This window comes from Legionella pneumophila subsp. pneumophila str. Philadelphia 1 (genome assembly GCF_000008485.1).
GTDB lineage: Bacteria > Pseudomonadota > Gammaproteobacteria > Legionellales > Legionellaceae > Legionella > Legionella pneumophila.
The window spans coordinates 1-57,671 of record NC_002942.5; the positions used below are offsets into that span (position 1 = coordinate 1).

Below are 57,671 nucleotides of genomic sequence, written 5' to 3' on the forward strand. Positions count from 1 at the left end.
TAATAATATTAACTTTATATATTTTTAAAATTTATTTTTATTATATACAAACTGCTTATTGTGGATAATTTAAAAAAATACTTTGTTTTTAATAGCTTACATTGATTCAAACACTGTTTGTAACTCCTTTGTTTTATTGTGATTTATTTGTTGTCTGTTTATCTCTCTAATATTGCACATACGTTATTTTATCCTTTTTCACGTATTTGAACTGTACTTATCCATAGAAAAATAAATTCAAAATAATTTTATTTTGTTCATATTGTATTTAAAGTTATCTTTTTATACTGGTGTTTTATTAGTAAATAATTATAGCTAATCGATTTTTGAGTATATTTCTATTTATTTAAAAGGTTTGATCTTATTTAATTTATCTAAATTATTTGTATGTATATTAAAATGTAGACCCTATTATGGCTTTGTGGATAACTTTGCCTTTTCTTTAAACCCGGGTATAATTTATTGATTACTCAGATAACATATAGATTGAAATCTTTTTAGATTTTAAAAAAAATTACCAATTGATAAATTCTTGTTATTAATCTTTATTAATTGTCTTGCTGATCGGGTACTTTCAATGGCAATATTTAATACTGTGGATAGATAGTTTTAAGTATTCTTTTACCACACTTGTTTAAATTAGGAGTTATTTTGTGTCAACTACTGCTTGGCAAAAATGTTTAGGTTTGTTGCAAGATGAATTTTCTGCTCAGCAATTTAATACTTGGTTGCGCCCTTTACAAGCTTACATGGACGAGCAGCGTTTAATCTTATTAGCGCCTAATCGTTTCGTTGTTGATTGGGTTAGAAAACATTTTTTTTCTCGTATTGAAGAGTTGATCAAACAGTTCTCCGGCGATGACATCAAAGCTATTTCTATTGAAGTAGGTAGTAAGCCTGTTGAAGCTGTTGATACGCCTGCTGAAACAATTGTTACTTCATCTAGTACAGCACCTCTAAAATCCGCTCCTAAAAAAGCAGTTGACTATAAAAGCAGTCACTTAAATAAAAAATTTGTTTTTGACAGCTTTGTCGAAGGAAATTCAAATCAACTGGCGAGAGCTGCGTCCATGCAGGTAGCTGAGCGCCCTGGGGATGCTTATAATCCCTTATTTATTTATGGGGGGGTAGGCTTAGGTAAAACACATCTCATGCATGCCATTGGTAATAGTATTTTAAAGAATAATCCTGAGGCTAAGGTATTGTATTTGCATTCAGAACGTTTTGTTGCAGATATGGTTAAAGCATTGCAAACAAATTCTATTAATGAATTTAAACGTTTTTATCGTTCTTTAAATGCTTTACTTATTGATGATATTCAGTTTTTTGCGGGGAAAGACAGGTCACAAGAGGAATTTTTTCATACTTTTAACGCTTTACTGGAAGGGCAACAGCAAATCATTTTGACCAGTGATCGATATCCTAAGGAAATAGAAGGGATGGAAGAGCGTTTAAAATCTCGATTTGGTTGGGGATTGACTGTAGCAGTGGAGCCTCCAGAGTTAGAAACGCGCGTGGCAATATTAATTAGTAAAGCTGAGCAATCTAATATTGAATTGCCTTATGAAGTAGCCTTTTTTATAGCCAAACGTATACGTTCGAATGTCAGAGAACTCGAAGGGGCCTTGCGTCGAGTTATAGCCAATGCTCACTTTACTGGTAAGCCGATAACTATTGAATTTGTACATGAAGCATTGCGTGATCTTCTTGCTTTACAAGATAAGTTAGTTACTATAGAAAATATCCAAAAAACGGTAGCTGAATATTATAAAGTAAAGGTCGCTGATTTACTTTCAAAACGCAGAAGCCGGTCTATTGCAAGACCACGGCAAATGGCAATGGCTTTGAGTAAAGAGTTGACCAATCATAGTTTACCTGAAATCGGTGATCATTTCGGTGGTAAGGATCATACGACAGTCATACATGCTTGTCGGAAGGTTAAAGAATTAATCCAGGATGATAGCGATTTTGCTGAAGATTATAAAAATTTAATGCGAATATTATCTTCTTGATACGGAGTCTATCTTGTTTGAGCTAACCATTAAAAAAGAAGATCTGCTTACTCCATTGCTTACTGTTTCCGGAGCCGTAGATAAGAAGCAGTCTTTGGCTATTTTGTCCCATTTTTTATTAAAACTGTCGGATGGACTTTTGTATATTACGGCTACAGATTTGGAAATTGAAATGTCCGCACAGGTGGCATGTGATTCCAAGAATACTAGTGGTTCTATTACAGTACCAGCCAAGAAATTCATTGATATTATCAGGTCATTAGATGAAAACGCTTCGCCATCTATCGTTTTTGATAAAGCTTTAGTGACGATAAAACAAAACCGAAGTACATTTAAACTGGCAACTTTGCCTGCTGAGAATTATCCTAGTAGTGAAGATGAATGTAATGATGTCGAGTTAACTATCCCGCGTTTGGTTTTGTTGCAGTTATTGCAATCTACTCATTTTGCTATGTCTCAGCAGGATGTTCGTATATTTTTGAATGGATTATTGCTGGAGTTTGACAGTAATATTATTTCAGCGGTTGCTACTGATGGGCACAGAATGGCTATATCGCGATATTCCTGTAATAATATTGCTCAAACAAAATTGCTTATACCCAAAAAAGGGGTGCAAGAATTATTAAGATTATTGAATTGTATTAATGACGAACAAGTTTTGTTGGCAGCGGGAAAATCTCATATTAAGTTGATTACCAATCAATTTGTATTTTTGTCTAAATTAATTGAAGCACGCTTTCCACCTTACACTAAAGCTATACCAAGAGAGCAGGATAAATGTATTGTTATTGATTGCGCTTCGCTCAAGCGTGCATTATCTCGTATTGTCATTTTAGCTCATGAAAAGTCAAAGGCTGTCTTGTTGCATTTACAACAAGGTCAGTTAACTTTAATTGCCAATAATAATGAGCAAGAAGAGGCAATTGAAACATTGAGTGCCGAAACACAAGGTGATGAACTCAAAATCGGACTTAATGCAACCTATTTGCTGGATGTTTTAACTCATTTTTCTGAAGGTCAAATCAGGTTATCAATGTCTAATACTGAAAGCAGTATTTTAATTGAGTCATTAGTCAACGATAATTATCAATACATTATTATGCCTATGAAAATATGATTTTATCTGAAGTTAGAATTCATAATTTTCGGAATATCGCTTCGACTAGTTTAATCCTAAATCCCAATTTTAATTGTATTACAGGACCTAATGGCGGTGGAAAAACCTCGTTACTAGAGGCTCTTTATATGTTGAGCTGCGCCCATTCTTTTCGGTCTCGTGAGATAACTCCAATTATTTCGTATGGTCAAAACCAACTTAATGTTTTTGCCCATGCTTACGACGAAAGCACTATTAGTGTTCAGAAATCTATAACAGATGGCACACAAATTAAATTGAATAACCAGTTTTGCTGTACTACAAGTCAACTAGCCTATGCGCTTCCTTGCCAGGTTATTTACTCAGATATTTTTCAAATTATTGATGCCGGCCCCTCGGTAAGGAGAAGCTTGCTTGATTGGGGGTTGTTTCACGTGAAACATGATTATTTGAAAATTTGGAAGGATTACAAGCGCATACTTAGCCAACGAAATGCCTTATTAAAATCCAGAGCTACTTATGATCATTTTATTCCTTGGGACCAACAGCTAAGTCAATTGGCAAATCAACTGGATAAAGCTAGAAATGACTATTTTTTGCAATGGCAACCTAAATTCTACCAAGTTTTAAGCGATCTAACCAATATATCTTGCACAGTTGAGTATTACAAAGGGTGGGATAGAAAAAATGCAGGACAGAACATGGAGGAACTGCTTCAGAAATCATTTGATAGTGATAGAAAAAAACTATATACGCAATATGGACCCCATCAAGCTGATTTGATAATTAGCACTGAACAATACAGAGTAAAGCATACACTCTCTCGTGGACAACAAAAAATAATTCTAATCGCGCTTAAACTGGCTCAAGGTCAGCTATTAGATAAAGATTGCTTATATCTTATTGATGATTTGGCTGCTGAGTTAGATGACTATCACCAGCGAAATTTAATTAAGTATCTGACACAGCAAAAAGGGCAGTTTGTTATAACGAATTTAATTAACAACAATAATTACGATATCCTGCCAATTGACTCAGGTTTGTTTGAAGTAAACTGTGGCGCAATTAAAAATTTATAATATAGAATGTTTCACGTGGAACACAAATTAATGGAATTAAAAGTTCTCATTATTAAACAATATCACCTTAATGCAAATGCAATATAAAATTCTAAAGGTAAACATATGATATTCTACAAATGGCTCATCAAATGTCATGGTATGAAAATCAAATAAACAAAATGATATTCAAAAAAAATCAACGTCAATAATTCAAAATGCACAAGCGTAAAGTTCTCTACTTAAGATATAAACTAGATACAAAAGATGATATAATAGACTCATTGTTAATAGCATAATACGGCAAGAGGGCAGCTGATGAGCGTAGACGCCAGTTATGATTCAAATAATATTAAAGTCCTAAAAGGTTTAGACGCAGTAAGAAAAAGACCGGGCATGTACATTGGGGATACAGATGATGGAACCGGTTTGCATCATATGGTTTTTGAGGTTGTAGATAATTCAATAGATGAATCCCTGGCAGGTTATTGCAAGGAAATTTTTGTTACCATTCATAGCGATGAATCAATTACCGTTAAGGATGATGGTCGTGGTATTCCTGTCGATATTCACAAGGAAGAAGGAAAATCAGCTGCTGAAGTCATTATGACAGTCCTGCATGCCGGAGGTAAATTTGATGATAACTCTTACAAGGTATCAGGCGGTCTACATGGAGTAGGGGTATCTGTGGTGAATGCCCTTTCAGAAGAGTTGCATTTACTAGTGCGTAGACATGGAAAAGTGTATGAGCAACACTACAGGCATGGTGTTCCTGAATCTCCTATTGCTGAAACTGGAGAAGCCAACTCTACTGGCACACAAATATGGTTTAAACCAAGCGCTGAAACCTTTTCTAATATTGAGTTCCATTACGACATTCTAGCTAAAAGATTACGTGAATTGTCATACCTGAATTCAGGCGTTTGTATTCACTTATTTGATGAAAGAACACAGAAAAAAGACACGTTTCACTACGAAGGCGGCATCAAAGCCTTTGTTGAGCACTTAAATAAAAATAAAACACCAGTCCACCCCGTTGTTTTCTCAATGACATCGGAAAAAGACGGTATCGTCATTGAACTGGCCATGCAATGGAATGATGGCTATCAAGAAACCATATTTTGCTTTACTAACAACATCCCGCAAAGGGATGGTGGAACACATATGGCCGGCTTTAGAGCAGCATTAACTCGCACTTTAAATAATTACATAGAAAACGAAGGGTATGCCAAAAAGGCAAAAGTATCTCCAACAGGTGATGATGCTCGCGAAGGTTTAACAGCTGTTCTTTCAGTAAAAGTCCCTGATCCCAAGTTTTCATCGCAAACGAAAGATAAACTGGTTTCATCTGAAGTAAAACCAGCAGTAGAATCCTGTGTTGCTGAAAAATTTAACGATTTTCTTTTAGAAAATCCCACTGCAGCAAAATCCATCGTAGCAAAAATTATTGATGCAGCAAGAGCTAGAGAGGCAGCGCGGCGTGCTCGTGAAATGACTCGACGTAAAGGGGCTTTGGATATTGCCGGTTTACCAGGTAAATTAGCTGATTGCCAAGAAAAAGACCCATCGCTTTCCGAGTTGTATTTAGTTGAGGGTGACTCTGCTGGAGGCTCAGCAAAACAAGCGCGAGATAGAAAATTCCAGGCTATTTTACCTCTTAAAGGCAAAATTCTTAATGTTGAAAAAGCACGGTTTGACAAGATGCTTTCTTCTCAAGAAGTAGCCACTTTGATTACTGCATTAGGCTGTGGAATTGGTCCCGAGGAATATGATCCAGATAAAGTACGTTATCATAGAATCATCATTATGACAGATGCTGATGTGGATGGGTCCCACATAAGAACTTTACTTCTTACCTTTTTCTATAGACAAACCAGAGAGCTATTAGAGCGAGGATATATTTATATTGCACAACCACCTTTGTATAAAGTAAAGCGTGGAAAGCAGGAGCAATATGTTAAAGATGATGAAGCGTTATTTGATTATCTAACTCAGTGCGCGTTGGATGGGGCGACATTTTATCCCGCCAAAGAGGTTCCGCCCATATCTGCCAAATCGCTGGAAGAATTGGTTCAACATTTCAGACGTGTTGAGAAGATTATAAAGCGGTACAAGAGAAGATACCCCAGCGATATACTAAAAAGAGTAGCTTATATGCCAATGCTGCACCAAGAAGATTTTAACAATCTGCCAAAAATTGAAAACTGGTGCAGACAATTACACCTAAGCTTACAACAAGTAGACAGTAAAACAGAACAATACAAAGTAGATACCCAAAAACTTACAGAAGGTAATCAATACACCCCAAAAATTACTGTGTACCAGCATGGCTTGGAAAATGATATTCCGATGCAAGTTGAATTTTTCCTGTCTAAAGATTACAAAGAAATGGTTGATTTAGGACATAAATTGTCGAATTTAATAGAGGAAGGCGCCTATATTCAACGTGGAGATAAATCCTTGCCTGTGGAAAATTTTGAGCAAGTACTTAATTGGCTAATGGATGAAGCAAAAAAAGGACAAACAATTCAGCGCTATAAAGGTCTTGGAGAAATGAACCCTGAGCAGTTATGGGAAACAACCATGGATCCCGAGGTTAGACGAATGTTGCAAGTGAGCATTGAAGATGCCGTAGCTGCCGATGAAATCTTTACCACCTTAATGGGCGACAATGTAGAACCAAGAAGAGATTTTATTGAAACGAATGCTTTAGACGCTGAAAACATTGATATTTAAACAAATAGTATTGTTGAACTGGAGTGATGTTTGCCTCGCTCGTGGCAAACGCCTCTCTAGCTTATAGCTGGTCCACTCAATGACTTAACTTATTTTCCTACTATGATGATGTGTTCAAAAAAAGCCTTTTGATTGATTGCTTAAAAGAAAAAAATCAAAGAGGTATACTGGTAAATTGGAGAATAAGTGCTGCGTCCTTGCAGCGAAGTACATCCTTTGTACTGGTCCCTTAGTTGACTTCCTGTCAGACATATCCATGTCATCCCTGTATGTTTTTAGTATAACCAATTGGCAGTATATGTCATCGAGTATAATGAGCAGTAATATGTAAGAAATTTCTCAATTAAGAAGTGGCATTGTCTTCGTCATTACTCCACTAATTTATGAGATTTAGGTTGTTGTTGTGTAATACAATGGATACCACCACCACCAGAAAATACATCGAGTGCATCAATTTGTGTAATTTGATATCCTGGAAAAATTTGTACGAATAACTGATAGGCTAATCTGTCAAATGATTCATATCCAAAAGCAGGCATCACAATACCTTGATTAGCCATGTAAAAATTGATGTACGAGAGAGTGAGCCTTTCTCCGTTAAGGTAAGTTGCAGGTGGTTGCTCAACAGTATAGACCTCAAATGTTCGTCCTCTGGCATCCTTAGATGATTTGAGAATTTCAAAGTTTTCCTGCAAGCGATGGTAGTTAGGATCTTCCTTATCCTTGGTAATAAGGCATAACACCTTTCCAGGAGCAATAAATGTTGCTATTTCGTCAACATGACCATCTGTTTCATCACCTATCAATCCCATGTTCAGCCAAATAATACGCTCAGCACCCAGATAATTAATAAGGTACTGTTCGATTTCCTGTTGAGATAAATGTGGATTTCGATTGGAATTTAACAAACACTCTTTGCTTGTCAAAATAGTCCCCTCACCATCTACATGAAAGGAACCACCTTCCATGACCAATGGCGCATGAAAGTATTGAGCTTCAGTGTATTTTATTAGATGAGAAGCTATTAAATTATCCAAAGAACAGTCAGCGTAATTTCCACCCCAAGCATTATGTATCCAGTCAACTCCGGCAAGCTGCCTTTCATTATTAATTAAAAAGGTAGCCCCCGTATCGCGGGTCCACGAATCGTTAATTGGCAAAGAGATAATTTCAATATTATGGCCTTTGCATAAATTCTCTGCGGAATCTTCATCTCCTGGGTTTACTAATAAAGTAACGGGCTCAAATTGAGCTATAGCTTTTGCAACACGTGCATAGGCCATTTTAGCCTTGTCTAGCCCTATTTTGGACCAGGTTTCATGGTGACAGGGCCATGCCATCCAGCATCGTTCATGAGGATACCATTCAGCAGGCATATAAAAACCATATTGTTTGGGTGCTGTATTCATATTCACTGTGCTATATTTCCATCAAGGTAAGTTAATTGAGAAAAAATACTTCTTAATTCGTTTAAGTAAGAGAGTGCCTTTTCCTTAGGAAGTTCAGATTTAATTAATTGCTTTTCATAAGATTGAATTAACTTTTTGGTATCAAAATGGGCTAAATTCAACACGTTTGTTACGGTGTCGCCGCTGACTAAATCATCCAGCTCAAATTGTCCATCATCAGAAAGCTTTACATCTAGAGAATTGGTATCTCCAAACAAGTTATGCAGATTACCCAATATTTCCTGATAGGCACCAACCAGGAAAAATCCGATGTTATAAGGGTTATTGATATCGTATGAAGGGAGCATCAATGTGGTTGTAACGCAGGAACTTCCAGGGTATTGCTTAATTGTACCATCTGAATCGCAGGTTAAATCCTGTAGGATACTATGCATACTAAGTGTTCTATTAAGTTGAGATATAGGGGCTACCGGGAAAATCTGACCAATAGCCCAAGCATCAGGAATAGATTGGAAAAAAGAGATATTACAAAATATCTTGGCAGCCATGCATTCATTGATTCTCATTAGCAAAGCTTTTTCACTTGGATTTTCTTCATCCAGTTTATCTTTTATTTCCATACAAATATTAGTATAAAAAGCTTCTACCTTGGCCTTTTCCTGCAGGCTAATTACCCCATGCTTGAAAAGGGAATGCGCTTCATTAAGCGAATGAGCTGCGTAATTATATATTTCAGTGGGCGAGCTATCTGTAATGGCTTGATAAGTATCGTAAATATCTCGAATGACATGCGAATCATCTTCCGATATTTCAGGAAGAACGGGCGCTTTATTGATAATCTCTACATCCGTAATATTAGAAATTAATACAGCATGATGGGCTGTTAATGCTCGTCCTGATTCGGAGATAAGATCAGGCTCTGATATCTCAGCTTCTTGACATAAGTGTTTTAAAGCTAACATGATGTGCGTAGCATACTCAACAAGACTGTAGTTCATTGAGCATCCTTTATTGGATCGAGTCCCCTCATAATCGACACTCAGACCTCCACCCACATCGATGGTACCTATCGGAGCATTGAGTTGACGTAGCTCAATATAGTATCTCGCCACTTCCTGCATGCAATGGCGTATGTCATGGATGTTGGCAATTTGTGAACCTAAATGGCAGTGCATTAGCTGCAAACAATCCAGCATATCATTGGCTTTTAATTGTAAAATCAGTTCAAGTACCTGTTTGGCATTTAGTCCAAACTTTGATTTAACCCCGCCGGTATTTTCCCACTTGCCAGCACTCTTGCTGACCAGCCGAATTCGCACACCTAATGTTGGTTTGATTTGAAGGCGTGCAGACTCCTTTAAAATAATGTCCAACTCAGATTTTTTTTCAATAACAATAAAAACCTTATGACCCATTTGTTGAGCAATAAGCGCTGTACGAATATAACTTGTGTCTTTATAGCCGTTGCAAACTATAGTACTCTGATGGTCACCCAGCATACCTATAACCGCCATCAATTCAGGTTTGCTGCCTGCCTCCAGGCCTATCTGATTATCAGGCGATTTTAACAATTCCCGTACCACACTTTGTTCCTGGTTTACTTTAATTGGATAAACCAGCTGATAATTACCGGCATAACAAGTGTCTTCTCGAGCTTGGGTGAACGCCTGATATATTCTATGGACTCTATCATGAAGAATATCACTACAACGGATCAATAAAGGCAAATGCAAGCCAGCACGATCAGCTGCATCAACTATAGTTTGCAGTTCAACACCCGGTTTCCCGGGTTTTTTACTGATTTCAATATTTCCCTTGGAGTTAATTCGGAAGTATCCCTCGCCCCAATTTTCTATGTTGTAAAGATTGTCATCTGATAGAGTATTATTGTTCATTCTAACGTTCCAAAGAGGATTAACGGGATTTGACTAATTCATGATAAGTTTCAGGCTCTCGTTGTTGGGGAAATGGAAATAATCGCCCCCACAATTCACGTTGGCTAAAATCCAGTTCAGCAACCAATACGGCAGGTTCATTACGCGGTGCCTGAACTAAAATTTCGCCCATAGGGGTACTGATAAAGCTGCTTCCGTAAAAACTTAAACCATCTTCACACCCAATCCGGTTGACCGCAATAATGAATGTGTTACTCATAATTCCTTGTGCTACCATAACTTTTTGCCACATGGGTTGGCTATCAAATCCTGGCGCAGTCGGTTCCCCTCCAATCGCTGTGGGATAGACCAAAATTTCAGCTCCTTTTAATCCATAAATCCTTGATAATTCCGGGAACCATTGGTCATAGCATGTTGGTAATCCCAAGTAGTGACCAGCAATGGTATGGACAGGATAATTGGAGTTGCCCGGCTTGAAGTAAAAGTTTTCATGATATTTTTCACCACTGGGGATATGTTGCTTTCTGGTAACAGCAATCAATTCTCCTTGGGGATTAAAAGCAACTGCGGTATTGTAACCAGCTTTTTCAAAAAGCGATGCGGTAATATGAATTTGATTCGACTTTGCCATTTGGCTAACAAATTGAGCAGTGGGACCAGTGGCGATGTCCTCCATATAAGGGGCGGGATCGACGTCACTACGTGTACAGAAATAAGGGCTTAAGGTAAGCTCTTGTAAACAAACGAGTTTTGCCCCTTGCTGGGTAGCTGAAAATATTCCAGAAGCCAGTTTATCTTGATGTTCTTTAGGATTTTCATACCATTGTTCCTGAACCAGTGCGACCGTTAGTTTGTTTTCTTTCATTAGAGTTCCCAATAAATGATGTTAAGTAATTTTTATCTCGAATTCGAATGGCTTACTCTTGCTTAAGTTAAATCATCAACCCAGATTAAAAATCTGGCTATGTTATCAAAAAAAGCTCTCTTTGTACTAGCATTAATTTCAATTCACTGCTCATTTTGGCTGTTACTAATTACTAATGAATTTTCAGAATGGCAGCTATTCTGAAAGTGGTGAAAGCTCGCGACTATCGATTAGAAGCGAATCTTTCCTTTCATTTAGGACAGCACATTTCGTTTTTCCTTGATTTTTTGTGAGGTAAGGGGCTTCTATTGTTTTAAAGCTAAAAAAGTAAACTTGTTCAATAGTTTTTCTGTCCGAATCATTTATTAAGTTTAAAGCGGCGTTCAATTGTTAATTTATGTCTTTAACTCGAGCAGATTGCAATAAGTCAATGAATTTATGAGAAATATTAACATGAATTATTGCTACCTGATGTGTAAAGAATGGGTAAAAAAGTGTAAAGTTGCCCTTAACCAAGTAAGGGCAAAAGATATGGCTGCTTTACTTGCCAAATAACCCACAAAAACTAGTCCAGCAATTCTGTTTCTCTTCTTCTTCTTCAGAATCTGAGACAATGGGTTCCATCTGAGAGTTTTTCTTCTTGTGTTCTTCTGTTTGTTCTTTAAATAAAACGTTCCTGTTGCGTAAACTGGTTGGTGATTCTTGCTTTGGTACAATTTCTTCAGTAGATGGCAAGACAACGGGAGTGGGCTTTGTCAGGCAAGGCTCTTCTTTAGGCACCATGGCACTGGCTATTATTCTGAAAGGGCTTGATTGCTCGTGAGCTGCTCCATTGATCATTTCCAGTTTTCTACTGATATCTGAGCGTACTTTAGCATCCAGCTTAGCTAATTTTTCTCCGATAGCTTGTTCATGGCCTTTTAATAATTCCGGGAATAAAATTGCAAACTCAAGGCATAAATCAACGCTAAAATCTCGGCTATTGAAAAATTGTTCTGGATTATCACCTAATAGATTGCGCTCTATATCCCTTCTTAATGCAAGGGCAGATTGGACTTTTATCGCAAGTTCACTATCTTCGGCACAAAAACCTTTAATTTTCATTACTACATCAGTGCGATTTTCAGCAGGAGTTCTCAGTGCAAGTTTTCCGGCAATAGAAGATTCTTTATCATTAATTACATTGAATAAACTTGCAAATTCGATGCAAGAATCGATCTTGAATTCACGACTTGAGAAGAATTGATCAGGCCTGTCACCTAGCAATAGTCGCTCTATGTCTCTGCGAACGGCAAAAGCGTGGCCGACTTTAGCGGCAAACAGAGACTGTGGGAAAATATTGTTGATATTTTGAGATACTCGTGAACGATCTTGAGCAGGAGTTGTTTCAGCCAGTCTCAATGCAATTGCGACTTCATTGTTATTTAATACATCAATAGCCAATTTATTAAAATTATTAAATAGCTCACCATCAAATTCCTTCTCCAATATCATGGAATGAGGGTTTTTATTGCGCGGATCGAGCAAGGAAATGATTCTTTTTTTTACCTGATAAGCCTGGAATAAAAAGGAATGAAAGGTATCGCTATCATCTTGTGGCATTCTTGCTGCTTCAATGGCATGAGAAAAATCTTTTAATTCATTAACGGGGCACTCCAAAACGAGGCGGCTGGCTAAAACTAATTTTTCGTCATTGCTTAATTTGTTTAGCTCTTCGCGGTTTTCCGCCAGTGCGTCACCATTGCCAAGTACTTCGTAGGGGTGCTCTAATCCTTTTAATTCATCGCAAGTAAACGTCATTAAAATCTCCTTATTAACTCATCAGTAGCCTGATTCTAGATGTGCAAAAATATTTTGATTGACTATATTAACGAATTCAAACCACGCTGTCATGAAAATATACTAAAGTTTTATTATAGGGTGTCGAATAAATAGTTAGATACCCGTTTTTGCCTTTAAAAATTACAATAACAACAAGGAGTAGGCAATGTCTAAAAATCATTTACTACAAGACCCTTTCCTAAATGAATTGCGCAAGGAAAAGGTACCTGTTTCAGTGTTCCTGGTCAATGGTATTAAATTGCATGGGATAATCGATTCTTTTGATCAATATGTGGTGATGCTTAAAAACTCCATAACCCAAATGGTTTATAAACACGCCATTTCAACAGTTGTTCCTTCTCGAATGGTCAAAATTCCTGCTGAGGAAAGCTCTGGTGAGGAAGAAGGAACTGTGGCAGACTAATCAATTTCTTGTTTGGGGATTAGGGTAGTGTTTGAACGTCCACAAGGCGGTGAGCGAGCTGTTTTGGTGCAGTTAGCTCTCCCCGGGGTTGATGCTGATAAGGCATTGGCTGAGTTTGAAGAGTTAGCGCTTTCGGCGAAGGCTGAGGTGTTGGATTGTGTATTAGGTGCCCGAGCTACTCCCGATGCCAAATATTATGTAGGGAAAGGTAAGGCGGAGGAAATAGCTCATTTGGTAAACATGCTCGATGCGGATTTAGTGTTAGTCAATCATGAGCTATCGCCTTCTCAAGAGCGGAATCTCGAGCGATTATTTGGATGTCGAGTTGTCGATAGAAGTGGCTTGATTCTTGATATTTTTGCTCAGAGAGCTCGTACTTTTGAGGGTAAACTTCAAGTTGAGTTAGCCCAATTGCAACATTTATCAACAAGGCTTATTCGTGGATGGACCCATTTGGAAAGGCAAAAAGGAGGGATTGGTTTAAGAGGCCCAGGAGAAACTCAATTGGAAACGGACCGGCGTTTGTTAAGAGAGCGCATTCGTTATATCAATAAGCGATTGGAAAAAGTACGTTGCAGCCGCGATCAAAACAGGCAGGCCAGGCGGAAGGCGTCCATGCCCACTGTTTCTCTAGTGGGTTACACCAATGCCGGAAAATCCACTTTATTTAATGTTTTAACAGGGGAACACACTTATGTGGCTGATCAATTGTTTGCAACCTTGGATCCGACGATGCGTAAATTGGAATTGCCAGGGTCCTCAGCAGCAATTTTAGCAGATACAGTAGGATTTATTCGAGATCTTCCCCATCACTTGGTAGAAGCATTCCGCGCTACTTTAGAGGAAACCCAGCAAGCTGATCTATTACTGCATGTCATTGATATTTCTGACCCGAATTGGCGAGAGACGGTTTTTGAAGTACAAAAGGTGTTAGATGAATTAAAAGTTAATAATATCCCGGTAATTCAGGTATTTAATAAAATTGATTTGCAGGAAGGTTGGCAACCAAAAATTGATTATACTGAGGATTCTTGCAAGGTGTGGTTATCAGCAACAACCGGCGCTGGTCTGGATCTTCTAAAAGAGGCAATAGCAACTCAATTGCATGGTATGATTTTAATTGAGGATATTGTAATTAAGCCTGACCAGGCAAAATTACGAGCCCAATTATACCAATTAGGTGCTGTACTTAAAGAGTCTGTAGATGAAAACGGCGATTGGTTAATGAAAATTAGAATAACGGCTGATCAAAAACGACGATTGCTTTCATGAATAATCAAGTCAGGCTGCGGGGCGATAGAATCGATTCCAGACTTGATAAATTCACAAGAAAATCTTTAACTTATTAACCATAAATATAATTTTTATTTATCTTCTTAGGAGGTCCTGTTCTCTGCAATGACTTTTTCTAATGTTTTTGCCGTTTGTCCCCCGTATAATTTTTTAATTAATTGCCCTTTTGGGTTAAATACAAAAGTTACAGGCACTCCTGTGATGTCTCCTAATTGTAAATCCTGAGCCGGATCCTTTAACAAATTAGGGTAGTTAATATTAAATTTTTTAATTAGTAATTTTTGCTCTGGTAAGGGAAGAGCATCGTAATTGACTGCGTATAGGGCTACTGCCTCATTTTTATGGTTTTTGTAAAAGCGATTAAATTCAGGGATTTCATCGACACAGGTTTCACACCAGCTTGCCCAATAGTTGATAAAAACCCATTTTCCTTTAAGTGATGAAAAAGGAATATTGTGACCAAAAGTGTCTTTCAAAAGCGCTTCTGCATGAGTAGAGAAGGGAGTAATTGCTAAAACCAGCAGGTATATGAAAGTAGGTATTAAGCGCTTCATGATCACCTCTTGAATAGTCAAAATTGTTTACGGTTATTATTGTTAACCAAATTGGACATAAGAAAATGCATGTATTTGCTTATGTCCAACTTACTAACTTTAAGACAGCTCAAATGGGTTACTAAAAGTTAAATAGTAACAATAGGCCACTAGTTTATCAGGAAACAATCAGACTCCCAAATTCAACCGGACCTCTTCTTCCTCTTGAATGGCCGAATGGGTTTGTTTTGCTGCCAAAATACTGTGTTTCTTTAACCCATCCAAAATATCCAGAGAGTCTTTATTATTACGCCAGCTCGCTTTTGTTCGCCAATCGAATACAGTTGGTTCGCTTTCCGGAAGGCATGATGGTGTGGGGATGGGAGCTCGTTGTGGATTTCTGCGTTTTTCATCTGCGATAATTTCGGCGAGCTTTTCATCAGAAACAGGCATAACCGAGCCGTCATAAAGATAAGGAAAGAGACGTAATTTGGTAACTAATTTAAAGGCAGCCCATTTACTGGTTAGCTCTTTATACCCATGTTTTTCAGGGTTTTCTCTGAGTGCCTCATATTCAGAAGGAGAAATTATGTGAATTTGACTGAGATTGTTGCGGTAATATACTTTTCCTTTACTTAAAACCAGCAATGGTTGATGTTGTCTTGAGTTAAAATCAACGTCGGGCATATGCACCAAACCACCGAATTTTTTTTGCTCCGGTATTACACCTCCTGATAATACTTGATTGATGTCCTTTAGTGATGCGGTCATACCGTTTAGGCAAGCTAAACGGTTAAATTGATTAAGGCAGGTATCAAATTTCCCATCCCCACGTGCTCGAGACGGAGCCTCTGTTGTATTAGGGGTTGGATCATAGGGTCTCACTGTATAAACTCCAACACGATTTACTTCATCATGAAGATTATTAGCCAGGATATTGCCCCATACTCCGAAACGCTCTTTTAATACGACACGTAAATCGCCAATCATGGACATATGTCCTGTAGCAAAATGATCAGAATAGTAGTGAAAAGTAAACAGCTCTATAGAATAAGCTTGGGCGTGATAGCGATTCGCCAAATCAAGCAGGGTATTGCTTGAAAGAGTTTCATTCTTATTTTGTAATGAGATTTTTAAAGTACTCAAGTCAGGGTTATCTGATTGATAGTTTCTGTCGGTAGCCAATTGTTTTAATTCGTAGGATAAACGTGCATATCTCAATGCGATAGCGTGACCCAATATATAAACTCGAATAGACCATGGCGTAAAATGAGTTTGGTTCCGAACAAGCATTTCCCCATAGTCTTTGACGCGAAAATAATACATCAGTTGTTGAGCATAGAAATTCAACGTAGGCGAAAAGGGCACATAGTTAGCATTATTAATGGAATAAATGCGATCAATTTCTTTTCGAGTAACATCAGGAGCAGCCAGGTTATTGTATGCTGTAATTAAAGCATTCTCTTCTTTAGGATCTATAGGTTTGCGAATGAGGTGTTTTCCCAATTCTGCCGGGGAGTTGAATAGCTCGCATTTGGGCAGATCCAAATCCATAGTCCAATTAGCCTGTGTAAAGTAGTCACCCGCCATGGCAATAATTTCGCCAGCGGACATCTCCAGCTCCATTGGCTCAGGCAGGTTGTTTTCACCGAATCGTTGAAGTCGCAGATGGAGCACGCCAAACTCATCTATTCGTAAATATGGATTGCCTTCGATTTTATCCATGAGCAAACCATTGCCCAGCTCTGTATGTTCCGTTGTGTTCATAAATTCTGCTCCTATCCTTAGAGTCTATTTTCATCATATCCTTGATAACTGAACGTGCCAATAGTTTAAATAATAGTAAATCAATTAGGAAACCATACTATTTTGAACTATCTTAATATAAGACAGTAATTAATTGGTAATTAAGATGAAAGCAATGGAAGTAGAGCAGTTAATCCAGGGAACATTAATACGAGATGGTGGAGGAGTTAAATTACGTCGCTATATAGGAGCTGATAAAACCAATCACTTTGAACCTATACTGCTTTTTGACTATTTTGACAGTTCAGATCCATTGGATTATCTCGCCGGGTTTCCGCCTCATCCGCATCGCGGATTTGAAACAATTACCTATCTGATGGAGGGAAGCATTACCCATGAAGACAATAAAGGTAACAAAGGAGTAATAAACGCAGGTGGTGTGCAGTGGATGACTGCAGGAAAAGGGATTATTCATTCGGAAATGCCTTCGTCTTCAACGGACCGGTTGCATGGTTTGCAGTTGTGGTTAAATTTGCCTGCTGCAGAAAAATGGCGAGAACCTCGTTATCAGGAAAAATCATCGGATCAACTACCTATTGAAGTCATGGAATCAGGTGCAACCATCAAAGTAATAGCAGGAAGAATTGATCAAGGATTGAGTTCACCCATTGTTGAAATTGCGACCCGACCTTTGTTTCTAGACATCACTCTCCCTGCCAATGCAACTATTCAACAAACGATTCCTGATGATTATCAAGCTGTCCTTTTTGTCATTGAAGGTACCGTGAATACAGGAGGACAGCAAATTACCGCAGGGACTTTAGCCAGCCTGACAAACGGTGAAAGAATACAAATAGAAGGCAAAGACAAAGAAAATAGAAATCATTGTTTACTGATAGCTGCGGCTAAACTTCATGAACCTATTGTTCGCTATGGTCCTTTTGTAATGAATACTCAAGAAGAAATTATGCAGGCAATACATGATTTTCGTACAGGACATTTTTAGTTGCTTATTGTGTTGATTTTAGCCGGATAATTAAAACTATTCGGAATGATCTTCATATATTATCTTGGTTGCTCAAAGGATTATGAGTACAATGTGAATGATTAAACACTTATGATTTCTGCGAAACTTATTTAACGTGAGTTATGGATACTTTATCTTGAATCGTTCGGGCTGAGGAGGCATTTATGCCGTCTCAAAGCCTTGTATGGAATTTAATGTTTCTTGCCAAGGCTTCGAGACGATGCTTACGCATCTCCTCAGCCCGAACGAACCCTGGATATCGACAGCTTCTTATATAATCGTAATCCATAACTCACGTTATTTAATAACAATGTATATATCAATCTGATTTTGAACAGTGTTATTAAGCGGCAGCAAGTATTCCCAACATTTCAGCCAGGATGCGATGATCAACTAAAGTGAAAAAGGAGTTTTTATGAGTTTGGAAGTGGAGCCTAAACCGCACGGTAATAATCCTTATGCCAATCGCTTTGATAACTTACCCCTCAAGGATCAAGGACGTTTCCCCCGTGTGGCTTATGTGCTGCAAGGCGGTGGCTCTTTGGGAGCCTATCAATTTGGTGTGGTTAAAGGGCTTCTTGAAGCCGGGTATGAACCGGACTGGATTGCAGCAACCTCTATTGGTGCCATACAAGCAGCGATTATTGTAGGAAATCCTCCAGAAAAGCGTGTTGAAAAACTCGAAAGATTTTGGGATGAAATTGCCCCGGGTAATTTTTTCGATTTTTTAGGTGAATCTGATATCACTTTAGATTTTTATAATAAATTAAGTGCCGCTTGTGCTTTATTATTTGGCCAGCCTGAGTTTTTTTTTCCAAAATGGTGCACCGGAACAATTCCTTTATGGGGTGATCCAACGACTCTGAGCTATTATGATACGACTCCTCTTCGCAAGACATTGCTGGATCTTATTGATTTTGAATTGCTAAATTCCTGCCCCATTCGTTTAAGTCTCGGTGCTGTTCAAATCAGCAATGGCCATTTAATCTATTTTAATAATATCAATTATCGTATAGAAGTGGAGCACATTATGGCAAGTGCTGCTTTACCTCCGGGCTTTCCTGCCGTTAATATCGATGGAGAATTGTATTGGGATGGTGGTGTGCACTCTAACACCCCATTAGAAGTTATTCTGGAGGCCATTCCTGCAGAAAATACCTTGTGTTTTCTAATTGATTGTTTTGGTGGGCGATCGTTTATTCCCAAAAACATGAGTGAAATTGAAGAGAGAAGAAAAGACATTTCATATGGAACCCATGCTCAACGTACTATTTACAATTATTTGCAGAGACAAAAAATGCGAAACTCAATGATGGAATTAAGCCGTATTTTAACGGATGAACAAAAGAAGGAGAGCGCTCATTTGTTAGATATTGGAAGCCCCCATCATTGTACCTTGGTTCATTTGGCTTACAGTTCAAGAATAGTAAAAGCGGCTTCGAAGGATTACAACTTTGGCCGAGTTGTCATTAAGAAGCGAATGGAAGCTGGGTATTCAGATGCCAAGGCTGTGCTGGCAGAAGAATCTCAATGGGGTTATTTACCTGAGGATGGAAAAAGCCGATTATATGAGTCACCCAACAATCTTTCTCGATTGTTTCGAAAACGGAAAAAAGAGGTATTTTAGTTTTAATGCCGAAAAAGGGAGGGCCTTGTCATGGGGTTTCTCTCTTTGAGAGATAAACTGATGTTGTATTATAGAGTCACCATCAAAGAGGCGCTGCATTGTGAAAGAGAAGTTTGCCACATGGTATAAAATAGTAACTAAACATATCCGGTTTTTCTTTAGTTATTCTATCCCTATGTTTTTTAAAAAGGCCAAAAATTACATCAATCTTCCCATTATTGTCGTTGGCTTGGCTCTTATTATTGGCCTTTTTCATTTATTTTCCTATTTGATCCCTTTCACTGACAATGCGTTTGTTGTTACTAATGTTACCCCTGTAGCTGCTGATGTATCTGGTTTTATTACAGAAATCTATGTAAAGAATGGCCAAAAAGTAAAGAAGAACGATCCTATATTTAGCGTTTACAGGGTTCCTTATGAGTTGGCTTATCAGCAAGCAATGGCTGATTACAAGGAAGGATTAAAAAAAATAGACGTGTTTCAAAAGCAGATTGAAAGAACGGTTGCTTTGATTAAAGCAACGGACGCTGAGCTTGAAAAAGCTCAATTTGCTCTTGGTCTTAAAAAAAATAAGAACGTGGCCGAAGCAGTATCTGTTCTTGAATTAAAAAATCTTGGTTATGATGTTTCTACTTTAAGTAATAAAAGAAATGCTCTGCAACAGGAAGTGGCGGTTTTGCAAGCCAAGATTGAACAACAAAGACATACTGTCGCCAGCCTTAAGGCAAAAATGGATAATGCCAAGGTTAATCTTGATTTAACCATTGTCAGAGCTCCTGGTGATGGAGTGATAGATAATATGTATGTTTCTCCAAATACCCCTATCGAGATCCATAAACCGGTGTTTTCTTTTATAGATACTGCAAATTATTATATCCAGGCTAATTTTAATGAAACGGACTTACGCAATGTACGTCAAGGTGATAAAGCGTATATCATTTTACGCATGTATTATTTTGACAAAATATTTCATGGGGTTGTTGTCAACTCGTTATGGGCTGCTGAACGACAAAGCACTGCTCCAAAGAGTCAAATTCAGGTTGTTACAAATCAAAATGAATGGCTGTTGCTTCCTCAGCGATTTCCATTACAAATCAAGATATTGGATCCCGATCCTGACTATCCTTTAAATCCTGGCGCCAGTGCTTATGTTTATATCTCAACTAAAAGATAAGCTCGCATCCTACGATAGGTATAAAGAACATCGTATTAATGGACTAAAAGCAGTATTTGTTTTGGAACTGATGATTATATTTTACTTTTTTTCTTCCATTGACAATCCGTATTTCTATTATTTTTATGCCCCAATCACATGTTTTACTGTGGAGGCGGCGGGAACAACCCTAAAAGAGAAGTACATGCTTTTACTCTATACCCTTTTAGGAAGCATACTCTCTATATTCTTATTCGGCATAATTTCTGTATACAACGTGCTTTTTATTTTTTTCGTTTTTTTCTATACCTTGGCTCTTTATTTCCTCGTGCTTCACCATTTTAAAAAAATGCTTGTTATTGTTCCATTGATGCTAAGTTTGGCGTCCTATTCCCTGATTTATGGTGTGGAGGCAGATAGCAATTTTTATATTGCTATTAATAATGCTTTATATACCTTGGCAGCCATGGCGGTAATCTTCGCTGGATTATTTATTTTTCCCAAAAAGTATTATTTTGATATTTGGGAGCGTGCCTTTCTCGAAGTCATTACCGGCCTGGAATCTCTATCTGCAAAAATTTGTAAGGGAGAAGTCAAAACTATCGCCATTTTTTCGGGCATTATTGTGATGGAGCGTTATTCCAAAATGCTGCCAAGAAATATTAAGTGCTACAGTATATTAAAGATAACCATTTTATCTTTTGAGTTAATCTTGACCATGTCTTACTTGCTGTCTTTTCAAAAGCAACTGCGTAAGGAATACGTTATTGTTTTACATCATTATCTTGAACGTCTTTGTCAATCCTGTAAAGCGAGGCAACCACTGATACTCTCAGACCAGGAGCTGCCTGCATTTAAAGAAACGCATGAGTTGGAAATTTTGTATCAATTAATTTTAAGCTGGAATTACTTATGCGCCGATGGTTAGGAGTACAGGCATTTTCTTATGTTGAGCTGCGCTCTATTCAGATCAGTACGGTCTTTGCGTTTACTATTTTTGTCCAGGAATGGTTGCGTTATCCGCGGGCCGGGTGGACGGGCTTTGCTGTCATGATGATTTATGCCGGTTTTGATAATGGAACAACCATATTCAGGACTTATCATCGGTTTTTAGGAGTGCTTTTAGGCTTATTCACCGGATATCTATTATGGTTTGTAGGTCATCTGGATTATCGAACGTTAATTCTGATTATGCCTTTAATGGTTTTTTTCGCGTTTTTCCTGGTAGGAAGAGCATACAGTGTTCCCACTGTATTTACGGTCAATGTGTCAGTACTTGGTTCTGGTTACTTTAGTACGGAAGATACGCTCCCAGTCACCTATTTTATTATCGATTATACTCTTTGCACGTTGATCGCCTTTACTATTATTCTAGGCTTTGAATACTTTTGGTTTAGGCATTACGGACTGATGCAGCGATTTATCAAAAGTACTCAGGCTGAAGTGATTGATGATCTTTACAGGCTGGTTCGTTTGCTAAATCAGGGTAAAATAAAGAAAACAGAATGGTTCCAGGCTTGTATCAAATTGACTGACAGTTTGTTTGAGGTCAATAAGCTCATAACAAACTCCCAGTTTTTAATCAGTTCAGAACATGCTGTAGGGGATGAATTTAATCAGTTTGTGGAATTGGCTAATCGTATTTTCATTGGCTTGAAAGCCTTATATATGGCTTATTATACGAAACATTATCATACGTTTGATTATTATCAACTATTTCAACAGGTTCAAAAAGATTTGGTGCGCTTAAAAGATTTTGTTGCAGGGGAGCAAACAATTGATCTTAGTGAGGGAGTAAAGCATGCTACGTCCGGTTAAAATCATTTTATTATCAGTCTTTTTAGTCGGATGCTATAGTGAGCCTTATCACAGACCCCATGTTGAAGTAATTAATAAATGGTCGGTAAAAGACAAGAATGTTAAAAATATCGATAGCAAGAATATTCCTTACATAGCCTGGTGGCGTGATTTTAAAGACCCCACTCTCAACCAGTTGATTGAAAGAGGGTTGATTTCCAATACAAGCCTTGGCATGTCAAGAGGGAGCATTGAAGCGGCAGAGGGTGAGCTTAAAAAAATTCGTTATCAGTGGGTGCCTACCCTCGATCTTATGACTGGTTATTCAAGAAATCCGGCAACGGGTTTTCCTGGCGTTCTGATTGTTTTTATTCCTAACTATACAATAAACATAATCAATCAAATAAGAGAGCAAAAAAGAGCAAAATATACTCTTGCACAAGTAAAAGCAGAAGATGATGCTCTCAAACTAACAATTATTTCTCAAATAGCGGCAAGTTATTTCACCTATCTTGCAGAAATAGAACGCAAAGAATTTTTACAGACATTAGCCAATGATCTAACTCAGTTGGCAAAGGTTGCCAGTAAAGTTTACCAAGGAGGATTAAGTTCTGAAATTGAGCAGGAAGAGTTGTATAGCCAGGTCAATTTGATACAAGGCGAACTCGAGGTAACAGAGCGTAATATCGTTATAAGTCGCAATGCTCTCCGGTATTTACTAAACCAAAATCCAGGGGAAATAAAAACAGTTAAAAAATTATTACAACTTAAAAATCGTAAATTAATACCCGGTTCTTTACCGTTAACAGTTCTTGAAAATCGGCCTGATATGCAAGTAGCTGAAAATCGTTTGCGTGCTTCACATGAAGGAATTGGTGTTGCAGAAAGTAATCTTTTGCCTACTATACAATTAGATTATATTGGTGGTTTGGCAGCTGGAGATAGCCGCTACGCATTACCGAAAAAAACGGTGAAATTTAATGATCAATTGTTGAAAGCCCCCATTATTGATATGCCTGTTTTAGGTGCAGTAGCTAAGGCTAAAGGCGTAAATAAGGTTTCTTATTATAATTATATTGATACTTTACAAAAAGCATTAAGAGATACGACCAATGCCTTATCAGAAAATGAGCGTTTAACCAATAAGCTCAAACAAACTGCGTCGGCTCAAAAACATTTGGCAAAAGCGTATAATTTGAACGACAGGTTATATCAGACAGGTATTCAAAGTTATATAGAAACCTTAAATAGCAAAATTTCGCTCGATAAAATCAACATCAGTTTAAATCAGGATAAATTACAAGAACTACTAAGCATTGTACGTTTATATCAAGAACTGGCTGGAGGTTATCGCGCCAATTTAGAGTCTGAAATAAAGTCTTCTGTCTGAGCAAACAGAACTCTGTTATAAATTATTAATTACGAATAGGGGCGTATTTCATTTTTCATAGTACCCAGCTTATCTTCTTCTACAGTGCCTCCCTGATTCAGTCTTTTGTGGTTGTTTTTAGTGCATAGTGAGCATAAATGGGCATATATCAAGGCAGGATATGCAAATAAATATTGCATAATGTTTAATTTTGTGACATTATTTGCGCCATTGTGTATCCTGTGAGAGTTGTGTATGTTAAAAAAAACAATGTTTTTTATTTTGTCGATATCTGCTTCAAGTATTTTTGCTGCTGACAATGTAGATTTGTATCAAGCCCCTCTCAATAGCATCAATAAATACCCTATACTACAAACACCAAAGAATGCGATTATTTTAAAGAGTTCTTCTGCTGTTATTGATAATTCATTGCAAAAATTAAATCAAACAAAAGAAGACAATCAAATGATAGTTCGTTATCAACAACTGTATAAAGGAATACCTGTTATTGGCGCCCAAGTGATGATTACTAAAGGAACAGATTCTGGAGTGCAGTCCAATGATAATGCAGAGGTGAACGGGCATTTATTGGAAAATATAGAACTTAATACGAAACCGGCTATTAGTGCGCAACAAGCGAAGGAATATGCAAAAAAATCCTATTTTCAATTTAGCTCCCAATCTAACATACAACAGGAAACAGCTGAATTACAGATTCGGCCAGACCATAATAACCAATTAAAGCTGGTTTATTTGGTTTCATTTAAAAGCGTGCAGCAGGATGGTAAGCCAGACTGGCCTTTTTTTGTTATTGATGCTCAAACAGGAGCTTTGATTAAGCAATGGAACAATATCAAAAATTATTTGGATACAGGGCCTGGAGGTAATGAGAAAGTTCAGGAATATTGGTATGGTAAAGATGGATTACCTGCTTTGGATGTGACTCAAAATGGCAGCCAATGCGTCATGGAAAACTCAAAAGTCAAGTTGGTTAATCTCCATTCTCAATGGGATTGGGAAAACACGATAAATACTCCTTTTGAATACGTTTGTAACAATAATATAGAAGAGAATATTAATGGAGGATTTTCTCCTGGCAATGATGCGTATTATTTCGGACATGTTATTGTTGGTATGTACAAAGACTGGTATGGACTTAATGCCTTACAACATTCTAATGGTGCTCCAATGCAATTGGTTATGCGAGTTCATTTTGGGCAAAACTATGATAATGCTTTTTGGGATGGACAAGCCATGTCATTTGGAGATGGGTTGGATTTTTACCCATTGGTTTCTTTAGATGTAGCCGGTCATGAAGTGACTCATGGTTTTACAGAGCAGCATTCTGGTCTTGAGTACCATGATCAATCAGGTGCACTTAATGAATCCCTATCTGATATGGCAGGACAAGCGTCAAGAGCTTATCTTTTGGAAAAAAATCCTCAGTTGTATAACAAAGCTTACTTACAGCCCAATGAAGTCACATGGGGTATTGGTGAAACAATAGTTCGTGATTCTTATGGCAAAGCTTTGCGATTCATGGATTACCCATCCTCTGATGGAAGCTCTGCAGATTGTTTAGACAAAGGTATTGCGCAAAACAATGGCAGCTATTGTGCTATCAGTTATGATGAGGTAGTAGCCTATGCCAATACACATATCGCACTTCCTCAAGAACGCCAGAGCTTCATAGTTCATACAGCCAGCGGTGTGTTCAATAAGGCTTTTTACCTAATGTCTAAGGATATGGGTATTAAAAACGCTTATCACATCATGGTTGTTGCTAACACAAAATATTGGACTCCTACGACAGACTTTAAAAATGGAGCTTGCGGAGTCATTTATGCTGCCAGGGATTTAAATACCGATATCAATAAGGTTAAGTCCGCTTTTGGTCAAGTAGGTATTGATACAGCCGGGTGTGTTATTTAGGGGAGCAAAAGCAGCTCCCGGCAAGTTTTTGCTCCAACAAACTGCGGTGATCTCTTGTGGTTCATCGCGAGCCATTTTTGCTCGCAGTGTTGTTTGCTGGGCATAGAAATTAGTATATAATCAAACAGGATCTTTCTTTTAGATTTCTTTGGAATAGAAACCTTAATAAGCTTTGATTTTAAAATCATTGGGATTATATATTACTTTCGTATTAGGAACAGAATGGCATTTTTTTTAATCACGCTTTGCATACTAATATTGAGTTTTTTCTGCCTGGCCGTAATGGTTTTAAAATTTATTCAGCAGCCTTCCTTGCCTCTATCCTTCTCCCAATATGTTAAATTAATGTGTAGCGGAGTTATTGCTTTTATTGCAGATACAGTGGGGGTCGGCAGTTTCGCCGTTAATGTAGCCTTGGCAAAATTATTAGGCACTTTTCGTGATGATGAATTACCTGCTGTAAATAATGGCGCTCAAGTCCTCCCTGGCGCTATCGAATCTTTATTTTTCATATACATGGTAGATGTTGATTTAACTACGCTACTTACTTTAGTTACCGGAACCTGTATTGGTGGGTTAGTAGGTGGTTTTGTAGTTAGCCAGTTAAGCAAGCAAGCCATTAGACTGGCAATGATTTGTTCATTTGCCCTAATCATTGTTCTTTTAATAGCTCATCAATTGCGTCTATTGCCAGTAGGTGGTGATTTGACAGAATTGCATTCCTGGAAGCTGGTTATTGGCTTTTTTGCTATGGTAGTTTGTGGCTCTCTTACCTCTGTCGGAGTAGGGCTTTTTGTCATGGTGCAAGGTGTTTTATTTTTAATGAATGTTTCACCAGTTGTCGCTTTTCCTATCATGACAACTGCAGGAGCCATGCAACAGCCGCTGACCACATTAGTTTTTTTACAAAAAAATAAAATCCCGTTAAAAAAGACTTTGATTTTAAGCTTTTCAGGATGTCTGGGTGTTATGATCACCATTCCAATTTTTACAAAATTAACAATAACCTGGCTGCATTTTTTACTTTTATTTATCCTTATCTATAATTTTTTAGCAATTGGTCATACTTATTTACGATCAAGACCTGTCAAACAATACGTCCAATCATCTGTTAAACTTGCGGCAGCGGACTGAGTCTCTCAGTTTATAATTTTTCTTCATTGTTTTTTCGGGAACAGGGCTTTTAAAGCTATGGCTAACTAATAGGATGATGCAGGTTGATGTTGGTATTTGCTTGTTTTTATTCAAAATTGATTAGAGCCTATCCTATCTGGATAGGTACTTATATAGTATAATTAACGTTATTTTAATAAATATATCGCCCTATGGATGAACAAATCAGTAAATCACAGAAAAAAAGAGATGCTCATTATTTACAAGATATAGGCATTAAATTTATTGATTTAAGCGCATCCAAACTGGATTCTTTGCCCCTTCCCGATAATTTACGTCAAGCAATTGTTGACGCCAGGTCAATCAAAAGCCATGGGGCTAAAAGACGACAGGCGCAATTAATAGGCAAGTTAATGCGTGCAGCCGATTTTGAAGCCATTCTTGCTGCCTATGAGAAAATCCTTGAAGAAGAGAGTTCAGTTACGGCCTCTTTTCATGAGATAGAGCTGTGGCGCGACAGGTTATTACAAGATGGAAAAGACGCTTTGACAGAGTTTATCGATGCTTATCAACCTGAGGACGTGCAACAATTAAGGCAACTGATTAAAAAGGCATTAGATGATCAGATGAAAGAGAAAAATACGGGTGCTGCTAAAGCACTGTTTCGCTATTTAAGGTCTTTAATAAAATGAATTACTCTCTATTCATTAGTTGTTCAAAAGGTTTGGAGTATTTGCTGGAAGACGAACTCAAGGGATTGGGGCTTCATGTGACTCAGGTGAGTCCTCAAGGTGTCTATGGTGAGGCTAGCCTGCCTGTAATTTATAATTTATGTTTATGGTCAAGACTTGCTAACAGAATACAGCTTATTTTATTTAGTGGCCATGCCACAAAAGAGCAAGCAGTACATCAGTTATGTACCGATTTTCATTGGCAAACTGTTTTTACCCATGATAAAACCATAGCTATTGAATTTCATGGTGCCTCTGAGCAAATTCGTAATACCATGTTTGGCGCTCAGATAGTCAAAGATGGAATAGTGGATCATTTTCGTCGCTTGAATGGTTCAAGGCCTTCTGTCGACAAAGAAAAACCGCAAATTTTAATTCACGCTCATTTGAAAAATGATATTTTAACGGTGAGTTTTGATTTGGTTGGATATAGCCTGCATCAAAGAGGATATCGTAAAAAAGCAGGCAAGGCTCCTTTAAAGGAGAACGTTGCAGCAGCCATGTTATTAAGGGCCAAATGGCCAGAGCTAGCCGCACAGGGATATAGCTTACATGATCCGTTTTGTGGCTCTGGAACATTAGTTATAGAAGCAGCCATGATGGCAGCTCATATTGCTCCAGGTTTATTACGACAAGATCAATCCTTACAATATTGGGCTCGGCATCAGAGTTCTTTGTGGGAAAAATTGCGAACTCAGGCATTACAGCAAGTGAAGCCGCTGGCAGTTAAGCTGATTGGTACTGACGCTGACAGCAAAATAATTACTCTTGCGCGTTCCAATGCTGAGAGAGCAGGCGTATTACCTTTGGTTGAATTTAATACATTATCGCTAAATGCTTGTAGACCAGGGACAAAAAGAGGATTAGTTGTTTGTAATCCACCTTACGGTGAGCGATTGGGGGAGGTAACTCAACTTGTTCCTTTATATCAAGAATTGGGTACTACATTACATACTTGTTATCAAGGTTGGCAAGCGGCTATTTTAACTTCCAGTCCAGTTTTGGCTAAAGCATTAGGATTACGAGCTGATAAGCAATATACTTTATATAATGGCCCATTAGAGTGCAAACTCTATTGTTTGACTCTTTCTGCGGCAAATAAACTAAAAAATACCCCGAATGCCCCGCTTTCTGATAATGCACAAATGCTATTTAACCGATTGGAAAAAAACAGGAATCATTTACAGAAATGGGCAAGAAAAAATCAAATCACCTGTTATCGAATTTACGATGCGGATTTACCCGAATATGCCTATGCCATAGACATATATAATGACTATGCTGTACTGCAAGAATATGCGCCACCAGCCAGCATTCCAGTACACAAGGCAGAAAAACGCAGCCTTGAGATGCTGCAAGTCGTTCCACGGGCCTTAGGTATTCACCCTGAAAAATTAATAGTTAAACAAAGAAAGCAGCAAAAGGGCTCAGAACAATATCAAAAAATAGGCAAAACCAGCCAAAGATTGATAGTGACAGAAGGTAAGGCAAAATTGATAGTGAATTTGTATGATTATCTTGACACAGGACTATTTCTGGATCATAGACTTATGCGCTTGAAATTTGCTCAATTAGAGCCGGGAACTCGATTTTTGAACTGTTTTTGTTATACCGCCAGTGCAAGCGTCCATGCTGCCTTGGCCGGTGCATTAACCACGAATGTTGATTTATCCAAAACGTATTTGCTTTGGGCGGAAGATAATTTTAGATTAAATGATATTAATTTATCCAAGCATCAATTTTTGCAATACGATTGTAAGGAATGGATGAAAACTACCAGGGATAAATTTGATGTTATTTTTTTAGATCCCCCCAGCTTTTCAAACTCAAAGCGTATGAGCGATATTTTAGACATTCAAAGAGATCATGTCTCTTTGATTAACATGGCAATGCGGTTGTTAAATCCTGATGGTGTTTTATATTTCTCAACTAATCTGCGCCAATTTAAGTTAGAGCCAATGTTAAAAGAGAAATATGCAGTACAAGACATTACTCCGCAGACCATCGATCAGGATTTTAAACGAAATAGCAAAATTCACCATTGTTTTAAAATTGTAATGCCGCATTTTGCGGATAACTGAATAATTCAGTTATTTATTATTAGATCTCTTGCCGAGCTTCCCTTTCATAAGCGTGAAGCTCGACTCTCTTTAAGATTTGGATTTTGTTTTGGTTTTGCTTATTTCTTCAGTATTTACTTCTTCGTTCCCGTAAATTTGTTCTCTCAGGGAATTCATTAGTCCTGCCATAAAGAACAATTCCGCTGTTAAATACAAAGGCGCAATAAGGGCTTGGGTAAAATTAACCATAAAAGCAGGTTTTTTTCCTTCAATAAAATGACCGTAAAATTGCAATCCCCAGCCTACAACAAAAGTAATAATAAATACCCAAAGTCCGAATTTCGTTGGGCCATCATAGTTAAACCAACTGGCCAGCCATAACAAAAAGATCAAAATGGGAGTTAATGCCAAGGCAAGTTGCCAGTTTAATAGGAAGTAATAAATGAGAGTGGCAAGCGTAGCCAAACAAGCAAGATCAGTTGCATAAACACCTGGAATAACTATTTTAACAAATCCCAGAAAAATCATGATAGAAAGCATGATTAACGGGACTCCTGCCATATGTGTATAACGTGTCGCCTGGTTTTGGTGGTAGGTTGCATAGAATTGAGCTTGCTCAATAAACGATTTCATTTTCTTTTCATCCTGAAGTTAGGGTCATGAAGAAAACATAGCACATAAAATAAAGAAGTACCAAAAAGAGAGGAGGAGTTCTTAACTATTCGTTAAATCACGGAAGCAAATCATGCTTCCGTGTCCGTGCAGGTGTTATCCACTTATCAGCGGATTGTTCTGAGATATCTCATCATTTTCAATGGAGAAAGCATATCATCTGCCTCTATGGCAAATGCAATAATGTCTTTGGATTTGGTTGTATACTGACATATCCAATTGCCTTCTCCATCATCTTCCGGATGGGGAGACCCTGACATGGTTGAAAGTAATTTATTGCTTTCTGCCAATGCCATATCATCGTTTTCAGCTGCGATTGGCCCTACAATAAACACCCAGCTTGAACTGGTATTGTAATGACTTAAATTATAGGTGATGTACATGCCCTCTAAAATTTCAGAAGACATGGACATTCCTTCCGATTGAATAGAGGGTACACTGGGGCATACCTCAGGTTTTATTGGATTTGCTAAAGAAGAGCCAGCCAAGATTACAGCACCGATAAAAGCAGTCAACTGGGTTTTCAACATCATGTTACTTCTCCTTGTTACTTAGCAGTTAAAAATCTTCAAAAGACTAACAAGTTGAATTTTCAGTTGCAACCGTTTTAAAGGGATCTAATCAGGGTTTGTTTCACATGACCTTTTGCAGCTAGCAAAAGTTAATCCATCTTTATAAGGATATTTTTCCGAGCATATACAATACATTCCCGTTCTCATGTCCTTCACGACTGGACCCAGGTATATAGGTTGCTGCGATCGTTATTCTTTTATAAAAAAGAGCAGCCCACGGTAATGCTCCGGGGATGGGGACATTATCATAATCAACCCGAGAGGTAACTAATACCGAGTATCCAAGGCCTGCTTTTAAATCTTTATTAACTGAAGCTGTTTTGAGATAGGCGTAACCAACGGCGGGCTCTAAATGGCGATGGGAATCCAGGAAGGCAATCGCGTAAAGCCCATGCCAGTTTCCCTTTTCATCAAAAAGACTTTTACCTAATCCACCACCCCATGCGGTTTCATTGTAGGACTTAATTTTTTCATTACTGTAAACATAGCGGTTATGCCAGGCATAGCCTGAAAAATACATATCATCATGGCCTTCTGTCCATGTTTGGTGGATGCGTTGACAGACGGGCTTGAGGAAACTTATCCAGCGAGAACAAGGATTGGATGTCGTTTCCGCTGCAGCGGACGCATTTAAAGCGCAAATAATGGTTAAGCAGGAAATTAATCTTTTCATTCAATTTTTAACCTTTGCAGGGTTTCTCCTAGCTATAATTTAATGGTAGAGTTTAATTGTGTAAGGTTTTGTTAGATGGAAGATAACCGGAGTTTATGTTTATTGATAACTTAAATTTTGGAAATAAACAATAAAAAATAAACCTGAGAGCATACTATCATGGACTTGTTTCGTAAAAAAGATATAAAAGGGTCGCTAGACAATGAATCACATTTAGCTAAATGCCTTAGTGTTTTTGACCTTACCTTTTTGGGAGTGGGCGCGATTATAGGTGCTGGTATTTTCGTTCTTACAGGAATAGTAGCTGCCACTATAAGCGGACCAGCCGTGATATTCTCCTATGTTGTTGCCGGATTTGCCTGCGCCTTTGCCGCCTTATCCTATGCTGAACTGGCTGCCAGCATAGGGGGTTGTGGCAGTGCTTATGGATATGCTTACGCAGGTTTTGGTGAGTTAATCGCGTGGATCGTCGGATGGGATTTGTTATTGGAATATTCTATTGCTGTATCGGCTGTTTCCATCGGCTGGAGTGGTTATGCCAATGATTTTTTAATGGCTCTGAAAATATTTATTCCAACTCATTTATTACATGGTCCCGCTGACGGTGGGGATCTCAATATTTTAGCCATTTTGATCATAGCTGTTTTAACTACATTATTAATTGTTGGTGTGAAATCCAGTTCTCGATTTAATAATATCATGGTGCTTGTTAAGCTTTTGGTTATTTTTATTTTCATAGCTATCGCATTTGGTGAAGTGAAGGTTGAAAATTGGTCTTCTTTCATGCCCTATGGTTGGGCTGGTGTTATGAAAGGTGCTTCAATCATCTTTTTTGCCTACGTGGGGTTTGATGCTGTTTCTACTGCTGCTGAAGAAGCAATTAATCCTCAACGAGACTTACCCATAGGGATAATCGCTTCTCTGGCTATTTGTACAGTGATCTATATTCTGGTTTCAGGTTTATTAACAGGGATTGCTCATTACACTACCCTTAACGTTTCATCACCAATCAGTCATGTCCTGCTTGTCTTGGGTTATAAAACAGCAGCCGGACTGGTCGGTGTAGGCGCAATTGCTGGTTTAACCACAGTTATGTTAGTTCTGTTCTATGGATTAACCAGAGTATTTTTAGCAATGTCAAGGGATGGCTTATTGCCAAGGTTCTTATCAAAAACGAACGAACACACTAAAACACCAATTCGAATTATATTGCTATGTGGCATATTAATGGCATCTCTCGCCTCAGTAACTCCTATTGGTACTCTAGCGGAGCTAGTTAATATTGGCACCTTGTTTGCCTTTATTGTTGTTTGTGGAGGTGTTTTATATTTAAGGCGAACTCATCCTGATATGGAAAGACCATTTAAAACTCCATTTATGCCTTATGTTCCTATACTAGGCATAATAAGCTGTTTTTATTTAATTTTAAATTTGCCATGGGTAACGATATTGCGTTTTATAATTTGGATGGCGGTAGGTATGGCTGTCTATTTTGCATTTAGCAGGGGAAATAGTGCTTTGAGTGTTGAGGGGGATTGTGCCGCCGAGTGAGATTGGACTCTAAGCTGTTGGTGCGATGTTTACAATAGCAGCAGCAACTAAGGCTGCTGCTGGAATGGTCAACAACCAGGAGTAGAATATCCTGCGTAAAACTTTCCAGTGGGCGCCACCTATGCCACTGATTAGCCCAACTCCCGCAATGGAGCCAGTGACCGTATGGGTGGTTGAGACAGGTACTCCAAATTCTGTTGCAGCGAAAATGGTAATGGCTGCTCCTGTTTCAGCAGCACAACCCTTCAGGGTGTTAAGTTTGGTAATTTTAGTTCCCATGGTATGCACAATCCTCCAGCCACCAGCCAAAGTCCCCAGACTAATTACCCCATGACATGAAATGACGACCCAAAATGGCACATAAAATACACCATCAAGCCAAGATGCGGAAAAAAGTAATACCGCGATGATACCCATCGTTTTCTGTGCGTCATTTCCTCCATGCGTGATACTCAATAATGCTGAAGATATCAGTTGAAAACTTTTAAATAATGTATTCAGTTCCTCTTCGTTCTTATGTCTGAGAAACAAAGAGAAAATATGAGTAAATAATAAGCCAATCAATAATCCCAGAACGGGAGATATAAATATCCCTGCCGCTACTTTGGCAAAACCTGTAATCTTGAGTGAAGACAGGCCTCCCTTGGCTATTGCCGCACCAGCTAATCCGCCAATTAAGGCATGAGAGGAGCTTGATGGCAGTCCATAATACCAAGTCACCAAATTCCAGAATATCGCTCCCATCAGGGCTGCTAAAATAAAATAAGTATCCACCAGATCCGTATCGATTAGTCCGTAGCCTATTGTTTGGGCTACGGTTAAATTGAAAATCAGAAAAGCAATGAAGTTAAAAAAAGCAGCCCATAGTACAGCTTGTCTTGGCGTCAAAACACCTGTAGTGACTATGGTTGCAATCGAATTGGCGGCATCATGAAATCCGTTGATAAAATCAAATACGAACGCAATAAATATGACGAATAGAATGAATATCGTATTGTAGTCCATATGTAATCATATCCTGTTAAATATAATAACTGCTCTGAGTCATTAATTTTGATACAGCATTCATCAATTGCTTAATAATATAGGGAAGTTCAACTGCTCCAGCTTCCATCGCTGTATGCGCATGATGTTCCTCATCTTCTTGCATTCTTTTTAATATGGCTATAGTTTTTTTATCCTTTTCCGGGAGATAATGCAGATGCCTTTGTAAATGAGCGGTTACCTGGCGCTCTGTTTCAGCAACAAATCCCAAGCTGACTTTATCGCCAGCCAATCCAGCCAGGGCGCCTAATAGAACCGAACCACAATACCAGATGGGATTTAAAAGGCTGGGTTTGCTGCCTAATTCATACAAACGTTCTTCGCACCAGGCCAAATGATCAACTTCTTCAGCCGCGGCACTAGCCATTTGCTCTTTGATGTGAGTAAGTCGTGCTGTTAAAGCTTGTCCTTGATAAAGCGCTTGAGCACATACTTCTCCGGCATGATTTACTCTCATTAATCCTGAAATATGTTTTTTTTCCTGAGCGGAAAGCACAGTATCAGCCAGATTTTCAGCGGGAGATTGGCGCGTTGTAATACGTTTTTGTGGCAAAACGAGGGTTCGAAGCGCACTATCGACTTCACCTATTAATCTATCGAGGAAGCTTGATGTTCGCATGGATACTTTAAAAATAAAGTGTAAGGTCTCTATGTTAACTTGATTAGTGTGTAGTTTGAAGTCATTAATCAATTAAATTTTATAAGGCAATTTAATATCGGTGGCTGCGAGTTAAGATGGAGCTATTGATGGGGTAAATTTTATACATCTATTTTGATTATTACACAATAAGATCCTAAGCTTTATTATACAGAAATGATAGGTGTAGGTCTAAATTGGCACATGATAGATAAAATGAGGAAGAGTAAAAAGCCACATCCATTAAATCATATTGCTTCAGGAGATAATTTCAGCCATCTTAACCTGTTAGAACGAGGCTTAATAAGCCAATTGATTGAATTGAGTTATGATGAAAATACCCTACATACTTTAAGCTTAAGTGGATTGAAATTACTTGGCAAGCATCCCTTATTAAAAAATACAATCACCGCAGTTTGGCATCATGATGGCAGTCATATTAATATTCTGGCATCTAATGGATTAAAATTTGATGCGCCAAAGGAATTGGAGAAATTTTTAGCTGTAGTTTCGGATTGGCATTTTTTAAAAATATATAAGACAAAGCTCAAGAAGCATTGTGAAGAAAAATTAAAGCAGCGTATCGATATTTGCCTTGATAAATATCAAGATAATTTATTTTGTATTAGTTTTTGGTTTGATTCTATTGATTGTAACTTTGAAATGCTAATGCCTTTTTTTAAAGATATTCTGGGTTTATTAAACCTGTCTTTAGCCAAATTGATGAATAAAAAAAGGGAAAAGCTGCTGACCACTATTTTGGAAAAAGCTGGCGACTCGGTCGAAATAACGAATGAAGAGGCTGTCATTCAATATGTTAATCCCGCTTTTGAGAACATCACTTTGTATAATGCCCGTGAAGCAATGAATAAAACAGTGGCGTCCTTATTGCGCTCACCGGTCGAAGACGCTCAGTTGTTTGAAGAAATAAACCAAACCCTTAAATCAGGGAATACATGGAAGGGGCAAATACGCTCAAGAAAAAAGGATGGCAGCTATTGGGTCGCTCAAACCATCATCGTTCCTGTGATGGATGATGAATTGGGGCGAATTACCCAACATATAGCAATTAAACAAGACATTACGGAACAAGTACACCGATTCAATCAACTAAAAATCAGTGAAGAACGATATCGAAATCTGATGAATGCTGTAGCGGATGGTATTTTTATCCATAATTTGCAGGGAGCATTTTTAGAAGTTAATGAAGCAGCTTGTTTGTCTTTGAATTATAGTCGGGAAGAATTAATTAATTCCTATGTTTGGGATATTGAAGTGGGATTTTCTCAGGAAAGTTTAAATCAGTTGTGGGAAAATGTGCAAAAGGGCCCCATTAATACAGAAGGCATGCACCGCAGAAAAGATGGCACAACTTTTCCTGTTGACGTTCGTTTGGCAGTTTTTAATGCGACTGGGGAGAAATTGGTTTTGGCTATCGTACGGGATATTACACTTCAAAAACGCTCTGAAGCAACTATAAGAAAATTAACACGAGCGTTAGAGCAAAGCCCTGTTTTAGTCATAATAACTGATAAAACGGGAACCATTGAGTATGTCAATGCAAAAGTCATAGAGCAAACAGGTTATCGCAAAGAAGAATTGGTTGGTGGAAATACAAGAATTTTACGGTCAGGCCAAACTCCTCATGAAATTTATAAAACCATGTGGGAACACTTAGCCAATGGGGAAGAGTGGCATGGTGAGTTGCTGAATAAAAACAAATCCGGAGAGCATTTTTGGGTATCAGCAATTATTTCTCCAATTCGTAATGATAATGAAGAGATAACTCATTATCTGGCTGTTATGGAGGATGTGACTCAGAAGAAAAGCTACGAGGAAATGTTAAAACACCAGGCAACATTTGATAATTTAACTAACCTTCCCAATCGTCTCTATGCAGTTAATAAATTGGAACGAGCTATTTCAAAATCCCACATCAACAATCAAAAATTGGCGGTGCTGTTTTTAGATTTAGATGAATTTAAACAGATTAATGATTCTTTAGGGCATGCCATCGGAGATTTATTATTAAAAGCGTTATCGGAGCGCTTTCTATCTATGATACGGCAAACCGATACTATTGCACGCTTAGGTGGTGATGAATTTATGATGATTTTAGAAAACATCATGCAGGATAAAGATGCTGAAAGTATCGCAAAAAAATGCCGGGAAATTTGTTCTCAGCCTTTTGTTATTGAATCACAAGAGCTATTGGTATCTACAAGTATAGGAATTGCAATATATCCTGAGCATGGCAAGGACGCCAAAACGTTAATGCGTAATGCAGATACAGCCATGTATCAGAGCAAGATACGGGGCAAAAATAATTGGACGGTATTTCAAAATACCATGATTGAGGGGGCAAATAACCATATCCGTATTAAGACGGAATTACATCAGGCGTTTACCCGTAATGAGTTATATATTTGCTACCAACCGATCATTGAGCTGAAGGAAAATAAGGTCGTCGCTGCGGAGGCCTTGCTACGTTGGCAGAATACAACCTTAGGTCAAATTAATCCTGATCAGATTATTCCCTTGGCCGAGGAGACCGGTATGATTATTCCATTGGGTTATTGGATTTTGGATAAGGTGTGCACACAAGCGAAAGAGTGGGAATTTATTACCGGCAGCAAGATAAAAGTAGCGGTGAATATCTCTACCTTACAATTAAAGCAAAAGGATTTTATTCATAAGGTGCAACTCATTTTGAAAAGAACAAAATTATCCGCAGATTCTCTAATTTTTGAAGTTACAGAATCGGCATTTATTGATGATTCAAAATTCATTTTATCTCAATTAAACAAATTAAGTGACATGGGCATTCATTTTTCTTTGGATGATTTTGGGGTGGGTTATTCTTTCCTGCAGTATATTAAGTCCTATCCGTTCAAAAATTTAAAAATTGATCGGGTTTTTATCCAGGGTGTAAATACAAATCATAATGAGTTAAGTTTGATTAATAGTATTATAACTATGGCGCGCAATCTGAAATTATCGGTTATTGCTGAAGGAATAGAAACAGCAGAACAGCTGGAGTTAATGCGCTCAATGAACTGCGATATGGTACAAGGATGGTATTTTTCCAAGCCTTTGAGTGGGGATAAATTTTTGTTTTATTTAATGAATAAGTAAAAATGTACCAGCTGCCGTGCCTAATTTAAAGATTTGGCACGGATGTCGGTGGCGGATTCTAACTTATTTGTTTTTACTTCAGGAGTAAAAAACAGACTACCCTTGCCATTATCATTTTAAAAAATTAACAGTTGAGTTTTGTGCTATCCATTGGTCAAGCTGATTCACTACGTCTTCTTGTTTATACCGGCTGGCAGGATGGGATGTTAATAGTCCCTTCTCAGCAAGTGCATCAGCCAGGTAAGATGTGAAAGAATGATGATGATATGCTCTGGAGGAATGGCCTAAAAAATCTTTTAATTTTTCTATGGTTTCATCTAAAGTAGCATTTTTTGCGTTGATGGAAGTATATAGGTTATTCGCTGTAGTGATTCCAAAGCTTCCATGGCGAAAAAAACTGAAAAAACCATCACCTTGTCCTCTGTTGTATTTGGGATTATTTTTATTTTCGGATTTCATGTGATAATTCGTATAATTCTGCACTGCGGTGTAAACAGCAGATTGCAAGTCACTCACTGACAAGGTGGTTTTGTCTAAAATTGCATTAATTTGTTGTTCGGCCCCTTCAGTAATTAGCTTACTGTGTGGTTTGTCCAAAGAGACTCTTTTAATTTTAGCTTGTAAATGGGCGGGTAAGCGTCTTCCCCGAGGGCCTTGTGCCCGTTCTCTTACAAAGTGGGTTAATTTTGTTTCCTCTCTCTTGCTATCCATTTTTTTGTTAGGGATAGTGGATAAATTTTCTTCTTGAGCCACTAGTCCTTTGAATTGTTGGTACTTGCTGAGAGAATCAATAGCAGCCCATGCCTCTTGTATTTCTTTGGAGGTGATTATCCTGGGGTTGTTAAGGGGTATTTTAGGCGCAAAAGGATTGATACCTCCCATTTTTTTAATACGTTCTTCTTTCTCTAAGGCTTCAAGTCTTAGTTGATACTTTATTCTGATAGAATCATAGGATTCATTGCTTTCTACATTTAGCCAGCTAAGTAAGGCTTCTGTTTTCATTAATAAACTCCCATTACAGAGCACCGTTAAATTGGCACGAGCTCTATTGCTTTCATCGCTAATTTAAACCAAGCTCTACAATAAAGGCCAGGCCTAATTTAGTGAAATTAACCATATGTTCCAGATTCAGAATATCCAAAGTATCATTGGAGGTATGAACATAAGGATTATCATCGTCTAAAGTAGTTGCAGACGGATAGGTGGTTTTAAAGCCTTCATTGGTCCAATTCACATGATCGCTGCATGCATAACCGCACTTAGTATAGCCAACAGGAGTTTTGACATAGCGAGTTAATAATTCTGCTGTAAATTCAGTTAAACCCTTATCTACATAATCTTTTAACAGCCAAATCGTTTGGTCCTTGGCGTTAGCCCTGTATCCTGCCTGGTCTAACTGCATTACTGCTTTCACCGGAATTTTTTTCTGTAAAAAATCTTGTACCACATATCCAGAGCCGATAAGTCCTCTTTCTTCAGCAGCATAAGCTATAAAATAAATTGGTCTATTGAGCTCAAAGTTCGATGAAAATACCACTCTTGCCATTTCAAGTTCAACGGATATTCCACTAGAGTCATCATCGGCACCAGGCATATTGCCGTCCAGTGTGTCAATATGTGCCCCTATAACAATGGCCTCTCCCGGTTTATCTTTTCCAATTACAGTGACGACTGAGGGTTGTATAAATTTATTTCCGGTTTTGACGAAGTAGCTCTCTACATCTTTTCTTCCATAATCTTGAGCTAAGGTATCAAATTGCTGTTTAAACCATTGTGCAGCCTCTACTCCCGTTCTGGATTTGGCAGAGCGGTTGATATAACTGGTTAAATGCTGATTGGTTTGCCATATTTTTGCCGGGTCAATTTGTTCGAACAAACTATGGACTTGTGCTTCATGATTAATCGGGTATGGGTTTGCGGTTGAGATGGAGTGGTAGCTGGTCAGTTTATCCAATAATTTTTTCGAATCGAGAAAACGATTGGAGGTTTGTTGGATATATGGCTCAGCATTAAGGTAATTTCCACAAACTGGTCTCATTTTTTGTAGAGTATTGGTAATATTTTCATCAATTGGAATGGCAATGAAGCTAAAGTGATCCGATTGCGCAATTAACCTGGCTTTGTCTTTTAATTGCTCATACAGGCAGTTTGAAACAATGATTCTATCTTCTTCAGGGGACTGAGAAAGACACCATCCAGTAATACTTGAAAAGCACAATAAAATAATGCCAACTAACCTTGATTTAAATACCATGAAAAACTCCGTTTTATTTTTTTCATTGCAATATATTACATGGAGGAGACTTAGGCTATTCTTTACTGTAATGAATGGCTATGTTCGAATTTTGTATCGCCTTTTGCCTCTATGTCATGTTTATTATCCCAAAAAGTGCCTGAAACTATGGAATAGCTCGATGATCTTGAATGTTGAAGTCTTTCATCACGTTCTCGCAGGATTTTCTTGCCAAAAAAAGTGCCTGCCAAATAGGTACTGATACCAATAGTTGCAGAAGCAGCCAGAAGGGGGGCGCTTGATTGGTGGTTGGGCTCTAAATGCACTCCCCCACCATAAGTGACATTGGTCATTGCATTGGCCTTCACTTTTTCATTGACTATCAGGTTCAAATAATCTGTGTGGATGGTTGTATTTTGAGACACAAAAAAGTCAAGGGGGAAAAATTCTGATGTAACTGGCCCAGTATAATCAGGCGTTTTCACTGAGCCAGTTATATTTGTTCCATTAAAAGGATAAGTGAAATGATATTTCGATAAATCCTTAATTGAAAAATCCAGAACATTTTTTGCCAAAAGACTGCTGAATGAGGCTATTGCCAAAGAATTGAAGAAGGATTCTGCGTTGACATGCAGATATTCTTTGTAAGAAGGGGGTTCCAGGTCAGTGCCGTACTTGGTAATAAAGTGGTGTTTGTCTTCTCTGTTTTGTTGCCATTTTTTAAGATTAGCCCCAAAAGTTCTTAAAGTGGTTCCGGAAAGAATAGCCAGCGAACTGATCATAAAAATAGTACCTGGATTGGCAAAATCATTCAATGCATAACTGCCACCGTCGGATTTTTCCAGTAAATCTCTGCGAAAAGGAATGGTTTGATTAAATCCATAATTAAATTCTACTGCAGTCACATCCAAATTAACTGTGCCTGCTACCCCAACTGATCCGAAGTACCCTGCTTTTATTGTTTCAGACATGGAGTAAGAGAGAGAGACCCCAGCGCCTCCGAGCAGGCAAGCTAATGATCCAGCTGCATTTAAAGAGTTTGCCGCGCCTTCGATTACGGTATTAGTAACCACGCGATACGCATTCCAAAATCGATCAGTCCATCCCATATTTAAAGTCTTTTGTTAAATGATAAAAAATAAATTCGCCACTTTGATTAAGTACGAATCAGTGATGTTGGAAAGAATAACATATTTTTTTTAAAAGCCAGATTTATTTGTGGCAAAAAATAGCATTTAGTAGAAAAATAGCCCCTTTGTGGTTTTGTTTAGGTCATTATGGAATGGTTTTCACGTTGACTAATGGTATTAACTATTACATATAATCGAAAGTTGTTGCTATATTTAAAATAAGTTATTAGCAATAATATGAAATGAAACTACACTCTATCAGCACAAACAAGATGCGCCTCATCATCAGCATGTGGCTTATATATCTGTTCGCGGTTTTGTTTCTTGTAGCAAGTCTTTTTACAATGCTTATTTTAATGATGGAATACACCCTCGTTTGCAAAAACAAACAATACCATTTGGCTAAGGAATGTGTTTTACACAGCAGAATTTATAATTTATATCACTCCAGCACCGAGTTAGGTGATTTAAAAGCAGCTGTAGTTAAAAGCAGTCGCTCAAGTAAAGGAAATACGCTTTATTATGTGGATTTGTTAACGGCTCAAGGTCCAGTCAATCTGACGGGGAGCAGTTCCAGCGGGCGTGACGATAAAGAAATTGCTGCCAACAGCATCAATAACTACATAAGTAATAGCTTGGAAACAACTTTTAAAGTGAGTTATCCAGCCTCGTGGTGGATGTATGGCTTATCCGTTTTTTTTCTATTGGTGGGTGCTCTGTTGCTTACCGTTAGAGGAGCAATTACTGATTTTGACAGAATATTAAAAACAATTGTAATCAAAAGAAAGGGATTGTTTAAGACAGAGGAAACCAAATTATCGTTTTCTGATGTAGATAAAATAATAGTCGAAGAGTCACTTGGGAGCAGAGGTACGAAAACTTATAGACTTGCCATCGCTCTAAAAGATAAGCCACCTATTCCTTTGGTAACAACGTATGATTCTTCTTTTGCTAAAAAAGAAAAAATTGCAAACCAATTAAATCAATTTATCCATGAGAACTGATTGCTGAATGGGGCACTTCAAAAAAAATTTATAAACGGGCTTAATAAAATCTTAAGTGAATCTGTATATAATGTATACATATTGCGTTAAAATAGTTGGGCTTTAGATTCTGGAGAAGGAAAGTAGCATGTCTAAATTTTTTACTTTGTTGATATGTATCTCAATTGGTTTATTAAGCTTCCCAACTTATGCTCAAAAAACGATACGACTTAGCCCTAACGAAACCAAGACGCTAAAAAATAGCACTTTATGGACTTTGAATGCGACCTGTAACGTACAGAGCAGCACGAAGGTTAATGGTAAAATAAAAATCATTGTTTTAAAGAACAATGGCAAAGTAAATGGTAAAAGCCTTTCAACCGGCCAGGGAACTTTTATTACAATAAAAAATAACAGCAGTATCTCGGTTAGTGCAGAATCAGGGACTCAAATTAATCTGATTAACTTGGGTAATCAAGAATTGCAAGCAGTTTGTTCTACTTAATTAAATCAATTTTTCTCAAACAAACTATTGAAAGTAATGGTTTGTTTTGTACGCTTGTTTATTCTGTTAATAATAGAGCCATGGATAAATAATCTCCACGATAGTCAGGGTTATTTACGCGTTTAATCATTTGATTGAGATACCCAATCTCTATAGTGCTGTTTTTACTGGTTCTATAACCTAAGCCAACAAATAAACGGTTTTGATCAAAGCCTTGATTACGTTGAAGATTGAAGTCATTCAGATGAAAAAAAGCTTCATCACTAATCACGGCTGCGTATTTAGGGTGTTTGGGAATAAAAATACTGGTTTTAAATAATTGTCTATACCGCCAGGCGGTATGAGTAGCTCTTTGGATAAAGCGCTCTTCCAAACGCGAACGAGCAGTAAGTCTTAAGCGAGTATATTCCTTGCTCCACAATAATTGTTGCCAAACTCGATTTTCGTTTACAGGAGGGTTGGCAAATGGTTGCGCAGTGTAAATTCTATCATATCCGAGCCATATAGTTGTTGTAGGCAAGAGTTCATATCCTATGCCAGGGCGTAATATTAGTTGGGACAATTGCGAAATATTTTCACCAACTCTATCTTGTATCTCAAGCCAATATCTTATTTTGCGATGTTGCTTATTGATTGGTCCTATCGCATTCATAAGTGTCCATAATTGAGTATCCCTTGTTGATGCTCTAACAGTGGCAAAATAGAACATTTGTACAATAAATAAAGTAGTCAATGCGAGCAGGAATTTTTTCTTTAGGTTGGGAGAGTATTGATAATTCATTATTTAAAAAGATTTAAAAAGTTACTGCACATCAGGTTTGAGAAACCATCGTCAATATTTTTTATTTTATTGTTCAATTTTTTTATAAAATAGCTGAGAGTCATTTTTTATAGTATTGATAGAATGATGTTAACCTTTTATTGTTTCTCAGATTATAGACAAAAATCAATAGATTTATTAAGCACTGGAGTCCTTTGTCGGTCGAAATAATACTTAAGGTTGAAAGAAGAGGTTATATATTTTAAGGTAAGTCCCATCATTTTCAATCTCAATTAATGCCTGATTGATTTTTTCAATCAGTTCTGCTTGATCTAATCTCGCGACAACTCCAAATCCTACTCCAAAAGGAAAACTGTCGCCCAATAACTTGCAGTCCGGTGTACTCGATGCCCAGTATTGCGCTTGATCGCTATTAGTCACTATTGCGCTAACTTGCGGATCTGTCAGCCCATTAAGTAAATCCATAAATGTTTCGTAATATTTAAATTGAATATTATTGTTAAAGTAGGCTTTTAAATAATCGGCAGTAGGTGAACCTAAATGAATTCCTATAGTCTTTCCTTTGAGATCGTCAATTTTTTTTATATTCGAGTTAGATGGTATAAGAAACTGGTGATAGCTGGCTTTGTAGGGAAGGCTGAATAAAAATCGTTCGCTTCTTTCAGGCGTAATATTAATGCTACCAATGCCTAAATTGATTGCACCAGAATTAATTTCAGCTAAAATTTGTTCAAATAACAATGGCTTGTATTGGCATTTTGCATTGATGCGCTCGCAAATCTCATCCATGAGTTCAATTTCAAAACCATAAAACTCATTTTTCTTGGAAGAATCGTTGACTTGAGTTTCAAACGGAGGATTATAAGATAAGGTCCCTATGGTCAAATTAAGAGCATAGGCTCTATAAAAGGGAATAACCAGTAGCAAAGAACATAAATAAATTCTGAGGCGAACCATTTAAATATCCTTTTTATATAGTTATTTATTATTTTAGCCTTATTTTTGAAAAATAAAAGAACGGTTAGATTTATATTTTTTCATAAATCAGGGCGCTTTACCTTGTATAGAACAGAGCAAGTAAATTGCTAGTTGTACTGGGTTTGTTAAGTTAATGATATCAAGCAGAAGAACTTTGCCCTGAGAAACGATAAGTCACTTGAGGCTCCAGGTCATTTTGCTTCTCTAACCAATTGATTAATTTTGGCCGGAATAATTTAAAAAACAAATAGAACCGGTTGCTTGAACGAATTTGTGCTATTTCATCCCTTGCGTACAGTTCTGCAATCTCGGATGGTGTTGTTAATTTTAAATTTAAGGCTATTTTATCCATATGGAAAGCAATATCCGTCAGCGCACAATCACTTAACTTGAATTCACCATCAATGATTTCTTTGCCATTTAATTTTAAATCTTTCAAAGTGAATTGATGTTGATAGAAATATTCACAAGTTTTTCCATTGGCTGCTTTTAATTGGGGATCCGCCCCAGCAATCTCTAGCTCCCTGATTAGCTCATCAAAATGATAAAAATTAGCCCAGTGCAGCGCGGTCATGCCATGATGATCTCTTTGATTGACATCACAGCCTAATTCCTGCATTTTCGCTAAAATCAATCGGGCTGACTCTTTATCAGCAAGTTTACAAGCTAATAAAAGTGCTGTATTTTCATAAGAGCATTTTATTAGTAAATTGCGATTGGCAAAGGCTAATGTCCGTTCCAGATTCCCTTTATCACTCTCAATAACGGCCAGATGCAAAGGCGTGTTTGTTGGTACCTGATCGTCATAGCTTTCTTTACTGGGGAGGCTCATTGCGCAAAAGGATGGCAAAATTTCTCTCAAGAAAGACAGAGCGCTGTCGTGCGATGGTTCTTCATGATAGAGTGAAAAAAAAGCGTCAAGAGCATCTGGTTGATTGAGGAGTGGATAGATCACTTCCAGAATTTCCTCAGTTAACAAATCGTTAATTTGTAATTTAAGCAATAATGACTCATACTTTTCTATGATTTGCCCATTACATAAATGGGGAGTCATATTATTCATAAAACTTTGGCTTAATATGCCTAGTTTATGCGTAGTGCTCATAAATTTTGAAAGTGCCCTAAGATCAGGAATACCAAGATTCTTGGTGATTAATAAATGAGCAATGGCAGGAATGAAATCGCTGGGCGTTGCCTGGGTTAACCCAAACAGTTCAAAAAGAAGAATCCATTCATCGTATTGCTCAAATACGCCATCCCCCTGGTAAATTTGCAGAGGAGGCACTTTCGTTATGTTAGTATATCGTTCCAGTTTGTTTTTTTGAGCCAAATAGGCTGCTAACTCATAGGTTTTATTATCTTCAGGTGGAAGCATCCTGACTGCTTCAACCAAAGCAGTTCTTGATAGAGAGCTCGTATTTTCATCAACATAGATGCGGAGAGCCAAGGTAGGATTGGAGATTTTCTTGTGCTTAATGAAACTAATTAAATGGATTAATTCCGTTAATTGTTGAAATTGCCGTTCTGTCAATTTTCTCTTAAAGCCTTCAGCTACTCTGATTTCAATTTCATCGATGGGAATGTCTGGAGTGTCAATGATTGCCAGGAACCAGTCGGTAAAAGTAATTGTTTCAATATGGGGAATTGTTGCGGCCATAAGCATTCCTTAAATAAATTGTCAATATTATAAACAAAAAGCTTTATTTTGATAACAATAAAATGACATTTTGTAAAATAAATACAATGCAAGAGTTTTAAGCGTCATAGAGTCCAATTGTATGGCGTCGGGTGGTTTATAGGGCGAAAACGGATGAGCAAGGCTTTATTTAAAATTGCAAGAATTAATTATTCATTTTGTAGATAGTCAATCTTCTTATGGATTACTATTTGTAAGTAAGGTAAATAGTGGGAGTAACCATCTTGAAATTTCGGTTCCGTTTTTATCTGGGTATTGTTCTTTTAATTTTGGCGATAGTATGTCCTTTGCTGATCCCATTAATTGTGCAATCCAATTTCTCAGTGCTGATAAAGGGGTTTCTATCTTCAATGTTAGTGTTTGGTCTTCCAGAAATTTTGATAGTCTTAGCTATCGCTTTACTTGGAAAAGAGGTGTATGGCCTTATCGAGCAAAAAATTAAAAATATCCTTTTTAAGGAAAAAGTCTCAAAGACTCGTTATCGTTTAGGTTTGGTTTTCTTTGCCTTTCCATTGGTTATAGGGTTGCTGGAGGTGTTTGTAAAAGAAATTACCTTAGCCTATGGAAGTTATTATTATTGGGTGGAAATTATTTGGACAACGATGTTTGCTTTAAGCTTTTTTATTTGCGGGAAACAATTTTGGGATAAATTTAAATCTCTATTTATTTATGATTCTTATGTTGTTTTTGAAAAAAATAAAAAATGAGCTTATTAATTATAATTGTTTCTAGTTTAGTCCGTCCTCCTTATAGCGTTCGCTATCTGGCGATTCACAATATTCATTGATTTTAGGCAAGCTTAATTTATTAATATGTTCTTGCCCTGGCAATATCTCTATTCCCCATAGGGAGAATATGGGGTTGTCATCTATCGTGTATCTCGCATCTGCGAGGATTAAGGGATTTTTATTGGCAACAATTAGAAATCCATCAGTAAACCAGTGAAATGTAGCCAAATCACTTTTTTGTCCGGATGACAAAGCAAAAGGAATCATTGATTCATTAAAGCTTAAAGCCTGCCGAATCAGTCTGATTGTGGTTGGATAAAAAAGAGACGTTTTCGCTTCCGCGATAATTAAACAATCTTGTTGCTTGGCTATGATGCGCCAATAAGTAGAGCTGGCCAATTTAGGCAGGGCACGAGGATGGTTTATTTTGAAGTTATTAGTCGTAGCGTATTGGTGAATGCCATCTACAGCGCGATTATGTAATATCGTATTAAAAATCAGAAATAAAATGCAGAAAAACAGGCTTGCAATTACTGCCTTTTGATTTTGATAGATGACTGACCAGGCTGTTCCTAGCAATAGAGGTAAGGTAAATACGGGATCAATAATAGAAATAATATCCCAACTAATACGACTATCGCTCCAGGGCCAAAACAAAACGGTGCCGTAAGAAGTCAATGAATCCAATAAACAATGAGTTGCATAACCAACGAGAGAGGCTCCAATGGTTATTTTCCAATATTGTCTATATTGTGAAAAACACAATAGAAACAGTGCAACTATCAGACCTCCAATTGGGATAAACATTAAGGAATGCGTAAGATAACGGTGCCATTGCTCAAGGCTCAATGGTTCTTGGCTAAAACGAATAAAAACATCCAAATCCGGAGCCATCCCTGCTAAGGCACCTGCTTGCCAGGGGATTCTCTTGTCATATTTTCCTAAAGCCGCTTGTGCACAAGCGGCACCTAAAGCACCGTGAGTTATCGGATCCATTTTTTACTTAACAGGCTGATAAACAATGAAAATGCGCTTCTTCTGAGAAAGGTAAGGCTTTAATTTCATTGAAAAAATAAGTATTATATGCTGCAAAAAAATTTTTATAGATACTTTTTAAAAATAAAAGTAATTTTTTTCAATTTTAATTGGATTTACTGTTCTAATAATAATTGATTTTACTCAATTTGATGGGTTTTACAATGATAAGGACGTTTCTTACAGCATTCCTCATGCTGCTTTGTTCACTTGCTTTAGCACAAGAGAAGGTTGTCACTCAATTTTTTAAGGAAGTTAATTCTTCCATAGCAATTTCAGAAGGAAAAGCGAATATCCAGGCAAGCCGATATCGTGTTGTTGATATCGATGTTAACCAGCTTTACGCAGAATTGGAAAATGCGCCTCATCGCGATGGTATAAGCACAGGCATACCCCTTCAACTTGAACTTCCTCAGCCGGATGGAACTGTAAAACGTTATCAAGTGATGGAAAACAGCACTTTAGCTCCCGAATTAAGTACAAAATTTCCAGAAATTAAAACATATGATGCCTATGGGATTGATAATCCAGGGGAATTAGTAAAGTTTGATCTGACACCTCAAGGTTTTCATGCCATGATCTTAAGTCCAGGTAGAGATACAGTCTTTATTGATCCTTTAATAAAGGGTAATACGCAGTACTACATGATTTATTACAAAAAAGATTTCATTACTTCCAAAAAAATGAAGTGCGGTGTGAAAAATCAAAATCAACCTCTTATAAATGCGGCTTCAAAAAGAGATTTCACTGATTTTAATCCCTGTGTATTAAAAAAATATCGTCTTGCATTGGCGGCAACGGCACAATATACCCAATTTCATGGGGGTACAGTACCTCAAGCACTTGCTGCGGAGGCAACTACTGTCAACAGGGTCAACGGTATCTATGAAATCGATATGGCAATCACCATGCAAATTATTGCTAATAACAATTTGATTATTTACACAGACCCGAATAACCAGCCCTATACCAGCGGCGATCCTGATAAAATGATTGGTGAAAATCAGGCAAATATCGATAAAGAGATTGGAGCAGCTAATTACGATATAGGTCATGTGGTTGACGCCGCTGGTAGTGGATTGGCTCAAACTCCAAGCGTGTGTATAAACGGTGAAAAAGCAATGGGTGTAACTGGGCAAAGTAATCCTGTTGGAGACCCATTTGATGTCGGTTATGTTGCCCATGAAATAGGACATCAATTTGGTGCGAATCATGTACAAAATAATAATTGTCAAAGAAATAACCCTACTGCTGTAGAGCCTGGAAGCGGCAGTACGATTATGAGCTATGCGGGAATTTGCGACCCTAATGTCCAAGATGATTCTGATCCCTATTTTAATGGTATTAGTTTGCAAGAAATGGGGAATTTTGTTTCTGATGCAACACATACTTGTCCTGTAAAGACATCAATACCCTCTGCTCCGGTAATTCAAGGAACGAATGGTGGGGTTAAAATACCAGCACAAACGCCTTTTGCTCTAACTGCTACAGCAACTAAAAGTGGAGGTAATGAGGCATTAACTTTTGCATGGGAGCAACAGAATAATGAAGCATCACAGCAGCCTCCTGTCAGCACCTCAAGAGTTGGACCAAATTTTAGAAGTTTCTCTCCTCAAGTATCGGGGACACGTTATTTTCCCAATTTAAATGCTTTGGCTAATAATGGCCCCTTTACCTGGGAAGTTTTACCTTCAGTCTCCCGCACCTTGAAGTTCAGGGTAACCGTACGCAGGAATACTCCCGGAGGTTCTTGCAATGCTTATACAGATACTACCTTATCTGTAGAAAGTAAGGCTGGACCTTTTGTAGTGACAAATCCCACCGAGTCAGGTATTACCTGGACTGGTATCTCACCAAGGACAGTTACTTGGGACGTAGCCAATACTAACCTTCCTCCAATAAATGCCCGATTTGTAAACATTCTATTATCAATAGATGGAGGGCAAACTTTTCCTTTTACCCTCTTATCAAATGTCGACAATACAGGAAGTGAGGTAATCTGTGTTCCTAATCTGAATTCGTCAACAGCAAGAATTATGGTGCAGGCATCAAATGGGACTTTTTTTAATGTTTCCAAAAACAATTTGACAATTATTCCAGTTCCACCTCGACCACCAGAGTTAACGCGCGCTGATCGAAATCCTATGGATACTTCTAAGGCTTTTATTCTCTATGCGAATTGCATTCCAACTGGCAATGATGTGTATACGGTGAATGGATTGCCTCCTGGTGCAACAGTAAGATTTGATGCAAATAATCGACGATTTATCATTGAGAATATTAATACACCGAAAAGAGTGCGTAATGTGACTATTACCGCAACGGATGAAAACGGTGTTAGCAGAACTTCAAATGCAATTACTATCCCCAGTATTTTATAAAAAGGGCTCAATATGAATAGATATTCCATATTTTTTTTAATTTTTTGTACTTTATCACTGGAATCTCATGCCAGTTTGTATTCAGGAATTAATTTGGGAATCAATGCTGTTAAAATCAATAAAAATCTGGTCTACCCGCTGGAAGATCCTGTGCCAACAACTTCCAGTTTCAATAGTGCTTATACTGATTTTCATGGACAATTGATTGCAGGTTATGATTTTTCTCTTGCCCCAAAAATATCTGCTGCAGTTGAGGCAAATATAGACTTGTTTACAGGTAAGGCAAAACACAGAATTACCGAATGGTATTTTAATGAGGATGTGTATGCAGAAGAGCAGTTAAAAGTAGGTTATTCGTTATTTTTGTTACCCACCTATCATTTAAATAACATGGTTCAATTTTTTGTAGGTCCAGGCGTGTCATCGAGTCGATTTAATATTGCTTTTAGTAATACTGCTGGAAACGTAGGGGTCAGTGATAGTTTGAATGAATGGCTGACCGGGATAAGTATTAAGGCGGGTTCAATAACAAAGCTAACTCGCAATATAGACTTACTTTTAACCTATCAATTCACACAATATAACAGTGTTACCGGGGTTCAAATGGAACCTTTATCCGAAGATACGTTGAGAGGGAGCTATAAGCCAAACGTAAACACAGTGCTAATAGGTTTTAAAGTACACCCTTCAGATGAAATCACAAAAGACACTTAATCTCAGTTATGGATAAGACCTCAATTGCAGTTATTTGAGGTTTCCTATCCTTAACTGATTTTAAATAATCAAACTGAGCACGCCATGTCGTGGCCGCAGCAAACAGGTGATTTGATTTGACCGCATCCGTTGGGGCATTTTGCTACTTGAACTTTATTCCCATCATTTTTGACTATGGTGCCACTAACCAACAATGCGTCACATTTACTGCAGGTTAAATTTTTTACGCCCATACCACATTGATTGCATTTACATTCCATTATAATGACTCCCTGTTATTTAAGTAGAAAAACTTTTATTAATTATAATCCATACTAAATTGAATTGGATTCTTCATTAGATTTCTGTCCTAGCAAGACTTCATTGACGCTTTCTCTAATACTTTCTGTTATTGCACTAAGGTTTAAGTGATCTTCTGTTAAACCAAATGGTTCTTCTAAATTTCGAGCAATTCCCTCTATGGCGATGATTAAATAGGTAATAATAATGGTAGCAGGTATTGCCCAAACTCCAAGCGTATCGATTAGGCTGCAAGGTAAAAAAAGGATAAAAATAATGAATACATGCTTTACAAAAACCCGAAATGAAAGCGAGATAAATGTATTTTTAATACGCTCGCAACCGCCGCAAATATCCATAAATTTGCTAAATTCGTTATCCAATAACCATAGATTCAATCTTTTCGATGCTTTGGTCTTCTCAGAAAGCTCACGATACAGTTCTTGTGCAACATAAGACGGCACATGATTGGGAAGACTCACCATTTTTAAAAATTTTTTAAAATCATCCCGAGTACTTTTTTGCCTCAAATGGATGGCCAATACTTCACAAAACGTATTGATGAGTTCAGAGAATTTTTTAGCTTCATCGGCATTGGGTGATAACAATATCCTGATTTTTATTGCTAAATTACGACTGGCATTGACTAATTGACCCCACAGGGTTCTCGCTTCCCACCAACGTTCATAAGCCCGATTGCTTCTAAAAACCAAAAGCAAACCTAAAATGATGCCAAATACGCTTTGCGAATAGGATAGCCAGTTACTGGAATGCAAGTTATCTTGCTCAAACCAAAAATAAATAATGGCGCTGTAAACACCAACCAAAACGCTAATTCCAAGTACTTTCTTTAGGGCATGGGTGAAATGTACTTCTGAAAATAAATAGCTAACCATGGCAGTCCATTTGATTGTTTAGTTTTTCCAGAATAATAGAAACTGATCTTTCTATAAAGTGCTTTGTCAAAAAAGTGGGAGCAAAATAAGTAATAACCAGAGAATGCCAGTTATTACTTATTGTTCACTCTAAATTCTTAAAGAGCAATAGTCTGTTTATTAACAGTTACCACCATTTATGGGTGTTGATGAGTATTGGGTGCTGGTTGTTGGTGATAATGTTGATTCTGGGATGCGTAATAGGGTGAATGATGATGAGTTGTAAAAAAACTATTGGGATGGTACATAGGCAATTGCCCTGGAAAATGAGGAGGGTTCGGATTAACAACGACAGTGGTTTGTCCCTGGCTGACTTGTACAGTAGCATTTGATGGGTGAGAGTGTGTTGCAGGGTGATGATGTACTCGTTTCATAGATTATTATCCTTATAAAAATACAACTGCATTACATACATAAAACTGACGTTATTCAGGCTATTCAAAAATAACCTGAGTGCGAGATTGTAATGTAGATAGTTAAACAAGTACAGATAGTGTTAAAAATTTACTATTTTCACTTCCTGTTGCCTCAATATTATTAGCTTTTTGTGCTATAATTATGCGCATAGTGGTTATATAAACACACTGTTCTAGCCAAGACAATTAACATAACTTAATAAGCTAAGGAATAAGCACCAAGAGGGTGATTTGTATTTCTTTGTGTTTAACTAAATTTATTAAGGTCTTGTTATGGATTCTCTAGATTTAGATTTTTATGCCATTACCAGAGCTTTTTTATTTTTTTCGCTAATTGGTTTGATGGTAGTTCTTGAATATTTCTTTAGTTTTCATCGTTTGGGTAAAGCAGGGGTTAGAAGGCGAAGAGTCAGCAATTGGTATTTGGGAATCGTTAACATTATAGTTGCCCTTCCATTAAGCACCTTAACTACAGCGGCCTATTGTGAGTATTACCAAATAGGATTATTTAACTTGCTGAAGGTACCTTTTGGGCTTGTCTTTATTTTATGGTTTATAATATATGATTTGTACGTGTACTTATTTCATCGCCTAAGTCATGCAACTTTCTTATGGCATTTTCATAAAATACATCATTCCGACAAATCGCTTAACGTAACAACGAGTTTTAGATTTCATCCTGTTGAATATATTTTATTCAATGCTTTAAAAATAGTTTTGATTATCCTTTTGGGTCCTTATTTCTTTGTCATATTAGTCTCCGATTTTATTCAAGCGATACTTGTATTCTGGGGACACAGCAACATTGCTTTGAATGCTAAACTTGAGCAAGCACTATCTCGAATAATTATTACTCCGAGATATCATGTGATGCATCATACGCAAGATGAATGTAGAAGAAATTATGCTGCAGGACTAACGCTATGGGACTATTTATTTCATACCCAAACAGAACCCCTTTGGAATAAAGATGATATCAATAAACTAACCCTCGGAGTCCAAACAAAAACAAATTGGTCTGAATTCAAAAATCTCTTATTAATAAATAAATTAATCCATTTTTTGGGCAGGCTACAATTTGTCTATTTCAAATTCCCCCTAATTACGATAGGAGTTGCAGTAATTTTTGGAATAGTTGAATTTTATTAATTACCTTAGCATGTAGGCTTTAGTTAAAAATATAGCCAGTTTTTAAAAACTTATTTTAGGGAACCATAACTAATGATTCCCTATACATAGATTGTTATCAAATTTTGGTAGCTTCTAGTTATGTTAAAAAGAAATTTATTTCCCATGCTGAAAAGAAGTAGCCGGTTGATGTTGTCTGGATGTGTCTTCACCATGGCAAAGTTTATAAAAAAAACAATAAAGATTATAATAAGGTGATGCACCAGGAATAAAATCGGGGGCATTATTTCTTCTCACTTCCTTCTTTTGTTCTTGTTCCGAAGTTGGTTTATCAGTCTCTTTTTTTTGCATGTTATTTGTTGATTTCATAAATCTTATCCTTGATTAAGAAAATAGATTGAATTTTAAGTATCGTTCAAACCAGGAAAGAGAGTTCCGGTTTGTTTACAAATGAACCGTTTTATTGCTCATGGCTTGGTGATTATAGTTCAGACAGGTGATCAATTGTAGTAGTTGTCCCAGATGTGTTATGTTTATCTGACTGACAGGAATTGAGGTGCCAGAACAAGGAATAGATAATGAACTGTTTTCCTTTCTTTGCAAAAAAAAATAAAAAAAATAACGAAGAAAAAGCGGAAAAAATATTCAGCGTATTTCCTGCAGGTACTTCTATAAATAAAACAACGGTAAAGGAAATTTGTTTTACAGATATCTTTTGTGACACCCATCCTTTTGTTTGGTATTACTATCCAGAACATAATCTGGCAATTTGGACTTCAAGGCTGGCAGGGACAACCCAAGAATATCCGGCAGATTATTTGCTTAATCAACTTGCAAAAATTCCTGGAATTACCATCGACCAAGGTGATGCAGCCATCAAGGATGTTAGTACTTTCCTCCAGGGCCATCAAATGATTCCTATTAGAAACAACGAAAGCTGGCGGTATATCAAGTCTTCTTCTTTCTCAATGAGTTAATGAATAGATTGAAAGCAGGTCCTTGTTCTTGATAATGGAAGATTTTGCTGGCTCAGTTTCGCAAGTGATGCGCAAGGGATATTCAAATGATTTCTCTCATCTTATTGATTGCATAGAGCCCACACATAATGAAACATTAGAAAGTTATAATCATAATAATATACAATGAGCTCATTTAAATTCCTAAATGAGCAAGACATGAAACCTACTGATAAAAAACACTGGTCTAAAATCGAATATCTACACCAAAGCGTAAAAAATCCAAACATCCATATCAAGGGTAAACACAGTTATTATAGCGATGCCTGGACTGGTAGTTTTGAGGAAACCGTCGTTCGGTATCTTTATGGAGATGAATACAGTTTACAAACCTGGCAACCACAATGGCAGATTGATCAATTATATATTGGTGATTATGTTTGTATTGCTGCTGAAGTGATAATTCTGTTAGGTGGAAACCATAATCACCGAGCGGACTGGTTTTGTTTGTATCCATTTGCAGATAAATACGTAGAGGCTTATCAAGGCAAAGGCGATACTATTATTAAGGATGGTGTCTGGCTTGGCATGCGTGCTGTTATTATGCCAGGCGTTACTATTGGCGAAGGAGCAATAGTGGCTGCAAGCAGTATTGTAACCAAAGATGTGGAGCCCTACAGCATTGTTGCTGGAAATCCTGCGAAACCAGTCAAAAAAAGATTTGCAGAAAACGTGATTGAACGAATTCTGGCCTTAGGTATTTATTCCTGGAGCGAAGCCAAATTTAACTTATTAAAAGACTATATTTGCAGCAATAACATAGATAAATTAGAGCAGGCTAGCAGGAGCTATGATCAAAACCATACCATAGAAAGCAAATGATAAATATCAGGAAATTAAGATTAGGTGATGAATCCACCTTGGAAACTTTTTTAAAATCTCATGCTGATGAGAGTATGTTTTTACGCAGCAATCTCTATCATTCCGGGTTGTCTTATCATGATAAGCCTTTTCATGGGGATTATTTTGCTGCATTTGATACCAACAAAAAGATAAGCGGTGTATTAGCCCATTATTGGAACGGCAATGTCATTGTGCAGTGCCCTGATTTCAATGTTTTAACAGCACTAGTGGGCACTTTTCAAAAAGCCGCTACCCGAGAAATTGCAGGTATTCTCGGCGAAGATCAGCAAGCCGATGTTGTCATGAAACAACTCCAGCTGGAGCATGTAGATTATGCCGTGAATTACCCGGATGGGCTATACGCACTTAATTTACAGAATCTAGCAATGCCAGGTAATCAAGACAGATATCAACTGAAAGTCGCCAAAGACTGTGATAAATGTTTATTATATGAATGGCTTAGAGCTTATCAAATCGAAGCCTTAGGTGCTGAAGAAGACAGTTCGATTTTAAAAGAGCAAGTAGAGAGTGAAGTGAAAAGTACTCTCGAAGGCAATGATCGTTGGGTTTTAGAGGAGAACGGCACCCCTGTCTCGCTATGCAGTTTTAACGCAAGATTATCAGATATTGTCCAGGTTGGACCGGTATGGACACCAGTTACGTTGCGGGGGCGAGGATATGCTCGAACAGTTGTTGCGCTTAGTCTTAGTGCAGCCCAAAAAAGTGGAGTGAGTCGAGCGGTATTATTTACTAATAATCAAGCTGCCGTACGAGCTTACCAGGCAATTGGTTTTAATAAAGTAGGCAATTATCGATTGGCCATATTAAAAAAACCAATACTCTTGACACGTTAATTGTGAATACCTGTTAAAACAGTAAAAGTATTTATTGATAGGAAATAAAACGATGGATATGGATATTAAACATAAGCCTTTGAAGCGTGAACTCAGTCTATTTGGCGCTACGATGATGGGGCTCGGCTCTATTGTCGGGACGGGTGTTTTTGTCAGCATCGGAATTGCGGCGGGTGTCACAGGACCATCCGTCATTCTTGCTATTGCTTTGGCAGCACTTGTTGCTACCTGTAATGCGTTTTCCAGCGCTCAACTTGCCGCAAATCATGCTGTTAGTGGAGGTACTTATGAATACGGATATCGTTATTTACATCCTGCTTTTGGTTTCACTGCCGGTTGGATGTTTTTATGCGCGAAGAGTGCTTCCGCTGCAACGGCCGCGCTTGGCTTTGCCGGTTATTTTATTCACCTGTCAGGTTTAGAGACAGTGCCTGTCATACCTATCGCTTTAGCAGTGTCTATCACACTAATACTTTTAGTCTTAAGTGGACTCAGAAGAACAAATACAGTGAATATTATTATTGTAATGATTACATTAATAACCTTAACCGTTTTTATAATAAGCGGATTACCTGATTTCATGCAAAGGGGAACTGCTAATCTGAGGCCCTTCTTTCCTGTTTCAAAACAAGAAGGATTAAGTCATTTTTTTTATGCCACTGCTTTAATGTTTGTGGCTTATACCGGTTATGGGAGAATTGCAACATTAGCGGAAGAGGTTAAAAATCCAGGAAAATTTATTCCTGCAGCGATTATTATCACTCTGATGGTGAGCGCCGTACTTTATATTCTGGTGGGTCTTGTTGCTATTGGAGCTGTAGGGGTTGAAAAACTGGCCCAAGTGACTGAAACAAACGCAACTCCTTTAGAGAGCGCGGCACGAGCCATTGGTATCCCCGGATTGAGTGTTCTGGTCTCCATTGGGGCATGCACGGCCATGTTAGGGGTATTACTCAATTTAATACTTGGGTTATCTCGTGTGGCTTTAGCTATGGGTAGAAAAGGCGATTTACCGAAGATGTTTTGCTATGTATCAGAAACAAGGCATGTTCCTG

General features: G+C 37.7%; 49 protein-coding genes (1 of these 49 running past the window's edge). 28 read left to right on the forward strand and 21 right to left on the reverse strand.

Features of this window, described 5'->3' with window-relative positions:
- Window positions 1-653 precede the first annotated feature (653 nt).
- The 4 genes from dnaA (at window position 654) to gyrB (ending at window position 6,902) form a co-directional block, all read left to right on the forward strand.
- Window positions 654-2,012 (forward strand): chromosomal replication initiator protein DnaA, encoded by a 1,359-nt coding sequence (dnaA, locus tag LPG_RS00005; protein WP_010945763.1) that lies wholly within the window; start codon window positions 654-656, stop codon window positions 2,010-2,012.
- A 13-nt stretch (window positions 2,013-2,025) separates the two neighbouring features.
- Window positions 2,026-3,129, forward strand: coding sequence for a DNA polymerase III subunit beta (dnaN, locus tag LPG_RS00010; RefSeq protein ID WP_010945764.1), 1,104 nt, complete (start codon window positions 2,026-2,028; stop codon window positions 3,127-3,129).
- Complete coding sequence (recF, locus tag LPG_RS00015) at window positions 3,126-4,187, forward strand: DNA replication/repair protein RecF (protein ID WP_010945765.1); 1,062 nt, start codon at window positions 3,126-3,128, stop codon at window positions 4,185-4,187. Before dnaN ends, recF begins: the two co-directional genes overlap by 4 nt.
- 297 nt (window positions 4,188-4,484) lie before the next feature.
- Window positions 4,485-6,902 (forward strand): DNA topoisomerase (ATP-hydrolyzing) subunit B, encoded by a 2,418-nt coding sequence (gene gyrB, locus LPG_RS00020; protein WP_016356688.1) that lies wholly within the window; start codon window positions 4,485-4,487, stop codon window positions 6,900-6,902.
- Between the two features lie 368 nt (window positions 6,903-7,270).
- Here gyrB and LPG_RS00025 read toward each other — a convergent pair whose 3' ends face one another.
- From LPG_RS00025 to LPG_RS00040, 4 genes are all read right to left on the reverse strand, one after another.
- Window positions 7,271-8,311, reverse strand: a complete 1,041-nt coding sequence (locus LPG_RS00025) for an agmatine deiminase family protein (RefSeq protein ID WP_016356689.1) — start codon at window positions 8,309-8,311, stop codon at window positions 7,271-7,273.
- 2 nt (window positions 8,312-8,313) lie between these two features.
- Window positions 8,314-10,206 (reverse strand): biosynthetic arginine decarboxylase, encoded by a 1,893-nt coding sequence (gene speA / locus LPG_RS00030; RefSeq protein ID WP_010945768.1) that lies wholly within the window; start codon window positions 10,204-10,206, stop codon window positions 8,314-8,316.
- 19 nt (window positions 10,207-10,225) lie between these two features.
- Entirely contained in the window at window positions 10,226-11,071 is an 846-nt protein-coding gene (locus LPG_RS00035) for a carbon-nitrogen hydrolase (protein ID WP_016356690.1), read from the reverse strand.
- A 540-nt stretch (window positions 11,072-11,611) separates the two neighbouring features.
- Complete coding sequence (locus tag LPG_RS00040) at window positions 11,612-12,871, reverse strand: lpg0008 family Dot/Icm T4SS effector (protein WP_010945770.1); 1,260 nt, start codon at window positions 12,869-12,871, stop codon at window positions 11,612-11,614.
- 187 nt (window positions 12,872-13,058) lie between these two features.
- Here LPG_RS00040 and hfq point away from each other — a divergent pair, with 187 nt between their 5' ends.
- Both hfq and hflX read left to right on the forward strand, forming a co-directional pair.
- Entirely contained in the window at window positions 13,059-13,316 is a 258-nt protein-coding gene (gene hfq, locus LPG_RS00045) for an RNA chaperone Hfq (protein WP_010945771.1), read from the forward strand.
- A 27-nt stretch (window positions 13,317-13,343) separates the two neighbouring features.
- Complete coding sequence (hflX, locus tag LPG_RS00050; RefSeq protein WP_016356692.1) at window positions 13,344-14,588, forward strand: ribosome rescue GTPase HflX; 1,245 nt, start codon at window positions 13,344-13,346, stop codon at window positions 14,586-14,588.
- A 104-nt stretch (window positions 14,589-14,692) separates the two neighbouring features.
- On the opposite strand, the gene LPG_RS00055 is transcribed toward hflX, so the two are convergent.
- Window positions 14,693-15,163 carry a TlpA disulfide reductase family protein gene (locus tag LPG_RS00055; protein WP_010945773.1) on the reverse strand — a complete coding sequence of 157 codons (471 nt, stop codon included), beginning with the start codon at window positions 15,161-15,163 and terminating at the stop codon, window positions 14,693-14,695.
- A 168-nt stretch (window positions 15,164-15,331) separates the two neighbouring features.
- Window positions 15,332-16,909: a Dot/Icm T4SS effector CegC1 gene (gene cegC1 / locus LPG_RS00060; protein WP_010945774.1), complete on the reverse strand. Its 1,578-nt coding sequence runs from the start codon at window positions 16,907-16,909 to the stop codon at window positions 15,332-15,334.
- Between the two features lie 145 nt (window positions 16,910-17,054).
- Here cegC1 and LPG_RS00065 point away from each other — a divergent pair, with 145 nt between their 5' ends.
- From LPG_RS00065 to rlmKL, 10 genes are all read left to right on the forward strand, one after another.
- Entirely contained in the window at window positions 17,055-17,894 is an 840-nt protein-coding gene (locus LPG_RS00065) for a pirin family protein (RefSeq protein WP_015444977.1), read from the forward strand.
- Between the two features lie 436 nt (window positions 17,895-18,330).
- Window positions 18,331-19,542, forward strand: a complete 1,212-nt coding sequence (locus tag LPG_RS00070) for a patatin-like phospholipase family protein (RefSeq protein WP_010945776.1) — start codon at window positions 18,331-18,333, stop codon at window positions 19,540-19,542.
- A 100-nt stretch (window positions 19,543-19,642) separates the two neighbouring features.
- Window positions 19,643-20,716 carry an HlyD family secretion protein gene (locus tag LPG_RS00075; protein ID WP_010945777.1) on the forward strand — a complete coding sequence of 358 codons (1,074 nt, stop codon included), beginning with the start codon at window positions 19,643-19,645 and terminating at the stop codon, window positions 20,714-20,716.
- Entirely contained in the window at window positions 20,691-21,623 is a 933-nt protein-coding gene (locus LPG_RS00080) for a hypothetical protein (RefSeq protein ID WP_014840688.1), read from the forward strand. Before LPG_RS00075 ends, LPG_RS00080 begins: the two co-directional genes overlap by 26 nt.
- The gene (locus LPG_RS00085) at window positions 21,608-22,513 is read left to right on the forward strand and encodes an FUSC family protein (protein WP_016356693.1); all 906 of its coding nucleotides are present in this window, start codon (window positions 21,608-21,610) and stop codon (window positions 22,511-22,513) included. The genes LPG_RS00080 and LPG_RS00085 overlap by 16 nt, the downstream gene beginning before the upstream one ends.
- Window positions 22,497-23,882, forward strand: a complete 1,386-nt coding sequence (locus LPG_RS00090; RefSeq protein WP_010945780.1) for a TolC family protein — start codon at window positions 22,497-22,499, stop codon at window positions 23,880-23,882. Before LPG_RS00085 ends, LPG_RS00090 begins: the two co-directional genes overlap by 17 nt.
- A 234-nt stretch (window positions 23,883-24,116) precedes the next feature.
- Window positions 24,117-25,793 carry a M4 family metallopeptidase gene (locus LPG_RS00095; RefSeq protein ID WP_016356694.1) on the forward strand — a complete coding sequence of 559 codons (1,677 nt, stop codon included), beginning with the start codon at window positions 24,117-24,119 and terminating at the stop codon, window positions 25,791-25,793.
- A gap of 222 nt (window positions 25,794-26,015) precedes the next feature.
- Window positions 26,016-26,927 (forward strand): hypothetical protein, encoded by a 912-nt coding sequence (locus LPG_RS00100; protein ID WP_010945782.1) that lies wholly within the window; start codon window positions 26,016-26,018, stop codon window positions 26,925-26,927.
- Between the two features lie 191 nt (window positions 26,928-27,118).
- Window positions 27,119-27,598: a ribosome biogenesis factor YjgA gene (gene yjgA, locus LPG_RS00105; protein WP_010945783.1), complete on the forward strand. Its 480-nt coding sequence runs from the start codon at window positions 27,119-27,121 to the stop codon at window positions 27,596-27,598.
- Window positions 27,595-29,718 (forward strand): bifunctional 23S rRNA (guanine(2069)-N(7))-methyltransferase RlmK/23S rRNA (guanine(2445)-N(2))-methyltransferase RlmL, encoded by a 2,124-nt coding sequence (gene rlmKL, locus LPG_RS00110; protein ID WP_010945784.1) that lies wholly within the window; start codon window positions 27,595-27,597, stop codon window positions 29,716-29,718. The genes yjgA and rlmKL overlap by 4 nt, the downstream gene beginning before the upstream one ends.
- 69 nt (window positions 29,719-29,787) lie before the next feature.
- Here the strand turns inward: rlmKL and LPG_RS00115 are convergent, their stop codons facing one another.
- The 3 genes from LPG_RS00115 to pagP all read right to left on the reverse strand — a co-directional run bounded on the left by LPG_RS00115 (window position 29,788) and on the right by pagP (window position 31,614).
- On the reverse strand, window positions 29,788-30,330 hold the full coding sequence (locus LPG_RS00115; RefSeq protein WP_010945785.1) for a DUF962 domain-containing protein: 543 nt from the start codon (window positions 30,328-30,330) through the stop codon (window positions 29,788-29,790).
- Between the two features lie 146 nt (window positions 30,331-30,476).
- On the reverse strand, window positions 30,477-30,902 hold the full coding sequence (locus tag LPG_RS00120; protein ID WP_010945786.1) for a DUF4949 domain-containing protein: 426 nt from the start codon (window positions 30,900-30,902) through the stop codon (window positions 30,477-30,479).
- A gap of 139 nt (window positions 30,903-31,041) precedes the next feature.
- Window positions 31,042-31,614, reverse strand: coding sequence for a lipid IV(A) palmitoyltransferase PagP (gene pagP / locus LPG_RS00125; RefSeq protein WP_010945787.1), 573 nt, complete (start codon window positions 31,612-31,614; stop codon window positions 31,042-31,044).
- Between the two features lie 159 nt (window positions 31,615-31,773).
- On the opposite strand from pagP, the gene LPG_RS00130 reads away from it, so the two are divergent.
- Window positions 31,774-33,165, forward strand: a complete 1,392-nt coding sequence (locus tag LPG_RS00130; protein ID WP_010945788.1) for an amino acid permease — start codon at window positions 31,774-31,776, stop codon at window positions 33,163-33,165.
- A 9-nt stretch (window positions 33,166-33,174) separates the two neighbouring features.
- Here LPG_RS00130 and LPG_RS00135 read toward each other — a convergent pair whose 3' ends face one another.
- Entirely contained in the window at window positions 33,175-34,170 is a 996-nt protein-coding gene (locus LPG_RS00135) for an inorganic phosphate transporter (protein WP_010945789.1), read from the reverse strand.
- Window positions 34,171-34,186: 16 nt separating this feature from the next.
- Window positions 34,187-34,828 (reverse strand): 2-polyprenyl-3-methyl-6-methoxy-1,4-benzoquinone monooxygenase, encoded by a 642-nt coding sequence (coq7, locus tag LPG_RS00140; protein ID WP_011214319.1) that lies wholly within the window; start codon window positions 34,826-34,828, stop codon window positions 34,187-34,189.
- Between the two features lie 222 nt (window positions 34,829-35,050).
- Here coq7 and LPG_RS00145 point away from each other — a divergent pair, with 222 nt between their 5' ends.
- Entirely contained in the window at window positions 35,051-37,981 is a 2,931-nt protein-coding gene (locus LPG_RS00145) for a sensor domain-containing protein (protein ID WP_016356695.1), read from the forward strand.
- Window positions 37,982-38,092: 111 nt separating this feature from the next.
- Here LPG_RS00145 and LPG_RS00150 read toward each other — a convergent pair whose 3' ends face one another.
- From LPG_RS00150 to LPG_RS00160, 3 genes are all read right to left on the reverse strand, one after another.
- Window positions 38,093-38,983, reverse strand: coding sequence for a hypothetical protein (locus LPG_RS00150; RefSeq protein ID WP_016356696.1), 891 nt, complete (start codon window positions 38,981-38,983; stop codon window positions 38,093-38,095).
- A gap of 58 nt (window positions 38,984-39,041) precedes the next feature.
- The gene (gene lapB / locus LPG_RS00155; protein ID WP_010945794.1) at window positions 39,042-40,235 is read right to left on the reverse strand and encodes an aminopeptidase LapB; all 1,194 of its coding nucleotides are present in this window, start codon (window positions 40,233-40,235) and stop codon (window positions 39,042-39,044) included.
- 62 nt (window positions 40,236-40,297) lie between these two features.
- Complete coding sequence (locus LPG_RS00160) at window positions 40,298-41,323, reverse strand: hypothetical protein (protein ID WP_010945795.1); 1,026 nt, start codon at window positions 41,321-41,323, stop codon at window positions 40,298-40,300.
- 263 nt (window positions 41,324-41,586) lie between these two features.
- On the opposite strand from LPG_RS00160, the gene LPG_RS00165 reads away from it, so the two are divergent.
- A complete protein-coding gene (locus LPG_RS00165) occupies window positions 41,587-42,348 on the forward strand; it encodes a hypothetical protein (protein ID WP_010945796.1) in 762 nt (253 codons plus the stop codon).
- Window positions 42,349-42,475: 127 nt separating this feature from the next.
- On the forward strand, window positions 42,476-42,832 hold the full coding sequence (locus LPG_RS00170; RefSeq protein ID WP_010945797.1) for a hypothetical protein: 357 nt from the start codon (window positions 42,476-42,478) through the stop codon (window positions 42,830-42,832).
- Window positions 42,833-42,890: 58 nt separating this feature from the next.
- Here the strand turns inward: LPG_RS00170 and LPG_RS00175 are convergent, their stop codons facing one another.
- The 3 genes from LPG_RS00175 to ankQ all read right to left on the reverse strand — a co-directional run bounded on the left by LPG_RS00175 (window position 42,891) and on the right by ankQ (window position 46,254).
- Window positions 42,891-43,613, reverse strand: a complete 723-nt coding sequence (locus LPG_RS00175; protein ID WP_010945798.1) for a DUF2490 domain-containing protein — start codon at window positions 43,611-43,613, stop codon at window positions 42,891-42,893.
- A gap of 213 nt (window positions 43,614-43,826) precedes the next feature.
- Complete coding sequence (locus LPG_RS00180) at window positions 43,827-44,570, reverse strand: transporter substrate-binding domain-containing protein (protein WP_010945799.1); 744 nt, start codon at window positions 44,568-44,570, stop codon at window positions 43,827-43,829.
- Window positions 44,571-44,730: 160 nt separating this feature from the next.
- Window positions 44,731-46,254 (reverse strand): Dot/Icm T4SS effector AnkQ/LegA10, encoded by a 1,524-nt coding sequence (ankQ, locus tag LPG_RS00185; RefSeq protein ID WP_010945800.1) that lies wholly within the window; start codon window positions 46,252-46,254, stop codon window positions 44,731-44,733.
- A 257-nt stretch (window positions 46,255-46,511) separates the two neighbouring features.
- Between ankQ and LPG_RS00190 the strand changes: the two genes are divergently transcribed.
- Entirely contained in the window at window positions 46,512-46,994 is a 483-nt protein-coding gene (locus LPG_RS00190; RefSeq protein ID WP_025862422.1) for a transporter suffix domain-containing protein, read from the forward strand.
- 21 nt (window positions 46,995-47,015) lie between these two features.
- On the opposite strand, the gene LPG_RS00195 is transcribed toward LPG_RS00190, so the two are convergent.
- Window positions 47,016-48,011 carry a metal-dependent hydrolase gene (locus LPG_RS00195; protein ID WP_010945802.1) on the reverse strand — a complete coding sequence of 332 codons (996 nt, stop codon included), beginning with the start codon at window positions 48,009-48,011 and terminating at the stop codon, window positions 47,016-47,018.
- 203 nt (window positions 48,012-48,214) lie between these two features.
- On the opposite strand from LPG_RS00195, the gene LPG_RS00200 reads away from it, so the two are divergent.
- Together LPG_RS00200 and LPG_RS00205 are read left to right on the forward strand one after the other, a co-directional pair.
- Window positions 48,215-50,431, forward strand: a complete 2,217-nt coding sequence (locus LPG_RS00200) for a reprolysin-like metallopeptidase (protein WP_016356699.1) — start codon at window positions 48,215-48,217, stop codon at window positions 50,429-50,431.
- Between the two features lie 12 nt (window positions 50,432-50,443).
- Window positions 50,444-51,145 (forward strand): outer membrane beta-barrel protein, encoded by a 702-nt coding sequence (locus LPG_RS00205; RefSeq protein WP_010945804.1) that lies wholly within the window; start codon window positions 50,444-50,446, stop codon window positions 51,143-51,145.
- Window positions 51,146-51,459: 314 nt separating this feature from the next.
- Here the strand turns inward: LPG_RS00205 and LPG_RS00215 are convergent, their stop codons facing one another.
- Together LPG_RS00215 and LPG_RS00220 are read right to left on the reverse strand one after the other, a co-directional pair.
- Window positions 51,460-52,320 carry a bestrophin family protein gene (locus LPG_RS00215; RefSeq protein WP_010945805.1) on the reverse strand — a complete coding sequence of 287 codons (861 nt, stop codon included), beginning with the start codon at window positions 52,318-52,320 and terminating at the stop codon, window positions 51,460-51,462.
- Window positions 52,321-52,496: 176 nt separating this feature from the next.
- Window positions 52,497-52,733 carry a hypothetical protein gene (locus tag LPG_RS00220; protein WP_014326579.1) on the reverse strand — a complete coding sequence of 79 codons (237 nt, stop codon included), beginning with the start codon at window positions 52,731-52,733 and terminating at the stop codon, window positions 52,497-52,499.
- Between the two features lie 315 nt (window positions 52,734-53,048).
- Here LPG_RS00220 and LPG_RS00225 point away from each other — a divergent pair, with 315 nt between their 5' ends.
- Window positions 53,049-53,924, forward strand: a complete 876-nt coding sequence (locus tag LPG_RS00225) for a sterol desaturase family protein (protein WP_010945806.1) — start codon at window positions 53,049-53,051, stop codon at window positions 53,922-53,924.
- A gap of 135 nt (window positions 53,925-54,059) precedes the next feature.
- Here the strand turns inward: LPG_RS00225 and LPG_RS00230 are convergent, their stop codons facing one another.
- Entirely contained in the window at window positions 54,060-54,272 is a 213-nt protein-coding gene (locus LPG_RS00230) for a lpg0045 family Dot/Icm T4SS effector (protein ID WP_010945807.1), read from the reverse strand.
- 209 nt (window positions 54,273-54,481) lie between these two features.
- Between LPG_RS00230 and LPG_RS00235 the strand changes: the two genes are divergently transcribed.
- From LPG_RS00235 to LPG_RS00250, 4 genes are all read left to right on the forward strand, one after another.
- Window positions 54,482-54,880 (forward strand): hypothetical protein, encoded by a 399-nt coding sequence (locus LPG_RS00235; RefSeq protein ID WP_010945808.1) that lies wholly within the window; start codon window positions 54,482-54,484, stop codon window positions 54,878-54,880.
- A gap of 198 nt (window positions 54,881-55,078) precedes the next feature.
- The gene (locus LPG_RS00240) at window positions 55,079-55,741 is read left to right on the forward strand and encodes a CatB-related O-acetyltransferase (RefSeq protein ID WP_025862423.1); all 663 of its coding nucleotides are present in this window, start codon (window positions 55,079-55,081) and stop codon (window positions 55,739-55,741) included.
- Entirely contained in the window at window positions 55,738-56,616 is an 879-nt protein-coding gene (locus tag LPG_RS00245) for a GNAT family N-acetyltransferase (protein ID WP_010945810.1), read from the forward strand. The genes LPG_RS00240 and LPG_RS00245 overlap by 4 nt, the downstream gene beginning before the upstream one ends.
- 52 nt (window positions 56,617-56,668) lie before the next feature.
- Window positions 56,669-57,671: the 5' portion of an APC family permease gene (locus LPG_RS00250; RefSeq protein WP_016356701.1), read on the forward strand. It continues 293 nt past the right edge of the window; the window shows 1,003 of its 1,296 coding nt (coding positions 1-1,003); it begins with the start codon at window positions 56,669-56,671; the stop codon falls past the right edge of the window.

What these genes read in the sequence shown, in the direction of transcription:
- LPG_RS00095 (WP_016356694.1), top strand. Translation starts at nt 24,117, where the DNA reads ATGTTAAAAAAAACAATGTTTTTTATTTTGTCGATATCTGCTTCAAGT.
- LPG_RS00230 (WP_010945807.1), bottom strand. Translation starts at nt 54,272, where the DNA reads ATGAAATCAACAAATAACATGCAAAAAAAAGAGACTGATAAACCAACT.
- LPG_RS00135 (WP_010945789.1), bottom strand. Translation starts at nt 34,170, where the DNA reads ATGGACTACAATACGATATTCATTCTATTCGTCATATTTATTGCGTTC.
- LPG_RS00160 (WP_010945795.1), bottom strand. Translation starts at nt 41,323, where the DNA reads ATGGGATGGACTGATCGATTTTGGAATGCGTATCGCGTGGTTACTAAT.
- LPG_RS00225 (WP_010945806.1), top strand. Translation starts at nt 53,049, where the DNA reads ATGGATTCTCTAGATTTAGATTTTTATGCCATTACCAGAGCTTTTTTA.
- LPG_RS00180 (WP_010945799.1), bottom strand. Translation starts at nt 44,570, where the DNA reads ATGGTTCGCCTCAGAATTTATTTATGTTCTTTGCTACTGGTTATTCCC.
- LPG_RS00170 (WP_010945797.1), top strand. Translation starts at nt 42,476, where the DNA reads ATGTCTAAATTTTTTACTTTGTTGATATGTATCTCAATTGGTTTATTA.
- LPG_RS00235 (WP_010945808.1), top strand. Translation starts at nt 54,482, where the DNA reads ATGAACTGTTTTCCTTTCTTTGCAAAAAAAAATAAAAAAAATAACGAA.
- LPG_RS00165 (WP_010945796.1), top strand. Translation starts at nt 41,587, where the DNA reads ATGAAACTACACTCTATCAGCACAAACAAGATGCGCCTCATCATCAGC.
- LPG_RS00025 (WP_016356689.1), bottom strand. Translation starts at nt 8,311, where the DNA reads ATGAATACAGCACCCAAACAATATGGTTTTTATATGCCTGCTGAATGG.
- LPG_RS00215 (WP_010945805.1), bottom strand. Translation starts at nt 52,320, where the DNA reads ATGGTTAGCTATTTATTTTCAGAAGTACATTTCACCCATGCCCTAAAG.
- LPG_RS00085 (WP_016356693.1), top strand. Translation starts at nt 21,608, where the DNA reads ATGCGCCGATGGTTAGGAGTACAGGCATTTTCTTATGTTGAGCTGCGC.
- cegC1 (WP_010945774.1), bottom strand. Translation starts at nt 16,909, where the DNA reads ATGAACACAACGGAACATACAGAGCTGGGCAATGGTTTGCTCATGGAT.
- LPG_RS00070 (WP_010945776.1), top strand. Translation starts at nt 18,331, where the DNA reads ATGAGTTTGGAAGTGGAGCCTAAACCGCACGGTAATAATCCTTATGCC.
- LPG_RS00245 (WP_010945810.1), top strand. Translation starts at nt 55,738, where the DNA reads ATGATAAATATCAGGAAATTAAGATTAGGTGATGAATCCACCTTGGAA.
- LPG_RS00150 (WP_016356696.1), bottom strand. Translation starts at nt 38,983, where the DNA reads ATGAAAACAGAAGCCTTACTTAGCTGGCTAAATGTAGAAAGCAATGAA.
- yjgA (WP_010945783.1), top strand. Translation starts at nt 27,119, where the DNA reads ATGGATGAACAAATCAGTAAATCACAGAAAAAAAGAGATGCTCATTAT.
- LPG_RS00080 (WP_014840688.1), top strand. Translation starts at nt 20,691, where the DNA reads ATGTTTATATCTCAACTAAAAGATAAGCTCGCATCCTACGATAGGTAT.
- LPG_RS00090 (WP_010945780.1), top strand. Translation starts at nt 22,497, where the DNA reads ATGCTACGTCCGGTTAAAATCATTTTATTATCAGTCTTTTTAGTCGGA.
- pagP (WP_010945787.1), bottom strand. Translation starts at nt 31,614, where the DNA reads ATGAAAAGATTAATTTCCTGCTTAACCATTATTTGCGCTTTAAATGCG.
- LPG_RS00145 (WP_016356695.1), top strand. Translation starts at nt 35,051, where the DNA reads ATGATAGATAAAATGAGGAAGAGTAAAAAGCCACATCCATTAAATCAT.
- LPG_RS00100 (WP_010945782.1), top strand. Translation starts at nt 26,016, where the DNA reads ATGGCATTTTTTTTAATCACGCTTTGCATACTAATATTGAGTTTTTTC.
- coq7 (WP_011214319.1), bottom strand. Translation starts at nt 34,828, where the DNA reads ATGCGAACATCAAGCTTCCTCGATAGATTAATAGGTGAAGTCGATAGT.
- LPG_RS00115 (WP_010945785.1), bottom strand. Translation starts at nt 30,330, where the DNA reads ATGAAATCGTTTATTGAGCAAGCTCAATTCTATGCAACCTACCACCAA.
- LPG_RS00040 (WP_010945770.1), bottom strand. Translation starts at nt 12,871, where the DNA reads ATGACGTTTACTTGCGATGAATTAAAAGGATTAGAGCACCCCTACGAA.
- ankQ (WP_010945800.1), bottom strand. Translation starts at nt 46,254, where the DNA reads ATGCTTATGGCCGCAACAATTCCCCATATTGAAACAATTACTTTTACC.
- LPG_RS00175 (WP_010945798.1), bottom strand. Translation starts at nt 43,613, where the DNA reads ATGAATTATCAATACTCTCCCAACCTAAAGAAAAAATTCCTGCTCGCA.
- LPG_RS00065 (WP_015444977.1), top strand. Translation starts at nt 17,055, where the DNA reads ATGAAAGCAATGGAAGTAGAGCAGTTAATCCAGGGAACATTAATACGA.
- LPG_RS00200 (WP_016356699.1), top strand. Translation starts at nt 48,215, where the DNA reads ATGATAAGGACGTTTCTTACAGCATTCCTCATGCTGCTTTGTTCACTT.
- LPG_RS00035 (WP_016356690.1), bottom strand. Translation starts at nt 11,071, where the DNA reads ATGAAAGAAAACAAACTAACGGTCGCACTGGTTCAGGAACAATGGTAT.
- hfq (WP_010945771.1), top strand. Translation starts at nt 13,059, where the DNA reads ATGTCTAAAAATCATTTACTACAAGACCCTTTCCTAAATGAATTGCGC.
- rlmKL (WP_010945784.1), top strand. Translation starts at nt 27,595, where the DNA reads ATGAATTACTCTCTATTCATTAGTTGTTCAAAAGGTTTGGAGTATTTG.
- LPG_RS00205 (WP_010945804.1), top strand. Translation starts at nt 50,444, where the DNA reads ATGAATAGATATTCCATATTTTTTTTAATTTTTTGTACTTTATCACTG.
- LPG_RS00055 (WP_010945773.1), bottom strand. Translation starts at nt 15,163, where the DNA reads ATGAAGCGCTTAATACCTACTTTCATATACCTGCTGGTTTTAGCAATT.
- LPG_RS00220 (WP_014326579.1), bottom strand. Translation starts at nt 52,733, where the DNA reads ATGAAACGAGTACATCATCACCCTGCAACACACTCTCACCCATCAAAT.
- LPG_RS00240 (WP_025862423.1), top strand. Translation starts at nt 55,079, where the DNA reads ATGAAACCTACTGATAAAAAACACTGGTCTAAAATCGAATATCTACAC.
- recF (WP_010945765.1), top strand. Translation starts at nt 3,126, where the DNA reads ATGATTTTATCTGAAGTTAGAATTCATAATTTTCGGAATATCGCTTCG.
- speA (WP_010945768.1), bottom strand. Translation starts at nt 10,206, where the DNA reads ATGAACAATAATACTCTATCAGATGACAATCTTTACAACATAGAAAAT.
- LPG_RS00120 (WP_010945786.1), bottom strand. Translation starts at nt 30,902, where the DNA reads ATGATGTTGAAAACCCAGTTGACTGCTTTTATCGGTGCTGTAATCTTG.
- gyrB (WP_016356688.1), top strand. Translation starts at nt 4,485, where the DNA reads ATGAGCGTAGACGCCAGTTATGATTCAAATAATATTAAAGTCCTAAAA.
- LPG_RS00130 (WP_010945788.1), top strand. Translation starts at nt 31,774, where the DNA reads ATGGACTTGTTTCGTAAAAAAGATATAAAAGGGTCGCTAGACAATGAA.
- LPG_RS00195 (WP_010945802.1), bottom strand. Translation starts at nt 48,011, where the DNA reads ATGGATCCGATAACTCACGGTGCTTTAGGTGCCGCTTGTGCACAAGCG.
- lapB (WP_010945794.1), bottom strand. Translation starts at nt 40,235, where the DNA reads ATGGTATTTAAATCAAGGTTAGTTGGCATTATTTTATTGTGCTTTTCA.